Origin of the sequence: Ureibacillus thermophilus, from assembly GCF_004331915.1 — a bacterium.
Taxonomy (GTDB): Bacteria; Bacillota; Bacilli; order Bacillales_A; family Planococcaceae; genus Ureibacillus; species Ureibacillus thermophilus.
Genome location: NZ_CP036528.1, coordinates 1975830 through 2033500 on the forward strand (window position 1 = coordinate 1975830; position 57671 = coordinate 2033500).

61 protein-coding genes, 4 pseudogenes, 2 riboswitches and 2 other annotated features (2 of these 69 cut by a window edge) are annotated in these 57671 nt (G+C 37.2%); of the genes and pseudogenes, 45 read left to right on the plus strand and 20 right to left on the minus strand.

What is annotated here, in order from left to right:
- The 5 genes from DKZ56_RS09760 to DKZ56_RS09780 all read left to right on the plus strand — a co-directional run.
- A protein-coding gene (locus DKZ56_RS09760; protein WP_141600757.1) for a cobyric acid synthase crosses the window boundary here: on the plus strand, positions 1-687 show its final stretch. 837 nt of this gene lie to the left of the window's left edge; only the last 687 of its 1524 coding nucleotides appear in the window; the start codon falls outside the window, past its left edge; it ends in the stop codon at positions 685-687.
- A gap of 280 nt (positions 688-967) precedes the next feature.
- Positions 968-2086, plus strand: coding sequence for a M20/M25/M40 family metallo-hydrolase (locus DKZ56_RS09765; RefSeq protein WP_208649817.1), 1119 nt, complete (start codon positions 968-970; stop codon positions 2084-2086).
- A 20-nt stretch (positions 2087-2106) separates the two neighbouring features.
- The gene (locus DKZ56_RS09770) at positions 2107-2583 is read left to right on the plus strand and encodes a chemotaxis protein CheW (RefSeq protein WP_425471022.1); all 477 of its coding nucleotides are present in this window, start codon (positions 2107-2109) and stop codon (positions 2581-2583) included.
- Between the two features lie 66 nt (positions 2584-2649).
- Entirely contained in the window at positions 2650-3153 is a 504-nt protein-coding gene (locus tag DKZ56_RS09775; protein WP_208649818.1) for a DUF1648 domain-containing protein, read from the plus strand.
- 18 nt (positions 3154-3171) lie between these two features.
- Positions 3172-3849 carry a DNA alkylation repair protein gene (locus tag DKZ56_RS09780; RefSeq protein ID WP_208649819.1) on the plus strand — a complete coding sequence of 226 codons (678 nt, stop codon included), beginning with the start codon at positions 3172-3174 and terminating at the stop codon, positions 3847-3849.
- Here the strand turns inward: DKZ56_RS09780 and DKZ56_RS09785 are convergent.
- Entirely contained in the window at positions 3846-4361 is a 516-nt protein-coding gene (locus tag DKZ56_RS09785) for a methylated-DNA--[protein]-cysteine S-methyltransferase (protein WP_390260922.1), read from the minus strand. The genes DKZ56_RS09780 and DKZ56_RS09785 overlap by 4 nt on opposite strands.
- A 129-nt stretch (positions 4362-4490) precedes the next feature.
- Between DKZ56_RS09785 and DKZ56_RS09790 the strand changes: the two genes are divergently transcribed.
- From DKZ56_RS09790 to DKZ56_RS09830, 9 genes are all read left to right on the plus strand, one after another.
- Complete coding sequence (locus DKZ56_RS09790; protein WP_208649821.1) at positions 4491-5264, plus strand: ABC transporter ATP-binding protein; 774 nt, start codon at positions 4491-4493, stop codon at positions 5262-5264.
- Between the two features lie 19 nt (positions 5265-5283).
- Positions 5284-5838: a signal peptidase I gene (gene lepB / locus DKZ56_RS09795; protein ID WP_208649822.1), complete on the plus strand. Its 555-nt coding sequence runs from the start codon at positions 5284-5286 to the stop codon at positions 5836-5838.
- 94 nt (positions 5839-5932) lie between these two features.
- Entirely contained in the window at positions 5933-6574 is a 642-nt protein-coding gene (locus tag DKZ56_RS09800) for a precorrin-2 dehydrogenase/sirohydrochlorin ferrochelatase family protein (RefSeq protein ID WP_208649823.1), read from the plus strand.
- 129 nt (positions 6575-6703) lie between these two features.
- The gene (locus tag DKZ56_RS09805) at positions 6704-6919 is read left to right on the plus strand and encodes a hypothetical protein (RefSeq protein WP_208649824.1); all 216 of its coding nucleotides are present in this window, start codon (positions 6704-6706) and stop codon (positions 6917-6919) included.
- Between the two features lie 212 nt (positions 6920-7131).
- A complete protein-coding gene (locus tag DKZ56_RS15745) occupies positions 7132-7851 on the plus strand; it encodes a 3D domain-containing protein (protein ID WP_208649825.1) in 720 nt (239 codons plus the stop codon).
- Between the two features lie 292 nt (positions 7852-8143).
- Positions 8144-8842 carry a GTP cyclohydrolase II gene (locus DKZ56_RS09815; protein ID WP_208652227.1) on the plus strand — a complete coding sequence of 233 codons (699 nt, stop codon included), beginning with the start codon at positions 8144-8146 and terminating at the stop codon, positions 8840-8842.
- Between the two features lie 12 nt (positions 8843-8854).
- Positions 8855-9970, plus strand: a complete 1116-nt coding sequence (gene ribD / locus DKZ56_RS09820; protein WP_245989406.1) for a bifunctional diaminohydroxyphosphoribosylaminopyrimidine deaminase/5-amino-6-(5-phosphoribosylamino)uracil reductase RibD — start codon at positions 8855-8857, stop codon at positions 9968-9970.
- Positions 9971-9984: 14 nt separating this feature from the next.
- A complete protein-coding gene (locus DKZ56_RS09825) occupies positions 9985-10212 on the plus strand; it encodes a hypothetical protein (protein ID WP_222837113.1) in 228 nt (75 codons plus the stop codon).
- Positions 10213-10214: 2 nt separating this feature from the next.
- Entirely contained in the window at positions 10215-10769 is a 555-nt protein-coding gene (locus DKZ56_RS09830; RefSeq protein WP_208649827.1) for a 5' nucleotidase, NT5C type, read from the plus strand.
- Positions 10770-10846: 77 nt separating this feature from the next.
- Here DKZ56_RS09830 and DKZ56_RS09835 read toward each other — a convergent pair whose 3' ends face one another.
- Complete coding sequence (locus tag DKZ56_RS09835) at positions 10847-11395, minus strand: biotin transporter BioY (RefSeq protein ID WP_208649828.1); 549 nt, start codon at positions 11393-11395, stop codon at positions 10847-10849.
- 172 nt (positions 11396-11567) lie between these two features.
- Between DKZ56_RS09835 and DKZ56_RS09840 the strand changes: the two genes are divergently transcribed.
- From DKZ56_RS09840 to DKZ56_RS09850, 3 genes are all read left to right on the plus strand, one after another.
- Positions 11568-12803: a DNA polymerase IV gene (locus DKZ56_RS09840; RefSeq protein ID WP_208649829.1), complete on the plus strand. Its 1236-nt coding sequence runs from the start codon at positions 11568-11570 to the stop codon at positions 12801-12803.
- Positions 12804-12818: 15 nt separating this feature from the next.
- The gene (gene rnz, locus DKZ56_RS09845) at positions 12819-13769 is read left to right on the plus strand and encodes a ribonuclease Z (RefSeq protein WP_208649830.1); all 951 of its coding nucleotides are present in this window, start codon (positions 12819-12821) and stop codon (positions 13767-13769) included.
- Positions 13770-13861: 92 nt separating this feature from the next.
- On the plus strand, positions 13862-14092 hold the full coding sequence (locus DKZ56_RS09850) for an acyl-phosphate glycerol 3-phosphate acyltransferase (protein WP_208649831.1): 231 nt from the start codon (positions 13862-13864) through the stop codon (positions 14090-14092).
- A 310-nt stretch (positions 14093-14402) separates the two neighbouring features.
- Here the strand turns inward: DKZ56_RS09850 and proC are convergent, their stop codons facing one another.
- Entirely contained in the window at positions 14403-15209 is an 807-nt protein-coding gene (gene proC, locus DKZ56_RS09855; RefSeq protein ID WP_208649832.1) for a pyrroline-5-carboxylate reductase, read from the minus strand.
- Between the two features lie 64 nt (positions 15210-15273).
- Positions 15274-15488, minus strand: a binding site (T-box leader).
- Between the two features lie 138 nt (positions 15489-15626).
- Between proC and DKZ56_RS09860 the strand changes: the two genes are divergently transcribed.
- The gene (locus tag DKZ56_RS09860; protein WP_208649833.1) at positions 15627-16568 is read left to right on the plus strand and encodes an MBL fold metallo-hydrolase; all 942 of its coding nucleotides are present in this window, start codon (positions 15627-15629) and stop codon (positions 16566-16568) included.
- Positions 16569-16660: 92 nt separating this feature from the next.
- Here DKZ56_RS09860 and hmpA read toward each other — a convergent pair whose 3' ends face one another.
- Positions 16661-17818 carry an NO-inducible flavohemoprotein gene (hmpA, locus tag DKZ56_RS09865; protein WP_208649834.1) on the minus strand — a complete coding sequence of 386 codons (1158 nt, stop codon included), beginning with the start codon at positions 17816-17818 and terminating at the stop codon, positions 16661-16663.
- Positions 17819-18022: 204 nt separating this feature from the next.
- Here hmpA and DKZ56_RS09870 point away from each other — a divergent pair, with 204 nt between their 5' ends.
- The 5 genes from DKZ56_RS09870 to DKZ56_RS09890 all read left to right on the plus strand — a co-directional run bounded on the left by DKZ56_RS09870 (position 18023) and on the right by DKZ56_RS09890 (position 22630).
- The gene (locus DKZ56_RS09870) at positions 18023-18466 is read left to right on the plus strand and encodes an RrF2 family transcriptional regulator (protein ID WP_208649835.1); all 444 of its coding nucleotides are present in this window, start codon (positions 18023-18025) and stop codon (positions 18464-18466) included.
- A 63-nt stretch (positions 18467-18529) separates the two neighbouring features.
- Entirely contained in the window at positions 18530-19279 is a 750-nt protein-coding gene (locus tag DKZ56_RS09875; protein ID WP_208649836.1) for an SDR family NAD(P)-dependent oxidoreductase, read from the plus strand.
- A gap of 165 nt (positions 19280-19444) precedes the next feature.
- Positions 19445-20653 carry an argininosuccinate synthase gene (locus tag DKZ56_RS09880; RefSeq protein ID WP_208649837.1) on the plus strand — a complete coding sequence of 403 codons (1209 nt, stop codon included), beginning with the start codon at positions 19445-19447 and terminating at the stop codon, positions 20651-20653.
- Between the two features lie 174 nt (positions 20654-20827).
- Positions 20828-22201, plus strand: a complete 1374-nt coding sequence (gene argH, locus DKZ56_RS09885) for an argininosuccinate lyase (RefSeq protein ID WP_208649838.1) — start codon at positions 20828-20830, stop codon at positions 22199-22201.
- 93 nt (positions 22202-22294) lie between these two features.
- Positions 22295-22630, plus strand: a complete 336-nt coding sequence (locus DKZ56_RS09890; protein ID WP_208649839.1) for a DUF3889 domain-containing protein — start codon at positions 22295-22297, stop codon at positions 22628-22630.
- 147 nt (positions 22631-22777) lie between these two features.
- Here the strand turns inward: DKZ56_RS09890 and DKZ56_RS09895 are convergent.
- Together DKZ56_RS09895 and proB are read right to left on the minus strand one after the other, a co-directional pair.
- Positions 22778-24029, minus strand: a pseudogene (locus DKZ56_RS09895) (glutamate-5-semialdehyde dehydrogenase).
- 25 nt (positions 24030-24054) lie between these two features.
- Positions 24055-25140: a glutamate 5-kinase gene (proB, locus tag DKZ56_RS09900; RefSeq protein WP_208649840.1), complete on the minus strand. Its 1086-nt coding sequence runs from the start codon at positions 25138-25140 to the stop codon at positions 24055-24057.
- A 55-nt stretch (positions 25141-25195) separates the two neighbouring features.
- Positions 25196-25405 (minus strand) — a binding site (T-box leader).
- A gap of 161 nt (positions 25406-25566) precedes the next feature.
- Here proB and prpE point away from each other — a divergent pair.
- Entirely contained in the window at positions 25567-26346 is a 780-nt protein-coding gene (gene prpE, locus DKZ56_RS09905; RefSeq protein ID WP_208649841.1) for a bis(5'-nucleosyl)-tetraphosphatase PrpE, read from the plus strand.
- 84 nt (positions 26347-26430) lie between these two features.
- Here prpE and DKZ56_RS09910 read toward each other — a convergent pair whose 3' ends face one another.
- From DKZ56_RS09910 to DKZ56_RS09925, 6 genes are all read right to left on the minus strand, one after another.
- Positions 26431-26595 carry an aspartyl-phosphate phosphatase Spo0E family protein gene (locus DKZ56_RS09910; protein WP_208649842.1) on the minus strand — a complete coding sequence of 55 codons (165 nt, stop codon included), beginning with the start codon at positions 26593-26595 and terminating at the stop codon, positions 26431-26433.
- 553 nt (positions 26596-27148) lie between these two features.
- A complete protein-coding gene (locus tag DKZ56_RS15750; RefSeq protein WP_281275650.1) occupies positions 27149-27271 on the minus strand; it encodes a hypothetical protein in 123 nt (40 codons plus the stop codon).
- 71 nt (positions 27272-27342) lie between these two features.
- Positions 27343-27465 carry a hypothetical protein gene (locus DKZ56_RS15755; RefSeq protein WP_281275651.1) on the minus strand — a complete coding sequence of 41 codons (123 nt, stop codon included), beginning with the start codon at positions 27463-27465 and terminating at the stop codon, positions 27343-27345.
- Between the two features lie 267 nt (positions 27466-27732).
- A complete protein-coding gene (locus tag DKZ56_RS09915) occupies positions 27733-28338 on the minus strand; it encodes a magnesium transporter (protein ID WP_208649843.1) in 606 nt (201 codons plus the stop codon).
- Positions 28339-28500: 162 nt separating this feature from the next.
- Positions 28501-28662: a hypothetical protein gene (locus tag DKZ56_RS09920; protein WP_208649844.1), complete on the minus strand. Its 162-nt coding sequence runs from the start codon at positions 28660-28662 to the stop codon at positions 28501-28503.
- 27 nt (positions 28663-28689) lie between these two features.
- A complete protein-coding gene (locus DKZ56_RS09925) occupies positions 28690-28872 on the minus strand; it encodes a hypothetical protein (RefSeq protein ID WP_208652228.1) in 183 nt (60 codons plus the stop codon).
- Positions 28873-29035: 163 nt separating this feature from the next.
- Between DKZ56_RS09925 and DKZ56_RS09930 the strand changes: the two genes are divergently transcribed.
- The 3 genes from DKZ56_RS09930 to DKZ56_RS15975 all read left to right on the plus strand — a co-directional run bounded on the left by DKZ56_RS09930 (position 29036) and on the right by DKZ56_RS15975 (position 32116).
- On the plus strand, positions 29036-30646 hold the full coding sequence (locus tag DKZ56_RS09930; protein WP_208649845.1) for a DEAD/DEAH box helicase: 1611 nt from the start codon (positions 29036-29038) through the stop codon (positions 30644-30646).
- A gap of 24 nt (positions 30647-30670) precedes the next feature.
- Positions 30671-31435, plus strand: a complete 765-nt coding sequence (locus DKZ56_RS09935; RefSeq protein ID WP_208649846.1) for a YqhG family protein — start codon at positions 30671-30673, stop codon at positions 31433-31435.
- A 96-nt stretch (positions 31436-31531) separates the two neighbouring features.
- Positions 31532-32116: a helix-turn-helix domain-containing protein gene (locus DKZ56_RS15975; RefSeq protein WP_208649847.1), complete on the plus strand. Its 585-nt coding sequence runs from the start codon at positions 31532-31534 to the stop codon at positions 32114-32116.
- Between the two features lie 745 nt (positions 32117-32861).
- Here the strand turns inward: DKZ56_RS15975 and DKZ56_RS09950 are convergent.
- Both DKZ56_RS09950 and pepT read right to left on the minus strand, forming a co-directional pair.
- Complete coding sequence (locus DKZ56_RS09950) at positions 32862-33830, minus strand: DMT family transporter (protein WP_208649848.1); 969 nt, start codon at positions 33828-33830, stop codon at positions 32862-32864.
- A 108-nt stretch (positions 33831-33938) separates the two neighbouring features.
- A pseudogene (gene pepT / locus DKZ56_RS09955) lies at positions 33939-34557 on the minus strand (peptidase T); the annotation flags it as partial.
- 445 nt (positions 34558-35002) lie between these two features.
- Between pepT and DKZ56_RS09960 the strand changes: the two are divergent.
- Positions 35003-35581: pseudogene (locus tag DKZ56_RS09960) on the plus strand (DUF4372 domain-containing protein); the annotation flags it as partial.
- Between the two features lie 162 nt (positions 35582-35743).
- Here DKZ56_RS09960 and DKZ56_RS09965 read toward each other — a convergent pair.
- The 3 genes from DKZ56_RS09965 to DKZ56_RS09975 form a co-directional block, all read right to left on the minus strand.
- On the minus strand, positions 35744-36799 hold the full coding sequence (locus DKZ56_RS09965) for a 2,3-butanediol dehydrogenase (RefSeq protein ID WP_208649849.1): 1056 nt from the start codon (positions 36797-36799) through the stop codon (positions 35744-35746).
- A gap of 337 nt (positions 36800-37136) precedes the next feature.
- Complete coding sequence (locus DKZ56_RS09970) at positions 37137-37958, minus strand: VanW family protein (RefSeq protein WP_208649850.1); 822 nt, start codon at positions 37956-37958, stop codon at positions 37137-37139.
- A gap of 248 nt (positions 37959-38206) precedes the next feature.
- Complete coding sequence (locus DKZ56_RS09975) at positions 38207-38437, minus strand: hypothetical protein (RefSeq protein WP_016839149.1); 231 nt, start codon at positions 38435-38437, stop codon at positions 38207-38209.
- A gap of 161 nt (positions 38438-38598) precedes the next feature.
- Between DKZ56_RS09975 and DKZ56_RS09980 the strand changes: the two are divergent.
- A pseudogene (locus tag DKZ56_RS09980) lies at positions 38599-39348 on the plus strand (glucose 1-dehydrogenase).
- Between the two features lie 270 nt (positions 39349-39618).
- Here DKZ56_RS09980 and DKZ56_RS09985 read toward each other — a convergent pair.
- On the minus strand, positions 39619-40557 hold the full coding sequence (locus DKZ56_RS09985) for an IS110 family RNA-guided transposase (protein WP_245989410.1): 939 nt from the start codon (positions 40555-40557) through the stop codon (positions 39619-39621).
- A gap of 329 nt (positions 40558-40886) precedes the next feature.
- On the opposite strand from DKZ56_RS09985, the gene DKZ56_RS09990 reads away from it, so the two are divergent.
- From DKZ56_RS09990 to DKZ56_RS10015, 6 genes are all read left to right on the plus strand, one after another.
- Entirely contained in the window at positions 40887-41654 is a 768-nt protein-coding gene (locus DKZ56_RS09990) for a carbonic anhydrase (protein ID WP_208649851.1), read from the plus strand.
- A 208-nt stretch (positions 41655-41862) separates the two neighbouring features.
- On the plus strand, positions 41863-42519 hold the full coding sequence (locus DKZ56_RS09995) for a reverse transcriptase-like protein (RefSeq protein ID WP_208649852.1): 657 nt from the start codon (positions 41863-41865) through the stop codon (positions 42517-42519).
- A gap of 65 nt (positions 42520-42584) precedes the next feature.
- Positions 42585-42687: riboswitch (TPP riboswitch) on the plus strand.
- Positions 42688-42759: 72 nt separating this feature from the next.
- Positions 42760-42862, plus strand: a riboswitch (TPP riboswitch).
- 77 nt (positions 42863-42939) lie between these two features.
- Positions 42940-43692 (plus strand): hydroxyethylthiazole kinase, encoded by a 753-nt coding sequence (gene thiM / locus DKZ56_RS10000; protein WP_208652229.1) that lies wholly within the window; start codon positions 42940-42942, stop codon positions 43690-43692.
- Positions 43689-44501 carry a bifunctional hydroxymethylpyrimidine kinase/phosphomethylpyrimidine kinase gene (gene thiD, locus DKZ56_RS10005; protein WP_208649853.1) on the plus strand — a complete coding sequence of 271 codons (813 nt, stop codon included), beginning with the start codon at positions 43689-43691 and terminating at the stop codon, positions 44499-44501. The genes thiM and thiD overlap by 4 nt, the downstream gene beginning before the upstream one ends.
- Positions 44494-45147 (plus strand): thiamine phosphate synthase, encoded by a 654-nt coding sequence (gene thiE, locus DKZ56_RS10010; protein ID WP_208649854.1) that lies wholly within the window; start codon positions 44494-44496, stop codon positions 45145-45147. Before thiD ends, thiE begins: the two co-directional genes overlap by 8 nt.
- Positions 45148-45279: 132 nt before the next feature.
- Complete coding sequence (locus tag DKZ56_RS10015) at positions 45280-46440, plus strand: cation:proton antiporter (RefSeq protein ID WP_208649855.1); 1161 nt, start codon at positions 45280-45282, stop codon at positions 46438-46440.
- A gap of 290 nt (positions 46441-46730) precedes the next feature.
- Here DKZ56_RS10015 and DKZ56_RS10020 read toward each other — a convergent pair whose 3' ends face one another.
- Positions 46731-48608 carry a methyl-accepting chemotaxis protein gene (locus DKZ56_RS10020; protein WP_425471023.1) on the minus strand — a complete coding sequence of 626 codons (1878 nt, stop codon included), beginning with the start codon at positions 48606-48608 and terminating at the stop codon, positions 46731-46733.
- A 651-nt stretch (positions 48609-49259) separates the two neighbouring features.
- Here DKZ56_RS10020 and proS point away from each other — a divergent pair.
- The 4 genes from proS (at position 49260) to DKZ56_RS10040 (ending at position 52276) form a co-directional block, all read left to right on the plus strand.
- On the plus strand, positions 49260-50699 hold the full coding sequence (proS, locus tag DKZ56_RS10025) for a proline--tRNA ligase (RefSeq protein ID WP_208649857.1): 1440 nt from the start codon (positions 49260-49262) through the stop codon (positions 50697-50699).
- Between the two features lie 165 nt (positions 50700-50864).
- Positions 50865-51089 carry a hypothetical protein gene (locus DKZ56_RS10030; RefSeq protein ID WP_208649858.1) on the plus strand — a complete coding sequence of 75 codons (225 nt, stop codon included), beginning with the start codon at positions 50865-50867 and terminating at the stop codon, positions 51087-51089.
- Complete coding sequence (locus DKZ56_RS10035) at positions 51089-51703, plus strand: methyl-accepting chemotaxis protein (protein ID WP_208649859.1); 615 nt, start codon at positions 51089-51091, stop codon at positions 51701-51703. The genes DKZ56_RS10030 and DKZ56_RS10035 overlap by 1 nt, the downstream gene beginning before the upstream one ends.
- Positions 51704-51907: 204 nt before the next feature.
- Positions 51908-52276 (plus strand): helix-turn-helix domain-containing protein, encoded by a 369-nt coding sequence (locus tag DKZ56_RS10040; protein ID WP_208649860.1) that lies wholly within the window; start codon positions 51908-51910, stop codon positions 52274-52276.
- Between the two features lie 57 nt (positions 52277-52333).
- Here DKZ56_RS10040 and serC read toward each other — a convergent pair whose 3' ends face one another.
- Entirely contained in the window at positions 52334-53428 is a 1095-nt protein-coding gene (gene serC, locus DKZ56_RS10045) for a 3-phosphoserine/phosphohydroxythreonine transaminase (protein WP_208649861.1), read from the minus strand.
- Between the two features lie 185 nt (positions 53429-53613).
- Between serC and DKZ56_RS10050 the strand changes: the two genes are divergently transcribed.
- From DKZ56_RS10050 to DKZ56_RS10075, 6 genes are all read left to right on the plus strand, one after another.
- Positions 53614-54162, plus strand: coding sequence for a carboxymuconolactone decarboxylase family protein (locus DKZ56_RS10050; RefSeq protein ID WP_245989411.1), 549 nt, complete (start codon positions 53614-53616; stop codon positions 54160-54162).
- Between the two features lie 71 nt (positions 54163-54233).
- A complete protein-coding gene (locus DKZ56_RS10055; protein ID WP_208649862.1) occupies positions 54234-54377 on the plus strand; it encodes a hypothetical protein in 144 nt (47 codons plus the stop codon).
- Between the two features lie 83 nt (positions 54378-54460).
- The gene (locus DKZ56_RS10060; RefSeq protein WP_208652231.1) at positions 54461-55228 is read left to right on the plus strand and encodes an NRDE family protein; all 768 of its coding nucleotides are present in this window, start codon (positions 54461-54463) and stop codon (positions 55226-55228) included.
- Between the two features lie 94 nt (positions 55229-55322).
- On the plus strand, positions 55323-55433 hold the full coding sequence (locus DKZ56_RS10065) for a YjcZ family sporulation protein (protein WP_208649863.1): 111 nt from the start codon (positions 55323-55325) through the stop codon (positions 55431-55433).
- 385 nt (positions 55434-55818) lie between these two features.
- On the plus strand, positions 55819-56412 hold the full coding sequence (locus DKZ56_RS10070; RefSeq protein ID WP_245989413.1) for a peroxidase-related enzyme: 594 nt from the start codon (positions 55819-55821) through the stop codon (positions 56410-56412).
- A gap of 156 nt (positions 56413-56568) precedes the next feature.
- Positions 56569-57671 carry the 5' portion of a toxic anion resistance protein gene (locus DKZ56_RS10075; protein WP_208649864.1) on the plus strand. Its footprint extends 40 nt past the window's final position, so 1103 of the gene's 1143 nt are visible here — the first part of the coding sequence; its start codon is at positions 56569-56571; the stop codon falls past the right edge of the window.

Below are 57671 nucleotides of genomic sequence, written 5' to 3' on the forward strand. Positions count from 1 at the left end.
GTAGGGGTACGCTTAGTTAGAGATGTGAAGGAGTTAGGAAATCCAGATTGCATCATCATACCTGGTACAAAAAATACAACGGGCGACTTAATGTGGTTAAAAGAAACGAAATTATTTGAAGCTATTCAACAATGTTATTCAAAGGGCAGCAGAGTTTTCGGAATTTGTGGCGGTTATCAAATATTAGGCGAGAAACTTCTCGATCCTGATGGTGTAGAAGGAAATTTGAAGGAAGTCTCAGGCCTTTCTCTACTGCCGATACAAACGATCTTTGAAAAAAATAAAAGAACGACTCAAACAAAAGGCAAAATTCATCCAACGCTTTTCCAAAAAGAAATTGAAGTGGAAGGATACGAGATTCATTTAGGCCAAACAAAGGTAAAGGAAAATGCATTACCTTTTTTACAATTAAATGATGGAACAACGGATGGTATTATTGTTCATAATGGGAAAGCCATTGGCACATATTTACATGGCATCTTCCAAAATCGCTATTTTACAAGGGCGTATTTTAATGAAATAAGAAAAAGTAAGGGGTTGAATCCATTACCAATGGAAGTACAAACGGATAAAGAACGCCGTGAACAGGCATATGAAATACTGGCAGAACAAGTGCAAAGCTGTTTAAATATGGAATATATATATGCTTTATTAGAAAAACAAAAATTAATGAAAAATGGGAAGTAAATGTCGAATTACAAATAGCCTTCAATCCAAAGTATTTTTCGGATTGGGGGCAATTTTGCATTGCTTAGGATTCACCAATTTATGCTAGACTCCGCACTTATTTTCCTATCTGTGCTATAGAAACATCCCCTAACGCCATAATCAACAACACCCTTTCTGCTGGAAAATTAATAAGTTGAAAAGAAGAATTAACCTTTCAAACAATAAAACCTTTGTAATTGTATTCTGAAACAGTAAAGCGTAGAATGAGGATGAATAGTGGAAAAAAGGGGTTTTGAACATGGAAAATAGTCGTTTAGTGAATGAATTTATCGAGTTAGTCCAAATTGATTCAGAAACAAAACATGAGGAAAAAATAGCACCAATTCTTGTAAATAAATTGGAAGATTTAGGTTTTTCCGTTTATCAAGATGATGCTCATACACGCAATGGTCATGCGGCGGGAAATATTATCGCCACTTTGGAAGGATCATTGGATGTTGAACCGATTTATTTTACCGTACATATGGATACGGTTGTTCCTGGGAAGGGCATTAAACCACAAATAAAAGAAGATGGCTATATATATTCTGACGGCACAACCATTTTAGGCGCCGATGATAAAGCTGGAATTGCTGCACTTTTGGAAATGGTTCGCCGTCTTAAAGAACAGTCCATTGAACACGGTACAATACAATTTATTATTACAGCAGGCGAAGAAGATGGTCTTGCCGGCTCTAAGGAGTTGGATCGGGATAAAATTATTGCCAAGTACGGCTATGCGGTTGACAGCGATGGAAAAGTGGGAGGAATCGTTGTTGCGGCTCCTTATCAAGCAAAATTAAATGTAAAAATCTTTGGAAAAACAGCCCATGCAGGAGTGGAACCGGAAAAAGGGATTTCTGCTATTACATTGGCAGCGAAAGCCATTGCGGAAATGAAATTAGGGCGCATCGACCATGAAACAACAGCGAATATTGGGCGTTTTGAAGGCGGCAAAGCGACAAATATCGTTTGTGATGAAGTATTCATCCTAGCAGAAGCCCGCTCCATCCAAAAAGAGAAATTAGATAAGCAAACAGCTCATATGAAAGAAACTTTTGAAAAAGTGGCTGAAAAATTTGGAGGCCGCGCTGAAGTGGATGTACAGTTGATGTATCCGGGATTTTCAGTAGGTGAAACGGATAAAGTAGTACAAGTGGCAGTGGAAGCAGTAAAAAATGTTGGCAGAACACCTCAAATTGGGGTCTCTGGTGGGGGAAGCGACGCCAATGTCATTTCAAGTTTTGGCATTCCTACAGTCAATTTGTCAGTAGGCTATGAAAATATTCATACAACAAATGAACGAATGCCTATTGAAGAACTAGAAAAATTAGCCGATTTATTAGTAGAAATCGTTAAATGCGCAAGCAAGAAATAGTACAATTTGAGGTGATCTATTTGAAATCAGTCATTTTTCGCTGTGAGAATGAAGAATATGGAATCGCCATTGACCAAGTAGTTTCCATAGAAAAAATCGGCAAAATTACACCAATTCCCCATTTGCCCAAATATTTGATCGGTTTTACGCGCATTCGGGAAGAACTGATTCCGGTGCTTGATTTTAATATTATCTTATACAATAAACCAACTTCCGATCCGATGTCTCGAATAATTGTATTAAATACGGATATTGTGAATTTTGGTTTAGTGGTAAGCGAAGCAAAAGAGATTTTAGATATACGAGAAGACGATATTCAACAAGTAGGACTTGTGAATTATTCTCAAACGAAATATTTTACAGCAGTAGCGAATCTCGATAATCGGATGATTACCATTGTCAGTCCGAAAGTTTTAGTGAATTCGCTGGAAGGGATTCGGGAAATCATTGACTACCTGCATCAATTATTAGCGGATGAAAAAGAAAGCAATGCATAATTTAGAATAGCTAGAAGAAGGCACATAGCCTTTTCTAGCTCTATTTTTATAAAAGGGGTTGGAGAAATGAAAAATCCATATCGTCCAATTTTAAATATTCCAAAAACAAAGATGGAAAAAATCTTTGACCTTATTGGCATTAGCTTTTTTCTTTTATCCATATTATACATAGTCATTCAATGGAAGCATCTGCCTGATCAAATTCCCGGCCATTTTAATGGGAAAGGGGAAGTCGATCGGTGGGGGTCAAAATATGAATTGTTTATATTGCCGATGGTTGCACTTTTTATTTTTTTGTTAAATACGGCATTTGAAAAGGCTCCCCATATGCATAATTATCCAAAGCGGCTCAATGAGTCCAATGTCGAAGCCTTTTATTTAAACAGCAGAAAAATGCTCAATGGGATCAAAAATTTGTGCATGATCTTCTTTGCGGTTTTAAATGTTGTAATCGTACAAATAGGGCTTGCACGCACGGATTCTCTTCCTCCTTGGCTTTTGCCTGTATTTCTAATCGTTGTGTTCATTCCTTTAGTGGTTGGTTTGTATAAACAATCCAAAATTAAATAGTATTTCGGAGATGATGCGATGAATATTCGTTCCAAACTTATAGAATTAGCTGAAACAAACTATCAGCGTTTTCAAAAATCGTTAATTCCGAATCAAGAAAACATCCTTGGGGTGCGCTTGCCGATTTTAAGGAAATTAGCAAAAGAAATTTCAAAGGGCGATTGGGAAAACTTTTTAAGAAACGGTGAAGAAGAATATTTTGAAGAAATCATGCTAAAAGGGATGGTTATTGGGGAAGTGAAACTTCCTTTAGAGGAACGGCTTTCTTGGGTGGAATGGTTTGTTCCAAAAATTGATAATTGGTCTGTTTGCGACAGTTTTTGCACGGGGTTGAAATTTACAAAAAATCATCGGAAAGAGGTTTGGAAGTGGCTTCTTCCTTACTTTCAATCAAGCAGGGAATTTGAAGTCCGTTTTGCTGTCGTTATGTTATTGTGCTATTTTATCGAAGAAGAATATCTAAAGGAAATTTTCCCGATATTAGAGAAAATCAAACAAGACGGTTACTATGTCAAAATGGCTGTTTCTTGGGCCATTTCTAAAGCCTACATCCAGTTTCCGGCTGAAACAACGGAGTTTCTGCATACCAATTCTTTAGATGATTTCACTTACAATAAGGCGCTGCAAAAAATCATTGAATCCCGATGTTTAAGCAAAGAAAAGAAAGAAGCCATTCGAAAAATGAAAAGAAATTAACGTTGATAAGGAATGCCTTCCAAATCTAATAACCGCATTTTAACGTCCAGCCCGCCGCTATAGCCGGTAAGACGCCCATTTTTTCCTAGGACCCGATGACAAGGAATCACAATGGATAAAGGATTCCGTCCAATAGCTCCTCCGACGGCCCGAACGGCTTTCGGCTGGTTGATTCGGTTCGCCACTTCCGAATAGGTTGCAGTCTTTCCAAAAGGAATTTCACATAATGCCTTCCAAACCTTTTGTTGAAAGGGCGTTCCTTGAATATCAAAAGGCAATGTAAACTCTTGCCGCTCTCCATTCAAATATTCCTTAAGTTGTGTAATATAGGTTTTCAAAAATGCTTCATTTTCGATGATTTCATAATGCGGGAATTGTTTTTGGCAATATTTGACCAGCTCCTCCATAGAAGAATGTTCCGTTCCAATATATACAAGCCCTTTCTCAGAAGCGGCAATATATAAGTTCATATAAGGATGCTGAATGTTGGCTGCATAAATTTTCTTTTCCATCATTTTCACCTTTTCGTCTACAAGATATCATAAATTTATTATAATTTCTTGTTAGTTTACTTTCATTCTTTTCAGAAATTATTGTAATATTAAAATATTAAAAGCAATTTCATAGATGGGGGAAGAACGTTGATACAGCTAGAAAATGTAACGGTCATACGCAATGGAAAACAATTATTGAAAAATATTAATTGGACTGTACAGAAAGGGGAACACTGGGCCATTCTTGGTCTGAATGGGTCCGGCAAAACATCGCTCTTGAACGTCATAAACGGCTATTTATATCCAACTTCCGGAAAGGTGCGGGTATTGGGAGAAGAATTTGGAAAAACCAATATTCCGGAATTAAGAAAAGAACTTGGGTTTATTAGTTCTTCACTTAAACAGCAATTGAAAGATTATGATTCAGTATTAAGCATTGTACTCAGCGGGATTTTTGCCTCCATCGGTTTATATGAAGCCGTTGAAAGAAAAGATCTAGATGAAGCCCGTAAACTGATGAAGCAATTGGGCATTAAACATTTGGAAAATTCCCAATATGGTTTATTATCTGAAGGGGAAAAACAGAGGGTGCTGATTGCAAGAGCCCTTATGGCGAAACCAAAAATACTTATTTTGGATGAACCTTGCAATGGGCTGGATATAATTGCAAGGGAAGAGTTTTTGGAGTTTATTGAAAACCTTGCACAGCAAGAATTTTGTCCAACTTTGATTTATGTAACCCATCATGTGGAAGAAATTTTGCCTTGCTTTTCTCACGCTTTGTTGTTAAAAGAAGGGGAAGTCTATACAAAAGGGCTTACAAAGAATCTGTTAACGGAAGAAAGTCTGTCTCAATTTTTTGGAAGAACGGTTGCTATACAGGAAGAGCAAAATCGAACTTGGATTGCTATTAAATCATAAATCAAGAGGAGGACGTTCGATGACAGAGAAAAAGTTTTGGAAAGAATGCTTCTCTTGGTTATTCGTATTGGCGACAGGAATAGCCTTTGCATTCATTATAAAACAATACGTCTTTTCACCCATTATTGTAAACGGGGCTTCCATGTTTCCTACATATGAAGATAAGGATGTTATTATTGTCAGCAAAATCAGTGAAATCGAGCGTTTTGACCATGTTGTTTTCAAGGCGCCTTATGAAGATGAATATTACATAAAGCGCGTCATCGGTTTGCCTGGGGATACTATCGAGATGAAAGATGATGTGTTAATTATTAATGGAAAAGAATATGAAGAACCTTATGTAAATCGTACTTCCGAATTAAATTTGCGCGTGACGGAAGATTTTACGTTGGAAGAATTGACTGGGGAAAAGACGGTTCCAGAAGGATCTCTTTTTGTCCTAGGAGATAACCGATTGAAAAGTTTTGACAGCCGCCATTTTGGTCTGATTCCAATCGATGATGTTTATGGCGAATCCAAAATTAGAATTTTTCCATTACAGAATATAAAGGTTTTTTATCATCCTTATGAATGAATGGGAAATGCACCATTTTTCAATTGGGAAAGATGGTGTATTTTTTATTCTGTTGCCTTGTCCAACAATTGATGTATAAGAAAGGTGTTTGAAAATGTATTATCCAATGATGATGAATTTAGAAGGGAAAAATGTCGTAATCATTGGTGGAGGGCATGTTGCCTATCAGAAACTAAAAGGGCTTGAAGGAACAAATGCCATTATTACCGTTGTGAGTCCGGAAATTCTGCCGGAAATAAAAGAATGGATACTCCGCCATGATGCAAAATGGATTCCAAAAGAATTTGAACCTTCCGATATTGAACATGCTAATCTCATTTTTGCTGCGACAAATCAGCCGGCTGTCCAGCGAGAAATAAAGAAGCATAAAAAGAACCATCAATTATTGCTTCTCGCCGATCGCCCAAATGAAAGCGACTTTATCACACCGGCGACCCTTCACAGAGGGAAGCTATCCATTTCAATTTCTACTAATGGTGCAAGCCCATCTTTGGCCAAAAAAATCAAAAAAGAGCTGGAACAGCAGTTTGATGAAAACTTTGGGGAGTATGTGCAATTTTTAGAGGAAGCACGAAAAATGATTTTGAACCAAATTGATGACCCTTCCTTTAGAAAATATTGTTTAACTCGGTTATTGGATTCGGATTTTTATAAACTGACAATGAAAGGGAATATAGAAAAAAGAAATCAATTACTGCAGAATTTGTTAAATAGTTGCAATAAAAATTTTATGTAAACTAAAAATATCCATCCATCAAAGAATGTTGCATTTTTTTTATGGCTTGCCATAACAAGGGAAAAATTTGGCCCACACAGCCAATTGACTCCATTGTTGCATACAATGCAGTAAGGAAGGGGGCAAATCATGTTTGAGAAAATAAAATATTTAATTGGCAAGCCTATTGGTGTCCATTTTAAAAACGGTTTAAGCGTTTCTGGGGTATTATGTGATGTCAGTGATGAAGAAATTTCCATTATCGAATATTTATATCAAGAAAAATTTATTCAACGGTATTATGATGTTCAAATGATTCAGGGGATTTATATGTTTCCGAGCTGTTCAGATGAATATTTAAATTAATTCCCTCTAGATGATATTCTAGAGGATTTATTTTTGCTTCCGAAAATCACAAAGTAGCGGCGCTTCAAGGCGTCGCTATTACTTTTTATTGCTAGTTTGTAAGTAGGAAAAAGTTATTTTATAAAAATATGAATAATGATCGAAACATTTGGACAATACTTAATACGACTTGACAAAAAGTCTGTAAGATTGCTTGTTAAGGAGGATTAAGTATGCGTAAAAACTTTTTTTGTTTTGTATTATTGCTGACACTATTCGCACCATCGTTCACATATGCAAAAGAGTTAACTTTTGAAAAATCAGAATTCAATGGGATTAAAGGGCTTTTGGGCAATGGATTTGTGGAAGATATCATTACCCGCCAATTATCTTTTCAGCAAGATGAATCAGACTATATTGTATACACTGTGAAAGAAGGGGACAATTTATTCCGAATTGCTTATAACCATAGCGTCCCATTAGATTTATTAATGGAATGGAATAACTTAGAAAATACGTTGATACATCCTGGAAACCAATTGATTATTAAAACCGATGAACAATTTAAAAAACAATACAAACCAATTTCTATTGTAGCCGACGCAACGCAGGAATTTTTGCCAAAAACGGTTGCTCAAACAAACAGTGAACCTTCTACAGCAGAAAAAGAACTGACTGTAACGGCAACAGCTTATACTGCTTACTGTAAAGGATGTTCCGGAACGACGGCCTATGGGATTAACTTGAGGGAAAATCCTCATTTAAAAGTGATTGCCGTTGACCCAAGCATCATTCCTTTAGGTACAAACGTGTGGGTTGAAGGATATGGTTATGCCATTGCAGGTGATACAGGAGGAGCTATCAAAGGGAATAAAATTGATGTATTCATTCCATCCTATGACGAAGCGATGCAATGGGGAGTAAAAAAGGTAAAAATTAAAATATTAGATTAACGATTGCACTATACACTTCATGTTCAATTTTTGGATGTGAAGTGTATTTTTATATTTCTCATTTCTCTATTAAAATGAAATAAAAAGGGGAATGACTTCAGTTGATTTTTATGGAAAATAAAAAATACATGGAAAACACTTCTTTTGATTTTTCCCCCTATTTCAGCTATATTTAATTAAGCAAACTATAATTCCTATAAAAATCATAGGATTTTTCTATACATTCATTGAATTGTGGTGATGGAAAGTGAAAAATTTATTAATCAATAAAAATGAAGTATTGCTGAAAAAAATGCAGTTGATTCCATATAAACAAAATGAACAAATTTGCCTCGTTGGACCTGTCCAATTGCCGGTGAAGCAGGGAAATTTTGAGGCGACATTCCAATGGTATACGTGGCTGAAACTCGACCAGCCAATTTCTTCAAAGGAAGAAGTGCTGGACTATATTTTAAGTGCAAATTTGCAAGAGTCTCAACAATCTTCCGTATTAGTTTATGGAGATTTTGAACATGAAGAGGAAGCTTTAATCCGCATGCACAGCATTTGCCATACAGGGGATATTTTTGGAAGCCAGCGCTGCGATTGCGGCTATCAATTGCATGAGTCCATGAAAATGATTGTGGAACACGGATGCGGGGCCATCTTTTATTTAGCTAACCATGAAGGACGCGGAATCGGATTATTTTCAAAATCTTTAGCTTATCTTTTGCAGGAAGAAGGCTATGATACGGTGGAAGCCAATCATGCCCTTGGATTTGAAGATGATTCGCGTTCCTATGAAGAAGCCATTAGTGTGCTAGAAACATTGCGCAATAAACCAGTCACTTTGATTACCAATAATCCGAGAAAACTGGAAGCATTGAAACGCCATGGGCTGCTTGCAGACAAACATATCCCATTATGGGGCGGATTGACGGAAACAAATCGCAGGTATTTGGAAACAAAAATTAAGAAAGCAGGCCATATACCAGAAAAGCAATGGTTTTAGGAGGGGGACAAGGTGTATACAGATCGTGACTATATGGAAATAGCATTAAATTTGGCGAAAACCGCTCGAGGCAAAACGAATCCTAATCCACTTGTTGGAGCGGTGATTGTAAAAGATGGGATGATTGTTGGAACCGGAATCCATCGGAAAGCAGGAGAACCTCATGCGGAAGTTCATGCTTTTAATATGGCAGGAGAACATGCAAAAGGGGCTACTTTGTATGTAACTCTTGAGCCATGCTCCCATTACGGCAAAACCCCTCCTTGCGCCAATTTAGTGAAAAATTCCGGCGTCAGCCGAGTATTGGTTGCCACTCTTGATCCAAATCCTCAAGTATCGGGAAGAGGTGTGCAAATTCTAAAAGATGCCGGAATTGACGTAGAAGTTGGATTATTGGAAGAAGAAGCCAAAAAGTTAAATGAACGCTTTTTTCATAATATGACGACAAATCGTCCATTTGTTACATTGAAATATGCCATGACTTTAGACGGCAAGATTGCTACCCATACAGGCCATTCAAAATGGATTTCCGGCGAGGAATCTCGCCTTGAGGTTCATCAATTGCGCAATGAAGTTGACGGCATTTTAGTTGGTATCGGAACTGTGTTGAAAGATAATCCATTGTTAACAACAAGACTCCCAAACCAACAAGGGAAAAATCCCGTTCGGATTATTTTAGATAGCCATTTGCAAATTCCAATGGATGCTAATGTTTTAAATGAGGAAGCGAAAACGATCATCGTGACGACAACTGAAGCAAATCCAAAGAAAATCGCAGAATTGGAAAAACGAAATATCACCTTTATTTATTGCTCAAAAAATCAACAAGGTATTTGCTTGGATGAAATGTTAGGTCAATTATATAAACATGGAATTACCGATTTGCTCGTTGAAGGCGGTGGCGAGGTGAATGCCTCCTTTGTAAGAGAGGGCCTTGTTAACAAATTTATCATTTATATTGCACCGAAAATTTTGGGTGGGCGCCATTCTATTTCCCCAATTGCTGGCGAAGATGTGGACTTAATGGAATTAGCCTCAAAAGTGAAATTTGATTCAATCGAAAGAGTAGGAGAAGATATACGGATCATTGCTTATCCAGTGCAAGGTGAAACATATGGAAAACACTGATATTTTGATTGTAGGTGCTGGTCCTGCCGGGCTTGCTTGCGCTGCTTCTTGTAAAAAGGGGCTTTTCAGTCATTTTATTTGAACAACATATAGATGTTGGAAGAGAATTCCGCGGTGAACATTTAAATGAAGATGGGGAATCCATCTTAAAGAAACATGAGTTATATTCAAAGATTGAAAAGCTTGGTTTGCTGAATATAGAAGAAGGTTCTTTTCCAAATTTTCGAAAGAAAGTAGGTTGACCGTGAGAATCGGATTTGATATTGATGATACATTAATCAATCTAAGAGAACACGCTTTTCGCATCTATACGAAAAAACTAGGGAAGCAGGTAGATATTGCCCTTTTTCATCAATTAAAAAGGGTTGAAATTCATGAGCTCTTCGGATTAAATGATGAGCAAGGAAACCGATTGTGGCATTCATTGTTAGAAGAAATTTATTTCACCGATTGTCCTGCCTTTGAGGGTGCTATTGATTTTGTACAACAGCTTAAAAAGGAAGGGCATACGATTTTCTATATCACCTCAAGGCCAAAAGAGTATTGCCAACGAACAAGAAAGTGGATGACTGAAAAAGGTTTTCCTGTGTTCGAACATCAGTTTTTTTGCGGTATGAGGGATCATGAAAAAGTGGAGATTATAAAAACTCTGCAATTGGATGTATACTTTGATGATAAACCGGCTGTTCTTCAAACGTTGAAAGATGCAAATATAAAGGTGTATGTAAAACATCAATCTTATAATGCGGATGTTCCTTTCCCGCGGGTTTATGATTGGAAAAATATTAAAATAACATGATAGATAAAAAAACGAATGGCTTATGTAGAAACCATTCGTTTTTTCATCTTTTTTTGAAGGGATGCCTATCTTTCGAATTAAACGAATTTTATTAAATTCGCTTGAAGCAATCGCTGCCGCACAAGAATTCCAACCCAAGCAGCAATGCCCCCTTTAATTAGTTCCAATGGGATAAAAGGTACTGCTCCTGATAAAAAGGCAGCAGGGAAAGACAAGTCGGCGGCAAATTTTAACCATAGAGTGCCGAAAACAAGAATCAACATCATACCGGTTACATTTGCAATTAGTCCATGTATATACGAATAGCCAAATTTATTTAAATACCATCCTATAATTAGAGCGGCAGGAATAAAGCCAATGATATAGCCACCAGTAGGCCCAAGAATGATGGAAACTCCCCCAGACATTCCTGTAAACACCGGCAATCCGATGGCTCCTAATAAACAATAAACGAGAACGCTAAGGGTGCCATATTTTAATCCTAAAATAGTAACGATAAGTCCAATGGCCAGCGTTTGTCCGGTAATGGGAATAAGCGGTAGTGGAATGGTAATCTGTGCTAAAACGGCAATGATGGCTGCTCCAAAGGCAGTAACGACAAGTCCATAAGTTTTAGATAATGACACCAGTCTCCCTCCTTTTTGTTAACCTTTTAATTTATTATGTTTACAAAAAAGGATAACGAACAATTTTTGAAAAGTCAACATCATATTTTTTGAAAAGTAAAAGAATAAAGAAGAAAGAGGATTTTTTGGCTTTATGATAAAATAGTGCACAAAGAAACTGGGAGGTGAGGAGTTGGGAAAAGTCATTTTTCATGTGGATATGAATAGCTTCTATGCTTCAGTGGAACAAGCCTACAATCCAGAATTAAAAGGAAAGCCCATTGCCATTGCAGGAAATCCGAAAGAACGGCGGGGAATCATTGTGACCAGTTCCTATGAAGCAAGGGCAAAAGGCGTTTATACAACAATGAATGTGCAGGAAGCGTTGAAAATTTGTCCCGAAATCATCATCCTCCCTCCCGATTTTCCAAAGTATCGTGAAGCTTCCAAAGCGATGTTTTCCATTTTGAGAAGCTATACAAAGCTGGTTGAGCCGGTATCCATCGATGAAGGTTATATGGATGTAACGGAACTTTCCAAGGAGCGCCATCCATTGGAAGTGGCCAAAGAAATACAGATGAGAATTTACAATGAACTGGATTTGCCATGCTCCATCGGCATTGCTCCTAATAAGTTTTTGGCAAAAACGGCATCGGATATGAAAAAACCAATGGGCATCACGGTGCTCAGAAAAAGAGAAGTGCCTGAGAAACTTTGGCCACTGCCTGTGATAAAAATGCACGGTGTTGGTAATAGCACTGCCAAAAAATTGGAGGCGTTAAAGATTTTTACCATCGGGGATTTAGCCAATGCCAACGAAGGATTATTAAAGGAACAATTTGGCAAAATTGGCCTTCAGTTAAAAAGAAAAGCTCATGGAATTGACACAAGAGAAGTAGATCCGGATTCCATCTATGAAACAAAAAGTGTAGGCAATTCCACAACTTTGCCCGTAGATATAACAGAAATGGAAGACATTAAAAAAACCTTCCTATCCTTGTCCGAAAAAGTAGCTGAACGGCTAGAGGCAAAAAATTTATGCGGCTCCACCATCACAATCCAAATTAGGGATTGTTATTGGAAAAACCATACAAAAAGCAAAACGTTGCAAAATCCGATATATTTACAAAAGGATATTTATGCTGAAGCGATGGAGTTATTTCAAAAAGTTTGGGATGAGACACCCATCCGGCTCCTTGGGGTGACTGTTTCCAACGTAATCGATAAAAAACAATCGGCTGAACAACTGTCTATTTTCAACTATGAACAATATGCAAAAGAAGAGCCGATTTACGAAATCATTCAGGTGATGGAGAAAAAATTTGGAAAAGGCATCATTCAAAAGGGAGTTGAATTAAAGAAAAAAAGCTATGTGTCTAAAACGAGCTTCAGCAAAGACTTTTTAGAAGATTTAAAGGAAGAACTTTAGAATGGAGATACAATAATGGAACTAGAGTTTTTAGGTACAGGGGCAGGAATGCCTTCGAAAGGACGAAATACAAGTTCCCTTGCATTAAAATTGTATGAAGAAAGGGGAACCATTTGGCTGTTTGACTGCGGGGAAGCGACGCAGCATCAAATATTGCGCACAGCCATTAAACCAAGAAAAATAGAGAAAATTTTTATTACTCATCTGCATGGCGATCATATTTTTGGATTGCCAGGTCTCCTCAGTTCCCGCTCTTTTTTAGGGGGAGAGGAGCCGACGCCGTTAACCCTTTACGGCCCTTCAGGATTAAAGGGATGGGTCCATTTTACATTGGAGTTGACGAAAACGCATCTAAATTATCCCATCCGTTTTGTTGAAATTGAAGAAGGCATTATTTTTGAAGATGAGCAATTTATTGTAAAGGCAAAAGAATTGGAACATGTGATTCCGTGCTATGGTTTCCGCATTGAACAAAAACCTCTCCCAGGCGAGTTGTATATTGAAAAGGCTTTGAAACTAGGCGTTCCGAAAGGGCCGATGCTTGGGAAATTGAAAAACGGGGAAGATGTGGTACTTGATAACGGCACCATCGTCTATAGCAAAGAGGTGACCGGTCCACCGAAAAAAGGGTTTGTCGTAACTGTATTAGGGGATACGACCTATTGCCGCAAGTCCATTGAATTAAGCAAAGATGCCGATGTGGTAATTCATGAAGCTACCTTTGACCATGCGACAGCAAATTTGGCAAAAGATTATGGTCACTCAACAAATGTGGAAGCGGCAAAAATGGCGAAAGAGGCGGGTGCAAAATATCTAATTTTGAACCATCTTAGCGCAAGATTTTTGCCTCATGATATTGAAAAATTGTTGAAGGAAGCAAAACAAGTTTTTCCAAATGTCTTTGTGGCCCATGATTTTTCTAAATTTCACTGGAAAAATGGAAAGTTAAATGAACTTTATTTCTAAACGGCACATTGTACAAGAATCGGCGTGAAATTTAGAAAAACATAGAATTTTCGAGTGTTTCTATTGTATGATAGTGTTGGGGAGGGGAGAGTATGAATCAACCGAAAATCAATCCGGGATTGTTGCGGTTATTTGTCATATTTCCAAATATATTGGCTTGGTGTTTAATGATCGGAATCATCTTTTTTGTCGTAACGAATTTTGAAGAATTAAAAGCGGCTGATGCCTTAACTTTTTGGGTTATTTTGTTAGTGGTTTTTATTCCGATTACCCTTACTACATCCTATTCCATTATTAAACGCATCAAAAATGGCACTTTATAATGGAACAGGCTATCAAGAACAGGAAAAAATGCTCTTGATAGCCCGTTTTTTTGTCTTGATTTAGGAGAATTTGTATTCATCATGCATACAAATTTCGAAATAAATAGTCAAAAATGCACATTTCGACAACAAAAAATACCAAAAAATTACATTTCCTAGGAAATAATTGATATATTGATTTTTTAAAATTTTCATTTAAATAAAAAAGCTCCTAATCTGGAGCGGTTTTTCATTAATTATTAATCTAGCGGTTTGAGGAAATAAAGCTAGGAAATTTCCCGCCTTTCTTTTCGACAGATGGTAGATGGGTTTATTCTCCTTTTGCCAGCTCGCGGGATCTTGCTTCTGCATTTTTAATGCAGGCAAAAATGGCTTCAGTAAATTTATAGCTTTCCAATGCTTTGATGCCCGCTTCCGTTGTTCCCCCAGGACTTGTTACTTTTTTGCGTAGCACTTCCGGTTCTTCTTTGATTTGCTGAAGCATCATGGCTGAACCAGCAATGGTTTGAACCATTAATTTTCTTACAACTTCTTTAGATAATCCAAACTCGGTTCCGATTTTTTCCCATGCTTCAAGCAAGTAATAGAGATAAGCAGGGCCGCTTCCTGATAAAGCCGTGATAGCATGAAGCTGATCTTCTTCCACTTCAATGACGATGCCGATTGCTTCTAACAATTGTAAATAGAGCGCTTTTTGCTCTTCTGTTACATATTCATTAAAAGAGATGCCGCTTGCTGCCATGCCAATTGCCGCTGAAGTATTTGGCATAACTCTTGCAATTGGACGTGCTCCTAGTGCTTTTTCAATTGTCTCCATACTGATTCCGGCTAATACAGAAAGGATAGCTGTATTTTCGGATAGGTATGGAGCAATCGTTTCAAAAGCTGCTTTTGCATCTTTTGGTTTCATCGCTAAAATCACTAAATCTGCATCACTTAAATCTTCCAATTGCTCCAATATATGCACGCCAAAACGTTCCTTTAATTCATGCAATCTTTGAACGTTGGAGCGGTTCTTTACGTAAATATTCTCTCTAGGTACAACATCATTTTTAATCCATCCGTGAATCAAAGCTTCTGCGATAGAGCCTGCACCTATAAAAACAAGTTTTTGCAATCCCTTTCCCTCCAATTAGTTGGTATTATTTATCTCCAATAAAAAATGCGTTTCCATCCTTCTCAAAAAGGACGAAAACGCATGTTTCCGCGGTACCACCTTTGTTTGCTTACAAAAGTAAGCACACCTTGAACCCTTATTATCGCTAAGGGAAACGGTCATGTTTCCATGACTGCTCAGAAGTAGGTTCAATGAATTGAGAGGACTGTGCTGCTCCCACCAAATGCAGCACTCTCTGGAGCCATCAATTCATTTACTTGGCTTCTTCATCGCAACCGTTATGTTCAATTATTACAGAAATTATATTCATTTCATCAAAATATGTCAACTCTGTGACGTGACGATTTGCTAAAATAGAAGTAAAATAAAATGAATGAATATTCATTTAGTAGATATAGAGCGTAAGGGGGAACATACATGGAAATTGTCAAAATCGTAATGCCGACTCCCTATGATGAAGGAGACGTCAATGGTTTTTTAGTAAAAGGGGACGCTTTATCAATCTTTGATGTTGGTCCAAAAACGAAAGAAGCTTACGAGGCCCTGGAGCACGGGATTAAAAGTGCTGGGTATCGTTTAGAAGATATTGAACAAGTCATTTTAACCCATCATCATCCAGATCACGCCGGATGGGTTGATGCTTTTCCAAAGGCGGAAATCATTGCTCATAAATATGTTGACCATTGGATGAGAAAAACGGAAGAATTTTTAAATTATCGGGAAGAATTTTATAAAATGCATATGATTAAGCAAGCTGTCCCTGAAGAATCTATGCAGAGAATTCTTCGCATCCGCAGGGAAATGGAATTATATGGGAGCGTCCCATTGACAAAAACGATGGAAGATGGGGAAGAGGTGCCGGGCCATCCTGGTCTGATTGCTTATTACACACCTGGGCATGCCCAAAGCCATTTCATTTTTTTTCATCAACAGACTAGGGAAGTGATTGGCGGGGATTTGCTGTTGGAAAAAATTTCATCTAATCCACTAATGGAACCTCCGGTGGATTTATCTTTCTATCGTCCGAAAAGCCTTGTCCAATATCAAGAATCCATGAAATTTTTAGCTGACTTAGATGTTTCAACAGTCTATGCGGGGCACGGAAATGAAGTGGTCAATGTAAAGGAATTAGTTGAAATGAGGCTTGAAAGAGATTCCATGCGGGCAAACCAAGTATATGACATTTTAGCGCAGCCAAAAACCGTTTATGAAGTAACGAAAGCATTATATCCAACCGTTTATGAAAACCAATTGGGATTGACTCTTTCAAAAAGCCAAGGATATTTGGATTTATTAGTGAAAGAGGAACGCATTCGTTGCGAACTTGTTGGAGAGCATGAAATCTATTCAAGAATTTAAAAGATAAACCCACAATCTAAAGGTCTGTCCTTTAGTTGTGGGTTTTTATATTGAATAGGTTTTTGTAGAGGCATGTGTACCATTATAATCGATTAAGCTTTAAAGGAAAAACCTGGTCCAAAGAATTCAAAGTGAATGCGGTCATCCGGAACTCCAAGTTCTCGAACAGCAGGAATGAGCGCTTCCATAAATGCTTCTGGTCCGCAAATATAAACTTCTGTGTTTTCTTTAATAAATTTCGCTAAATCGTCTTTTGTAAGGTGGCCTTCCTCATCGGAATATTTTGCAAAGTATGTTCCATTTAATTCAGCAAGTTTCTTTTGAATTTGTTCTTGGAAAACCGCTAATTTTTCATTGCGGACAGATTGAATGAAAACAACTTCACGGCCCGCTTCCATAGAATCAAGCATTGCATAAAGCGGCGTTACTCCAATACCTCCTGCAACGAACAATACAGGGTTTTCGTTTTGCTGCAGCGTGAATAAGCCGGCAGGGGCGCTGACTTCAATAGTGCTGCCTTCTTCCACATCATCATGTAAATAATTTGATACGACACCTTTTGGATTATTTTCCGCTTCCCGTTTTACAGAAATGCGGTAAATGTTTCCTTTTGGCGCTTGGGATACTGTATAGTGGCGAAGGGCTGTATATTCTTCACCAGGCGCTTTCACTTTAACAGTAATGTATTGGCCTGGTTGATATGGTGGAAGCGCTTTCCCGTCTTCCGGTTCTAAATAGAAGGAAGTGATGAGTTCATTTTCCTGTTCTTTTTTCACCACTTTAAATGGTTTAAATAAGCGCCAACCTCCATTGGCTTCCGCTTGTTGATAAAGCTCTTCTTCCACTTGGATAAATACGTCTGCAATAACGCCGTAAGCATCTTTCCATGCATCGATTATTTCATCTGTTGCAGCATCTCCCAATACTTCTTTAATGGCTGCAAGCAAATTTTCCCCTACAATTGGGTAATGTTCTGGCAAAATGCCGAGTGCGCGATGTTTGTGGGCGATTAAGTGCACAACTGGCAAAATGGCATCCAAATTGTCAATGTTTGCGGCAGCTGCGTAGACGGAAGCAGCAAGGGCTTGAGGCTGTCTTCCTTCCCTTTGGTTTGTTTGGTTAAATACATTTTTTAATTCAGGATGGTTTTCTAACATTCTTTTATAAAAATGCTTTGTAATGTCCACTCCATATTTTTCAAGCACTGGCACAGTGGATTTAATAATGTCGATTGTTTGTTTTGTTAACATTTATAACACGTCCTTTCGAAACCAATATAAACCGAATGGGGGAATAAAAGCAATATATGAAATACATCTTTAACAATTCTGACACAATTGATGTATATAAAATACTTCTTTTTGAAATCGAACTTTTTGTGTAAACATGAGCTTGCCTATTGCAAAAATGGTATAATGAATGGAGATTATAACAACAAAGCGTGGTGGAAGAATTTGCGTCTAACTTTATATACCGACTATTCCTTAAGGGTGTTAATCTATTTAGGCATTAAAGGAAATCAGTTATCGACAATTCAAGAAATTGCTGATCATTATCATATATCCAAAAATCATTTAATGAAGGTAACTTATGATTTAGCTCAATATGGATTTATAGAAACCGTTCGGGGAAGAGGGGGAGGAATCCGGCTTAAAGTCGAACCGAAAGAGATTAATATTGGAAAATTGGTTCGGCATACGGAAGAAGATTTTCATATAGTGGAGTGTTTTGACCACAATAACAACTTATGCAAAATATCTCCTTCTTGCCAGTTGAAGCGTGTGTTGTATGAAGCGTTGCAGGCATTTTTGCAAGTGCTCGACCAATACACTTTGGCGGATTTCCTCCACTCAAGAGAGGAATTAGCTGAGCTGCTCCAAATGAAAATCGATGTTTAGGGATGTTCTATCCAAGGATATCCCTTTTTCTTTTGCTTATTTTACAAGGGGGAAGGGTTATAAATGGAGTGTAAAAAAATTTTTATTACCGGTGCGACAAGCGGCATTGGTAGAAACATTGCAGAATTATGTTTAAAAAAAAGATACGAAGTGTATGCAACGGGCCGAAATAAAGAAGCGCTTCATTCTTTGGCGAAACTCGGTGCAACAGTAATAGAAGGGGATTTAAGCAAGAAAGAAGATATTCATCGAATATTCAGCGAACTTCCTGAGATCGATGTAGCGATTATCAACGCGGGAGTAGGCGTTTTTGAAAATGTATTTGACTTAACGGACGAAGATATTGATAAGATGTTGGATGTGAATGTTAGAGCGCCTATTTATATCGCCAAACATTTAGCGCCGAAAATGATGAAAAGACGTTCAGGCCATTTGATTTTGATTGGTTCACAAGCTGGGAAAGTGGCAACAAAAAAAGCGAGCGTTTATGCAGCATCAAAACACGCCATCACTGGTTTTGCCAATGGTTTAAGAATGGAGCTTTCTCCATACAATATCAAAGTATCGGCTGTATATCCCGGACCAATTGATACACCTTTTTTAGATAAAGCTGATGCAACGCACACTTATCGAAATTCTGTAAAAGGCGTGCTGCTCGCTCCTGAGAAAGTCGCGGCAGAAATCGTCAAATTAATCGATCATCCTAAAAGAGAAATTAATTTGCCCAGCATCATGGGACTTACAAGCAAGCTTTATGCATTAGCCCCTGCATTAACAGAAAGGCTGGGAAAACGATTTTTTACGAAAAAATGATGCATGAAAACTAAAAAATTCGGCCTTTTCGTTTTTATAAAAAATCTTTCAATTACTTATAAAAATACACTTGTTTTTATTTTTATAATCTGTTAACATTCATGTATAAACTTTTAATGAATTGTATAAAAATACATTCCAATTATTGAAGGAGTTCATGTAGTTATGGCAAATAAAAAAGTAGTTTTAGCATATTCAGGCGGTCTTGACACATCTGTTGCTATTCCTTGGCTAAAAGAACAAGGGTACGACGTTGTAGCAGTTTGTTTAGACGTCGGCGAAGGAAAAGACCTTGATTTTATTCAAAAGAAAGCTCTTCAAGTTGGAGCTGTTGAATCATATATCATTGATGCAAAAGATGAATTTGCGGAAGAATATGCCCTTGTGGCGCTTCAAGCACACACTTGGTATGAACAAAAATATCCGTTAGTATCTGCCTTATCCCGTCCATTAATTGCAAAAAAATTAGTGGAAATTGCCAACAAAACAAATGCTGATGCCGTAGCGCACGGTTGTACGGGTAAAGGAAACGACCAAGTGCGTTTTGAAGTATCCATCAAAGCGTTAAATCCAAATCTAGAAGTGTTGGCGCCAGTGCGTGAATGGGCTTGGAGCCGCGATGAAGAAATTGAATACGCGAAAAAACACAATGTTCCTGTACCTGCAACAATCGATTCTCCATTCTCCATCGACCAAAATCTTTGGGGACGCGCCAATGAAGCAGGTATCATGGAAGATCCATGGGTAGCTCCACCAGAAGAAGCTTACGGATTGACTGTATCCATTGAAAATGCACCAGATACTCCTGAATTCGTGGAGATTGAATTCGTGGAAGGGAAACCAGTGGCATTAAACGGCAAAGAAATGAAACTCGCAGATTTGATTCTTGAATTAAATAAAATTGCCGGCCGCCATGGTGTTGGACGCATTGACCACGTGGAAAACCGCTTAGTCGGCATTAAGTCCCGTGAAGTATATGAAATTCCAGGGGCAAAAGTTCTTTTAACTGCCCATAAAGAACTTGAAGATATTACGCTTGTGAAAGAACTTGCACACTTTAAACCAATCGTAGAACAAAAACTTTCAGAAGTGATTTATGATGGTTTATGGTTCAACCCAATTCGTGAAGCGCTTTATGCCTTCATTAAAGAAACACAAAAATATGTGAACGGAACTGTTCGCGTCAAATTGTTCAAAGGCCATGCCATTGTAGAAGGAAGAAAATCTCCAAACTCTTTATACAATGAAAAATTGGCGACTTACTCAAAAGAAGATGCCTTTAACCATGCGTCTGCAGTTGGATTTATTGAACTTTGGGGCCTTCCAACAGTTGTCGCTTCACAAGTGAACAATAAAACAATCTACACAAAATAAGGAAATTTGAGTGCGAAGAGGTCTAGGGAAGATTATTTTAAGACAGGATGAGGGGGAGAATAGCTTGTTCTTAAAATAATGCGCTTGGGAAGGGGAGTTTCTCAAGCACTTAGGCTCCTTCGCTATTCTTTTTTGTATTGGAAACCATATTTACAGTAAGGATAGGTGGAAACAATGACAAAACTTTGGGGAGGACGTTTCCAAAAATCAGCGGAAAGCTGGGTGGATGAATTTGGAGCGTCCATTGGTTTCGACCAGCAATTAGTCATGGAAGATATTGAAGGAAGCCTTGCCCATGTCACAATGCTAGGGGCGCAGGGCATTTTGCCGGAAGAAGATGTGGAAAAAATTAAATGGGGTCTTCAGGAGTTAAAGAAAAAAGCAGAAAATGGCGAACTTGAATATAAAGTGGAAAATGAAGACATTCATTTGAATATTGAAAAAATGCTCATAGATTTAATTGGCCCAGTCGGTGGGAAATTACATACTGGCCGTAGTCGGAATGACCAAGTGGCGACAGATGTTCACTTATTCTTAAAGAAACGGGTGAAAGAAGTCATCGAATTAATTGTGGCGTTCCAAAAAACGATTTTGGAAAAAGCGGAGCAGCATATTGAAACGATTGCTCCTGGCTATACGCATATGCAGCGGGCGCAGCCGATTAGCTTTGCCCATCATTTAATGGCTTATTTTTGGATGCTCGAACGGGATAAAGAACGTTTTACGGAATCTTTAAAACGAATTGACATTTCTCCATTAGGTGCCGGCGCGATGGCAGGGACAACATTTCCAATCGACCGGGAAATGACAGCAAAATTATTAGGATTTTCCAAAATTTATGAAAATTCCATGGATGCCGTAAGCGACCGTGATTTTATCGTGGAGTTTTTATCCAACTCTTCATTGCTCATGACCCATTTATCCCGCTTTGCCGAAGAAATTATTCTTTGGTCAACGGATGAGTTTAAATTTATTGAACTGGACGATTCCTTCTCTACAGGTTCATCCATTATGCCGCAAAAGAAAAATCCGGATATGGCGGAACTGATCCGCGGGAAAACAGGACGTGTTTACGGAAATTTAATTGGTCTGCTTACGGTATTGAAAGGCACGCCGCTTACTTATAATAAAGATATGCAGGAAGATAAAGAAGGCATGTTTGACACCCTTCAAACGATTTTAGGTTCTTTGAAAATCTTTGAAGGTATGGTCCGCACGATGACCGTCAATACGGAGCGTTTAAATCAGGCTGTGCATAGCGACTTCTCCAATGCAACAGAACTAGCCGATTATCTTGCCACAAAAGGTATGCCTTTTAGAAAAGCCCATGAAGTGACAGGAAAATTGGTGTTTAAATGCATTCAAAAAGGCATCTTCCTGCAAGATTTAACATTGGAAGAAATGAAAGAAGAAAGCGAATTAATCGAAGAAGATGTATATGCAGTATTGAAGCCGGAAGCGGCGGTAGCACGTCGTCTGTCCCAAGGCGGTACAGGATTTGACCAAGTAAAAAAACAAATTGAAAAAGCAAAAGCTTGCTTGCAATAAATTTCCCTTAGAACTGCCAAATGACGGCAGTTCTTTTTTATAAGAATAACCTCCTTTCCATTGAAAAAACTAAATTGAAAGGAGGTTGCGGCAGTGAGATTATTTATGTCCCTTGTTTTAATTGCTTCTACAATTTTTATTGGAACTTTCATGTCCGATGCTTCGGAATCCCGAGCCCAACAGCAATCCACCCCTGCTTATGCCAAATGGGGAAGAATCGCCATGGAGAAGGTGAAGGAGAAATACGAAAAAGCAGATATTATTGATTATCTCCATAAGGGAAAGGTAGTCGGAAATCAAACATCTACGGAAAAATTTAAACTTTGGTTGCGGGAAGGAAACCGGGAGTTTGGCGTTTTTGTAGATATTACTTTTGATAACAAAACGGAAGAAATTGTAAATATTGAAATGAAGGAAACAGACCGATAAGAACAATCAATTCTCCTTTAGGGGCCAGTTCGAGCTGGGCCCGTTGAAAGCGCCCAGATCGGAAATCAATTTTTACTTATATATCAAAAAAGGGGGCGTCTGAAAAGTGGACAGCCCCGTTTTTTTAAATTTATCCCAATCTCTTGATTATCCTCTGATTTGTCCATTGCCTCGGATGTAGTATTTGGTTGAAGTGAGCGCTGGCAATCCCATCGGACCTCTTGCGTGAAGCTTTTGAGTGCTGATGCCTATTTCTGCACCATACCCAAATTCGAAGCCGTCCGTAAAACGAGTTGAAGCATTGACGTAAACGCTTGTGGCATCAACCCGATTTAAAAATGTTTCAGCATTCTTTTCATCATTCGTAATAATGGCTTCTGAGTGTTTTGTTCCGTAATGATTGATATGGTGAATCGCTTCTTCTACATCTTTGACAACTTTCACACTAATGGTGAGGCTCAAAAATTCCGTTGCATAATCTTCATCACTTGCAAGGATAGCTTGAGGCAGCACTTCACATACTTTCTCATCCCCAATAATTTTGACTCCAGCGTTTTCAAGGCTTTCAAGCAATCTTTTTCCGTGTTCATGAAACCAATTTTCTTGAATTAATAAGCTTTCTGCTGCGTTGCAAACGGATGGCCTTTGAGTTTTGGCGTTGATGACCACTTTCTCCGCAATTTCATAGTCCGCCGTTTTGTCGACATACACATGGCAATTTCCAGCTCCTGTCTCAAGCACTGGAACGGATGCTTCCCTTACAACAAGATCGATTAATTTTTTTCCACCGCGCGGAATCAATACATCGATGTATTCCTTTAAATGGAACAGCTTTGAAGCAGTTTCATGGCTAGTATCTTCAATTAATTGCACTGCATCAGTCGGCAGTGAAGTTTTTTCCAATGCCCGATGGATGCATGTGACAAGGGCGATATTGGATTGTTTTGCAGATGAACTGCCTCGTAAAATCACCGCATTGCCAGTTTTTAAACATAATGTGGCAGCATCCACCGTTACATTTGGACGAGCTTCGTAAATGATGCAGACAACGCCTAAAGGAACCCGTCTTTTTTCAATTTTTAATCCATTTTCTTTTAAAGCTTTCAAGCACTTCGCCGATTGGATCCGGCAATTCAATTAACTGATGAATAGCATCTACCATTGATTGAATGCGGTCTTCGTTTAACATGATTCGGTCAAGGATGGCCTCTGAAAGCCCTTGTTCTTTTCCTGTTTCTAAATCTTTTTGATTGGCTTCAATGATGGTATCTTTTTCAAGTAGTAATTGTTCAGCGATTTTTTTAAGCGCCTCATTTTTTTCTTCTGTTGTCTTTAAATTCATTAAATAGCTTGCAATCTTTGCTGCTTTTCCTTTTATCTCTACTTCGCAGCTTACCATGTTTTTCATCATAAACCTACCTCCCTTAAATTTTCACCCATCTATCCCTGTGAATGACTTCGATAAAACCATCGTGCAGCTCATCGGTTTTTTTGCCGCATGCTTGGGCGATTTCTTCATTGGAGTACAATACTTCACCCCGGCCAATGAGCCCCGATTCTCCATAAACTTCTACCACATCTCCGCGGTCAAAGTTTCCTTCTACTTTATAAATTCCTGCAGGCAATAAACTTTTACCTCTCCGCAATAACGCTTCTTCTGCGCCTTGATCGATGAACAGCTTTCCTTTTGCTTCCGTAAAAGAGATCCATTGTTTTTGGCTTGGAAGCACCGGCAGTTCGTCTCGCTCGATATATGTTCCATCGCCGCGGCCTTCTAAAATATTAAAAAGTTTATCTGGTCCGCTGCCTTTGCCGATAAATACTTTCACCCCGGCTCTTAAGGCAGTGCGGGCGGCAAGCAATTTCGACTGCATGCCGCCTGTTCCCACTTTTGAACCGGCGCCTTTTGCTAGTTGAAGCATTTCATCCGTAATTTCTGTTAAACGGTCAATCCGCTTTGCCTTTGGATTTTTTAACGGATTGTCATCGTAAAATCCGTTGATGTCTGTTAGGATAATAAGCTGGTCTGCATGAACAAGTCCGCTTACAAGAGCAGAAAGCATATCATTGTCGCCAAAAGTCAGCTCGGTCACAGACACGGTATCATTTTCGTTAATAATTGGCAAAATGGAGCGTTCCAACAATTCACTAAAAGTGGCAAAGGCATTTTTATAGCGCTCTTTATTGGAAAAATCCGTTCGGGTTAAAAGCACTTGGGCTGTGGTAATGCCGTAATGGGCAAACCGTTCAGCATACAATTGAATGAGCAGGCTTTGCCCAACAGCCGCCGCCGCCTGTTTGCCTTTTAACGTAACAGGGCGGGTAGGGTAGCCGAGTTTTCGAAAACCGGCAGCCACTGCCCCAGAGGAAACAAGGAGCACTTCATGACCTTGCTTTACCACTTTTGCAATGGCATCCACATGATCTTGTATTTTTTCGTAGTCAATTTCTCCTTTTGAGTTCGTCAGTGAACTAGAACCTATTTTAACGACAATTCGTTTTTTTTCCATCCATATCCATCCTTAATATGTTGTATATAAAATAAAAAAACCTTTTCCACCCTAGTTTTAGGGCGAAAAAGGAATTTCCGCGGTACCACCTAAATTGGATTAATACTAATCCCACTTTCACTCATTTAACGCATGAGAACGTCTAGTTTTTGGCTAGAAGCTAACGAAGCAGGTTCAGCAGCTCTTATTTGTACGATGTCTTTCAGCCTATGGACATCGCTCTCTTTCCAACAGTGTGCTGCTTACTAGTCTTCGCTGCGCTGATTCCCGTATGTTCGTTTCTAACTCATTCTAATTAAAAATATGCATGAAATTTTGAAAAGTGTCAACAATTTCAACGAAAATACAAGCAATGAACTTTCGTGTATAACAGGTTGGATATGCCCTATAATATAAATAGTTTAGAAAATAAAGGAGAATCAAACAATGTTTATAGAAATTGACAAAGGTGTCGACATTGTTGGTGATATACACGCATGCTTCGACGAATGGAAACAAATGTTAGACCAATTAGGCTATCAAAAAAATGAACAAGGTTTATATGTCCATCCGGAAGGAAGGAAAATTGTTTCCCTTGGCGATGTCATGAGCAGAGGACCGAAATCCATTGAAACAATGGAATTTTTTTTAAACCACCAGCATTTAATGTATATGGTGGATAGCAACCACGGCTGGAAAATTGCCCGATGGTTGGATGGAAGAAAAGTGCAGCTCAAACATGGCGATGAAAAAGTGGAAGAGGAGTTTATTGAATTTGAGCGGAAACAGGGGAGAGAAAAAACCATCCAATTAAAAAAACAATTGAGGGATTTATTAATGAATGCTCCTTCCCACTATATACTAACAGAAAAAGGGCAGCCAAAAGTGGTTTGTGTTCATGCAGGAATACGGGAAGAGTTTATAGGAAAAGAATCGGAAAAAATCAAAAATTTTTGCCGTTATGGAGATGTAGCCGGTGTTGATGAGCGCGGCAAACCAATACGCCGGGATTGGTATAAACAATATAAAGGGAAACTCCTTATTATATGGGGGCACGATCCAAAACCGGAGCCGCTCATTGTAAATAATACCATCAATATAGACCAAGGAGTTGTTTTTGGCGGAAAATTGACAGCTTATCGATATCCGGAAAAAGAATTTGTTTTTGTTCAGGCAAAAAAAGATTATGCGGGTGTGAAAGACAATCCATTGAATAAAAAGGAATAAAAAAGAATACCCATTCAAAACATTTCATCGGTTTTGAAGGGTATTGCCAACTTTAACGGATTAAGCGAGATGGAAATGGCGAAATTAAGCTGCTTGTTTCGTATATTTATTGAGCAAATTGTCCAATTGTTGGCTGCAATTTACGACTTCTGGGTGTGTGAATCCTAGTGCTTGTGCTTTTCGGTACATACGCTTTCTTTTGATTTCTATTATAACTCTGAGTACTTTTTTATAGAGTATATAGAACATTTTTCTTCCTCCAGTGAAATTGTTTCATGATATTTTTTGTATACTTTTGTAGAACTGTCTTCATTGTAAGACATTTAGATTGAAAAATATGTCGGATTGTGGAGGAAACTAAAATTTTCACAAATTTGTCACAATTTAATAGATTAAGTGTAAAAAAAAGAGGGTATATATTTATATTGTTGGCAGTTGATAAGTATTTTCAATAAAAAAATGAGGCTGGGACATAAACAAAAAATGAAAGGGGCAGTTGAAAGAGTTTTGATAAAAAATTGATAGAACGAAAAATTGATTGAAGTGACGGGGCGAGTTCCTGTCGCGCACGATTAGTCGCAAAGCGGAACAAGCTCAAGGAAGTAAATTCAAAGCTTTCCTGCAACAATCCCTCTCGAGACCACGAGGAGCGAAGGAATGACTCAGAGGAGGGCCCGCGGAAAGCGTCCCCGGAACGGAAATCAATTTTAATAACATATCAAAAAAACATCATTTTCTCTTTGGAGAAAATGATGTTTTTTTAGATTTGTCCAACCTCGTTTTTTTATTTATGGGGAGTTGATTATTTTGTAAATGATAAAATAGCTTGATTTTTATATGTTTCTAAAGTGTGAACGGCTTCTTCTTTTGTTTCATATTCAAAGCAACGGAATGTATCTCTTTCAAAAACTGTAACAACCCACATCGAAAATTCCTCCTTAAGAATTTTTAATTCAACCCCAAAATCTATAGTAACGACAATTGTTTCTGTGATTATTATTTCGTAAAGGACAAGACAGCAGACTTACCAAATTTTTGAAGTGCTGACATCGCTTCATGTTTTTCTGCAAATTCAAAGATTCGATAAGAATTTTTTTCAAATACAGTAAGTACCCACATCTTGGGATCAAGCTCCTTTAAAATAATTTTGTTATATAACATTTCTGTGAATTTTTAATTCAGAAGAAATTGTTATATATCAATTTCATCTTCATTGTATAACGGGAAAATCAAAAAGGAAAGGGAAAGTGAAACTTTTCACATTTTGTTCATTTTGATGACGTTTTCATTTTCAACAATTGTTCACAAAACCATTTTGTTATTTTTTGAAAATATTTTGTATAAGGAAAATCCAGCGAAAAAGTGAAAATTCGCTGGATTATAAGGTTATTTAATGAAATGTTGATAATGATGTTTTGGGAATTCTAAGCCGAGTTTTTCAAATTCTTTTTCCACTTCTTCAAGAAGCTGATTCACTTTTTCTCTTGTTTGTTCATCTAATTCCGGCTTTTTCGGCAATTCAACTCCTAATTCTTTAAGTTGGTCTTCGGCTTTATTTCGAGCAATAGCACCGCTTTTCATTTCTTTTATAATTTCTTTAGCTTTTTGTTTTGTTTCTTCATCGAGATTTTCAAAGATTTTGCATTTTTCATCTATAGGAATCACGCCTAATTCCGCTAGTTTTTGATCCGCTTCTTTGGAAGAAATTTTTCCTTCATCCAATTCTTTAATAATTGTTCGGACTTGTTCTTTTGTATTTTCATCTAATTTTGAATAAATTTCGTGGACATTTGGATGGTCCGCTTTTACACCTAATTTCTCGAATTCTTCATGTAAATGATTTAAAATGCGATCCACTTGCTGTTTTTGCTCATCATTTAACTGTTCGTATTGCTTTATAAATGTAGTGTGGCTGTGCGCCGATGTGTCAGAAGGGGCAAGTAGGATGCATAAAGTAAGAAGGAAAGAGAACAGAGGAAACCATTTTTTCATGAAAAATCACCTCTCCAATAGATTTCACTACATTATCTTTCCCAAAATTCAAGAAGAAAAAAGTGATGATTATTGTTGATATAGGGAGAAAAAGACAAAAAAAGAGGAGCAAAATAGCTCCTTAAATACCAATCGGGGAGAAGCGATCAATATTAATTTTTTTCAATTCTTTTTTTTCAATAACGATTCAATGGGAATAACTTTTTCCGGCAGAGGATCACTCATTTCACTTGTTTTCATCCATTCGTAATTTTCTTTGTTGCCAATGTACAGATTAAAATTTTGGTGGGTGCTTTTCATAAAAACAATTTGCTGTTTTTTCATTCGACAACCTCCAAAAGAGGAAAGTGGTTATATATTTTTGTTTGATTTTTGCGTTTTATCGTGATTCGTTTTATTGTTTTTATTTTTTGCTTTTGAGTCGAATTCCTCTGAAATCTCCTCTGTTGGATCTTCAGGATTATTGGCGCTATTTGTTGTATTTTTGTGCAAATGTTTATATGTTTCAAAAGGGTTATGAGTTCTTTCGTTCATCGTTTTGTTATTATTTTTCAAATTGTTCACCTCCTTGCGTTTTCATTATTATTCTCAAGTTATTTGAACGATTTACATGAAACAATGAAGAAAAGCGAGAATTCATTTCCATTATAGGATTGCAAATTTTGGACAATCTAAATGGAAACAGGAGGTGAAGCAAATGTTGATCGAAAAATCCTCCGCTTGGAAGGAAGAGTTTGCTAGGCGCTTAAATGAAGATGGACCGTGGGATGACTGGACGCTGTATAAAATGGCATATGAAGTGGTGAAAGACCAATTAATTACGGATTTTTCAGGTTTGCAGGCACCTAAATTTTTGACCAATATTCAATTTCTTGATTACCAAATAGAAGCAGCCCGGACGGTTATTGAAAAAATGAATGGAAAAGCGATTTTAGCAGATGAAGTGGGGCTTGGAAAAACGATTGAGGCCGGTTTAATTTTGAAGGAATACATCTTGAGGGGGCTTGTCAAAAAAGCGTTAATATTAGTGCCTGCATCTTTGCTTACCCAGTGGGTGGATGAATTAAACGGTAAATTTTTCATCCCTGCAATTGGATGCCGAAAGAAAAATGTCCCTTTTGAACAATATGATTTTGTCGTCATGAGTATGGATATGGCAAAGCGCAGCCCGTACCGGGAAAAAATTTACGAACAGGATTTTGACATGATTATTATTGATGAGGCCCATAAATTAAAAAACCATAAAACCCAAACGTATCAATTTGTGCAAGGAATAAAAAAGAAATTTTGTTTGTTGCTTACTGCAACCCCTATACAAAATCATATTTTTGAAATTTTTTATCTTGTCTCTTTACTAAAACCGGGGCATTTAGGAAATGTGGAAAGCTTCCAATCCTACTTTAAGAAAGGAAAAAATGGATTAGCAGAAGACGAATATTTAAAAGAATTGGTTGACCAAGTCATGATTCGGAATCGCCGACAAGATACAGGCATTGAATGGGTAGGAAGGAATGTACAAACAATTCCGATCCAATTTACGGAAGAGGAACAGAAAGTATACCAAATGATTCAATCTTTAAAAGAACGCACAAGCCTTTTCAGCAATTCTTTCGCCATGACCACCTTGTTGAAAGAGATGTGTTCAAGCAAAGAGGCGGCTTATTTGACCCTCGTTAAATTGAAAGAAAAAGTTCAAAGGCAGGAAGAAATAGATTATATAGATGAAATTATAGAAAAAATGTCCAACTTAGAAATTAATTCGAAGGCTGAAAAAACCTATGAAATTATTCAAAAGGCAAAAGATAAGGTCATTATCTTTACAGAATATCGGGCAACGCAGCATTATTTGCAATGGTACTTATATCAAAAAGGCATAAAAAGTGTCTTGTTTAATGGAAAGTTTAGTAAAAACAAACGGGATTGGATGAGGCAATTGTTCCGGGATTATGCGGATGTCCTCATAGCAACAGAATCCGGCGGTGAAGGCATCAACTTGCAATTTTGCCACCATGTTATAAATTTTGATTTACCTTGGAATCCAATGAAAATTGAACAGCGAATAGGCCGCGTCCACCGATTTGGACAGGAGCAGGATGTATACATTTACAATCTTGCCATTCAAAATACCATTGAAGACCGGATTTTGGATTTATTGACAAATAAAATCAATGTATTTGAAAAAGTGGTCGGTGAATTGGATGATATTTTAACAAACAAAGTAGAGGAACGGATTTACCAATCTCCAAACTTTGTTTCAAATTTTGATTTTGAAGATTACGGTTTGGAAGGGGAACTTGGATTTACCTAATCGATTATTGAGAGGTGCTAAAAGATGTTAGCTGAACAAATCCATGATTATTTGCGCACATTTTTCACCGTCACTGGATGTGAAATAACAGAGGAAGCACCGGACTATTTAACGGTGCAATTAACGGCCGATATTGACAAACGCATTATGAATCGCCCCTTCTATTGGCAATTCGTTGAAAGTACAAAAGCAGAGCCGAATCCTTTAAAAGTAACTTTCATTACAAAGAAACATGAAAACCAAGACATTCGCGGCGAATATATCCACTACGGCTCCATGCGAATGCATCAAATTTTTCAGGCGACAAAAGATTTAGGATGCTTTGTTCAAATGTATGAAAATATGGAAGGGGCAAGTTTATTTCCTTGGGTGGGCGCAAATTTTAAAGTTTCTTATCATACCGACCAAACAAAAGAAATGCTTTTTTCGTTGGGCATCAATTTAATCCATGGAAGTGTTAAAAGCAATTTTCAAGATTGGCTGATTGAACGGACACTGACGAAGGAATTTCCGAAAAACGCCTATTGTCTTCCTTATATTGTTTCACCAATCAGAGCCATTGAAAGATTAGAGACAGCTATTGAAAACTATATCGGTCATGATGATATGACTTGGGCGGAGGAGGCCGAGAAACGATGGAGAAGGGAACAGGAAATTTTAAATCATTTCTATGAGGGAGTCATTGAGAAACCGGAAGTCTATGAGATTGAAAAGGAAGCTCTTAGAGAACGTTTTCAGCCGCGAATTAAAATAGAAATAGTAAGCGGCGGAATTTTTTATTTAAAATAGATCGTAACAAAGGGGGCGTCTGAAAATGATATGCTCCCTATTAGGTAGACAGATGAAAAAATAAAAATTCATCTGACCTAATAGGGGGCTTTCATTATGACCTTTTACAAGTATCCTAAAGAGTTTATGTTAAAACTGATTCATTTCTATTTAATGGGTGATTATTCATTTGAAAAGCTTGCTCGTCAATATAAAATTCACCAAAGCACTTTAAAAGAATGGGTTCGAAAGTATGAAGCTTTTGGTGAAGCGGTCTTTCACTTTAACTTTTCTCCACGATGCTATACAAGAGAACAGAAGATTCAAGAGGTGGAGGATTATTTATCTGGTGAATATTCTTTACTCGAATTAATGAAAAAACATCAAATTTCAGGTAGAACGATTTTAATGAAGTGGGTGAAAAAGTATACTAGTCATTGTGATATAAAAGATTCGGGTAAAGGATTGAGTAAAACAATGACAAAAGGTAGAAAAACAACCCTACTAGAACGAATGGAGATAGTCGATTTTTGCTTAAAGCACCATAAAAATTATCAATTAGCAGCCCAAACTTATCAAGTTTCTTATCAACAGGTATACCAATGGGTGAAAAAATTTGAGTTACATGGAGAAGAAGGCCTACAAGATCGCCGTGGACGCACAAAATCAGAGGCTGAATTAACGACGGAATGTCCTTTGTAAAGCAGCAACTTTTTCGCACTGGCGAATTGACGAGTTCCATCGGATTTTTTCCTTTTGTATATTCAAAAAACCAAGATTTATTTGAAAAACGTTGCCATACTTTTGTATCCTCAAGTATTTCGATATCTTCAAAAGCTCGGTCTGCCAGCAGAGGATTTTGTAGCAATACATTATAATTCCACAACATATACCCGAAGATGTTCTCCCAAAGAGTAAGAGGAGAGATGGTTGTTGTTTGGCGAAGTTGTACAATAATTTGATGGGCTTGATACAGGATTTTTGAAATGACATATTCCCTTTCATTTTCTTCTACATAGCGGAAGTCTGTAGGAGTAATGTATGTTCCGAGCGTATCCATACCATATTCAAGTACATGGAAGTAACGAACATCTTCTAATTTTCCGTCCCAAATTTCATCATAAGCAGTGAGAAAATAAAATTGAGTAGCAACGAATAATCCAAAGCGACAGCTGAAATGGGATATAGCTGCCGCCTCTGTACTTGCTTGAGTAATTTCCATCATGAGCTTCAGAAAATCCTTTAGAAAAAATTCTTTATGTATATTTTCCAATGTAAATAAAGGGTTTTTCGGCTCTTCTGTAACAATACTATAGGAATTTAGGAAAGTAAGTTGTTCATATGTTAAAACGGGCATCGTATCACCTCTATGTTATTTCACTGTGTTTAACATAACATGTTTTTGCTGATTTTGTTTGGAGATGATATAGAAGGGGAAAGCCAAACGTCATTTGAGAAGTTTGGCTTTTTCTGATAGGTCTGATTTTTTTCCGATAATCGCTGTGTGATAGCTATGAAGTAGCATGCCTACGATAATAATCGCAAGACCGAAAAGTGCAATTGGATCTGGTAGAGGAACTCCAAGTATCATCATTTCTCCGATAATGACAAATACGACTTCCATTGACTGAGTTGCTTCTACTGCAGCAAGTTTTCCTTGATGATCTCGCACGCGGTCTGTGGCAATAAAGAACAACGTCGTCGCGATTACACCGGAACTAACAGCGACGATAAAGGATTGTATGACTTGGTTCATGGAAGGGAGCCCCACTGTACAAATGGCAATAACAGCTAAAATAATCCAAGCTGGCAGTGATGCAATGGTCATACCAAGCACCCGCTCAAACGCATCGATTCGACTGCCACATAACTCCATCATTTTTCGGTTACCAAGCGGATAACTAAAGGCAGCGATGACTACCGGAATCACTCCAAGCAGTAAGTGATTGAAAGTTACCTCTTTTCCTTGAGGTATTTGAATAAGCATAATACCGATTAGAATAATGCTTGAAATGAATAAGGAAGTGAGCGGTATTTTTTGACGTATGATTTTGTTATCTACGACGGTTACAAATAACGGTGCAAGAAGTACACCGGCAACAATCGTTAGCTGCCACGTTCCTGACACAAGCCAACCAGGTCCATAAGCTGCTGCAAAAGTGAGTGGTGCGTAAAAAAGAACAAAGCCCACGAAACTCCAAAGTAACCATTTTGAAGTATTTTCTCTCATTTCTCTATGTAAATTTTCAAAACCTGTTCGATAAGAGACAATGGCGATAAGGAAGGGGAGCATAAAGAAAAATCTTAGTGAAGAACTCCAAAGCCAACTTCCTCCACTTAACTCCATGGACCGATTTAAAATAAAAGTGACCGCAAAAAATAAGGCTGCAAATATGCCAAGAGTGATTTCTTTCATTATTAATACCTACTTTCTGAGAGAAAACATCGAAAAATTCTATACTACAAATATATTAACAGAATATTCAAACATGATTTATTTCGTTTCTGCCTCAAAGAGTTTGATTTCGTACTGTAATTCTCCTAGTGGACCACCATCCATCGTATAAGCAAAATCCGCACCGAAAGCTTTGACATCAAATTTATGTGGCCCACGACCGATTTCTTCATCAGGAGTAAAGGCAACTCGAATTTTTCCGTGTTTAATTTCAGGATGATTTACTAAATATTCCATTGCCGTCATAATCTCTGCAATTCCAGCTTTATCATCTGCTCCCAGTAACGTCGTGCCGTCTGTTGTAATCAATGTTTGTCAGACATAATTTTTTAAATTTGGGAATTGGTTAGGGGATAGAGTGCATTCATCGTTTAATTGAATTTCTCCGCCGTCATAATTGTCAATTCGTTTCGGTTGGACATTTGTTCCAGAAAAATCTGGTGATGTATCAACATGAGCTAAAAAACCAATAGTTGGTACAGGCTTATCTGTATTGGCTGGTAATGTGGCAAATAAGTAGCCATTCTCGTCCAATGTGATGTCTGTGAGTCCAATCTCTGCTAGTTCATCTTTTAGTACATTTAATAAATCCCATTGTTTTTTCGTAGAAGGGGTTGTAGAGCTTTCCGGATCAGATTGTGTCGATTTTAGCGTATCGAATCAATCGTTCAATAACTTTTTCTTTCATGACGCTGCCTCCTTATTAATACTGCCACTATTGTATCATTTTTCCTTTTTTATGATGAGAAAAATGATGTGTCATTGAAATTATTGAAACTATTTATAGCTACCTACCGTAGAATAGAAGAAGGATGGTGAAAGGGATGACACAATAACTCATCACGACTCTAATATTTTCTATTATTACAACGATTCTTATCGTTCCAATTACTAGAAGATTGCCGAAAGAAGCTACATTATCATTTAAACAATTCTTGAAATCATTACTATTTGTATTCATCGGTAGCTGGATTATTTATTTTCTATTCGTATCACTAGTGTTGCATTAATTTAATTTTAATATTAAAAAGACTCACAATCTTCACTTATTTTATTTTGTGAAAAGAAAAAGTCCTTTATAATGGATAAGTCAGGTGATAACCCGTCCAAATCCACTAAAAAGGACCAAACTCATGGACAAGATTACACGAAAAACTTCATTTGGACAATGGTTTTCGCCAATAAATCTTCAATTATTTGAAGAACAGGTGAAAACGATGAAATTAGATTACTATACGAAAAAATTAACGACAGAGTCATTTCTAAAATTACTGCTTTTTGCGCAATTGGAAGAAATCGAAAGTCTCCATGCGCTAAGCGATTGCCTTTTTGATGACCAACTTCAAAAAGGGGTCGACCTTCATTCTATTAGTATTTCACAGTTGTCACGGCGATTAAATGGTATAAACCCAGATCTATTTCAAAAGCTTTTTCTTGATTTAGTCGCAAAAATTCATGCCAAAACACCATACACAAAACGGGTCATGCCTTTAAAAATCATTGATTCAAGCACATTGCCACTTAATTTGACCAATCATAAATGGGCGAAGTTTCGCAAAACAAAGGCTGGTGTAAAGCTGCATTTGCGCCTTGTGTTTATGGAAAAGGGGATAACCTATCCTGAAAAAGCTTTGATGACAACGGCAAGAGAACATGACCGTGGACAGCTTGAAATCATGGTGGATGACAAGGAATGCATGTATGTGTTTGACTTAAAACTTCATCACGCCATCTTTCAATAGAAAATGTTTACTATATAAGTTATGAATATATTCAGCTTTTTTGTAAAAAAATAGTAGTAAATTCCGTTTATAAAGATGTGCATATCAAAAAAACATCATTTTCTCAAAAGGAGAAAATGATGTTTTTTAGTCTTATTTTGGAGAAACAAGGATTTTTATTTGCTGTTTATCGTTAACTAATGTTTCGAATCCTTCTTTCACGATATCATCAATTTTAATACGTTTTGTAACTAATTGTTCAGCAGGGAAGTATCCTTTTGTCATTAAATTCATAACCGCTGGGAAAATGTCTCGATATGCGATAATTCCTTTTACAGTGCGTTCTGATAACACAATATTATTTGGTTGGAGTGATGCTTCTTTTTCCCAAATAGAAACAATTACTGTTTCACCCTCAAATGTTGTTGAATCAATTGCTTGTTTTAATACTGCTGGTACACCTGTTACTTCAAATGCAACATCTACCCCACCATTTGTAAGCTCTTTAATTTTAGCTACTACATCCTCTTCTTCAGCTGGATTCATTACAGCAGTTGCACCAAGTTCTAAAGCTTTCTCTCTGCGCTCTTTTGAAAGTTCGACTGCATAAATCTCTGATGCACCTGCTACTTTTAATGCTTCAATTACTAATAAACCAATTGGCCCTGCACCAAATACAACCGTTTTATCTCCCGCTTTCAATTTGCTCATGCGAACTGCATGTAATGCCACTGCAGCTGGTTCTACTAAAGCACCTTGCTCAAGTGATAACCCTTCTGGCATTTTGTGCACCCAACGTTCATCCACTACAGTATATTCCGAGAAGCCTCCGCCGCCTCCTGATAGACCATGAAACCCCAAATGTTTACAAATATTATATTTTCCTTTTAAACATGCTGGACATTGACCACAAGCTAAAATTGGTTCTACTACAACTTTGTCTCCTACTTTTACCTTTGTAACCCCTTCACCTACTTCGACAACTGTTCCAGAAAATTCATGCCCCATTACAATTGGAGCCATTTCTTTACTTATTGGGTGAGGTTTTTCAACAGGAATAAAAATTGGACCCGCCACATATTCATGAAGATCGCTTCCACAAATGCCTGTCCACGCAACTTGGATTTTTACACGTCCTGGTGTTACTTTAGGTTCATTAATGTCTTCTACACGAATGTCTTTTGCATTGTACCAAAGTGCCGCTTTCACGAGTATCACACTCCAATTCAAATATTTACTACCAAAAAGTAGTAATTATATTTTACAAAACATTCCTATGATTATCTGTGGATAGAATGTTAAATTTTTTTAATATTTTTTAAAAATCATTGTTCTCAAGAAATTCTGCAAGAAATGTTTTATTCTCATTTAGAGTTAACGAAAAACGAAGCTGTGACGATGATTCAAAAAAACTATCAAATGGATATCGAAATTTTCGATGAAATTGAAGGGGAAATTTTAACTATGTCAGATTATATCGCAGCGGGGATTGTTATGCAGTTTTATTATCGTTTTCAATGTCCATATATTTATTATTTTGAATTCCTTAGTTATTCATTGAAATTTCTTCATTATTTATAGGTATTGGATACTTAACCTCAGAAAAGTTTTTGATTAGTAGTTCCTCTTTGACCATTTGTCCGGTTACTTTATCATATGTCTTTTTCCAAATTTCATTTTGACGATAGTTTTTTCCGTCCTTTTGTAAAAATTGATGGTTTCTTTCTTCGATATGGTAGGAATATGGCATTTCTTCATTACTAAAAATAGCACCTTTTAAATGTTTATCTGTTACCCATACTTTTATTTGGAAAGATTGGTTAGTTGGATTATAAAAACGTAAATCTACGTAGTTATAAAAAACACTTGCTCCGCTTCCAAAAGGCAGTGTCCTCCCGGAGTCAGGAAACGGGTCAAAACTATGGTGATGTCTTTCAATAACAACGAGAGGAGTATGTAAAGCCATCCAATAAAGTAAATTAGCAAGCTGGCAAATTCCACCGCCAATACCCGTTTTCACTTCTCCCATTTTGAGCTGCATGCCTTCAATATAGCCCTTTTCTTTTGATGTTCGACCAACTAGTTTCCAAAAAGAAAAAATTTCACCCGGTTTAATAATCACACCATCAATTTCACCTGTTGCAATTTTTAAGTTTGTAATTTTATTTTCTTGTAACTGAGGATCGCTATTTCCTAATTTCCTTCTCAATAAGGATTGATGTTTTTTACAAGTGAATGGAAATGTATTCGTTAAGTCCCTTTGCTTTGCAAATCGATTTCTGTCTTTTAAATCTGTTAATGTTCTAAAAATTCTTTTTTGCTCGATTCTAGCATGATAAAAAAATGGATGAATTTCAGATAGTCCCAAAATGTTTCCTCCTTAAACACCTTAAAATAACCGGTAAAAAAATCAAAACAGCTCCATATTTCCTTGCTATAATTTAAATCTAACCACGAAAACTCATTCTTTTTTCATAAGATCACCCCCAACTTATGTATTAGATGAATTTCAAAATAATAAAGCTTCAAATCCACACGTTTGGACTTGAAACTTTAAGTTAATAAATTCCAATAGTGCCATTTTATAAATTGGACTCTTTAAACCATGTAAAACTTTCAAAAGAAATTGGCTAAAACAAAAATAATTGCACAATATAAATCAGCTGATATAATCATCAACCAATTATAAATAAAGATTAACTTTGCATTTATATCCGTTGTTAATACAGATTCATCTTTAATTTGTGTCTTCGATGAAGCAGCATCAACAGTCTTGTTCCTTTGCCTTAAATTAGGATTTAGATAATCAGCCTTTAAAAATCCATATTGAGGATTGACAATCGACAATATTTCCCTCCTCTGTAAAAGCCTCATTCATATAAATATGTTTGTTTAAATTAAAGCATTCTACATGTGACTAATTGTTTTTATTATTGGGAGTTCTACGGTGTTCACTTTTTGTGCTACCTTAAATATGGAGAATTTTTCATTAAGGATGTGTAAAAAACATGGATTTTTTAAATAAGACGGTGATTGTAACCGGCGCTGGACAGGGCATTGGAAAAGGAATCGCTTTGCTTTATGCAGAAAAAGGTGCAAATGTTGTGATAGCGGATATTGATGAAATAGCCGGATCAAAAACAGTTGATGTAATTAAAGAAAAAGAGGGAAACGCGCTTTTTGTAAAAACCGATGTAAAAGTTGAGGATGACATCATCCGCTTAATGGAAATTGCAAACCTTACATTCGGTCAAATTGATATTTTAATCAATAATGCAGGGAAATCAGTATTTAAGTCCCCTTATGAATTGTCAATCGAAGAATGGGACGATATTATCAACACCAATTTACGAAGTGTTTTCTTAGCATCAAGGGAAGCCGCAAAATATATGTGAAATAATAAAGAAGGCGGCTCCATCGTTAATATTGCTTCCACACGGGCCATTATGTCTGAACCGAATTCAGAAGCCTATGCAGCAACAAAAGGTGGAATTGTTGCATTAACTCATGCGCTTGCAGCATCATTTAGTGCAGATCGAATTACCGTGAACGCGATTTCCCCAGGTTGGATTGAAACAGGCGATTATTCCAAATTACGTAAAATTGATCACGAGCAGCATTTATCAAAACGTGTCGGAAGACCAGACGATATTGCGCGCGCTTGTCTCTATTTAACAGCGAAGGAAAATGATTTCGTGACAGGCATTAACCTTGTTGTGGATGGTGGAATGACAAGAAAAATGATTTATGAGGAATAGCAAAAACTAAAAACAGGCTGGGACAAAACTAGCTTCAAGATAGGAAAACGAGAATTTGATCCAACTCAAATTCTCCTTTTTCCATTTCTCTCCATTATTTTTGGTCAGTTGATCAGTCAAGTATATTTTATTAATTTGTATATGTTTTTAATTTAGTTGTAGTTGTGAGGGGGTACCCCCTCACAACTAAATTTTGGCATGCCCAAAAGACCTAACGATTTTTAATTTTTTCGAAAGGTCATTTATGGTATAGTGTAGTTAATCGATTATTTAACTTAAGGCAGTTTCATAATCGTATAAAATGCCATGTGTCAGTAACTGGAACGTCACTTTTAAAAATTTATTGATACAGGCGATAATCGCAACCTTATGAGGCTTTCTCTGAGGTTGTGTTTTTAATTTATAATCGTAATCTACAAAATGATTCGGTTTATTTTTCTTCTTCATAATCATGGCACACACCATAAAATATAAAAGCTTTCGCAAGTGTTTGTTACCTCTTTTATTAATACGATCACGATACTGTGTATTCCTCGATTGATAGCGCATAATATCAATTCCCGCATAAGCATTCAATTGTTTAGCATTTTGAAAGCGACGAATATCCCCCATTTCCCCAATTAATCTACAAGCAGTAGAATCACCGATACCAGGGATGGAACGTAAAACCATATACTCTTTTCGATTTTTTGATAAAGTAATCATTTGTTGGACAAGTGCTTCTTTTTTATCCTTTAATTCTGCTATTCGATTTGCGTAATCACGGACTTGTTCACATCGCACATCGGTAGATTCAATCGCTGGATCACTATTTTGAGCAGCTTCTAATAAAGCAATTGCTTTTTTCTCTGCACGTTCTAAAGAAAGGTTCTTTCTTGTATTCGCTTTTAGGCGATTCTTAATGACAGTTTTAGAGTGAGCTAAAACAAGTGTTGGGTGAGGGTATAGTTGTACTATATTTAAAAATAGTGCAGAATTTGGTGTCAGTATTTTTTCTAATTCTGGAAAACTCAATTGTAAAATGGAATGCATACGATTTTTTAATAACATCATTTCTTCATCAATTTCATCATCATAACGTGTCAATGCCCGCATCTGCTCATAATAATCATCTTGGATATAGGTTGGTTCTCTCTCCATTTTAAAATGTGTTTTGGCGAATTCATGAGCATCGCTTATATCGGTTTTATGTCGACACATCTTCGCCATTTGTCAGTTCGCTTCAAGGGGATAATATGCATAACCGTAATCTTTTAAAAATGCTTCCATCGGTTTTGAATAAACACCTGTTGCTTCAAATACAATGTCTGGTGCTTGGTCATCAAGTGATGTATGTAATTGTTCAAAATCTCTTCGTGTATGATTGATTTCACCTTCTAAAAATCCCTGAGGCTGGTCGACTTTTCTTCACTTCTACTATAAAAAAATAGTAGCACAAACCTTGACCTTGGTTTGTACTACTAATCTTAGTATGTTTTTATTCTTGTATAAATAAGGGGATTTTTGGATATAGTAAACAAAAATGGAAGGGTTGAGCGATGAAAATTCATCATCTTCTTGTCATTTTAGTAGCTTTTTTATGTTTAGGATTTGCCGTTTATTTATACTTTGAAGAAGAAAAAAACGATGAATCACTCATGAAAAAAGAAGTATCCTATACCAATCATGAATCGGCGCATTTAAAAAATTATTGTGAAAAGGGGGAAATGCAATCTCCCATCCAAATAAAAAATAAAAATGTTCTTCCTCAACAGACGCCGGCTATTGAAATTTTTTATGGGGAGGAACCATTCATACTCAAAAAACAAGGGTATACATTAGAAGCTGTTTCGAAATCGAGGGTAAGCTACATTACAATAGACAAGAAACCATACAAACTGGACTCTTTTCATTTCCATGTGCCAAGCGAACATCAAATCGATTACCAAAGATATGAAATGGAACTGCATCTTGTGCACAAAAATAATAAAGGAAAGATTGCGGTCATTGGCGTTTTGATTGAAGCAGGCAAAGAAAACGAAATGGTGGAAGAATTATGGAATTTTTTGCAGGATGATCGATTAAAGGAGAAGGAAATTGAATCTATTCATCTATTGTCATTGATACCTGAGCAAAGGTCTGCCTTTTACTATTCAGGCTCATTGACTACCCCTCCGTGTACTGAAGGTGTTCATTGGATTGTATTTGAATCTCCAATCGATTTTTCAAACAAACAAATTGCTTCATTTTATCAAGTTTATGGCTATAACAGTCGTCCGCTACAGCCAATAAATGGCAGGGACATATACAAATTATCCGTTCAGTAATAATAGTTTCAAATAGCTAAGGGGCGTCTGAAAAAACATTTTGAGACGCCTCAGATAAAATATTATCTTCCAAATTCTTCTGAAATAAAAAAACATCGTTCGTAAGTCAGAAAAAGAATAAGAATAGAAGAAAGCTATTTTTGAAGTATTATTAAAGGGGAAATGATGATACTAAGGAATGTGATAACCGGAAAGGGAGGAATATTTTTTGAGAATAATAATAGAATGGATTTATGATTATAAAGATGTTGAAACTACTTTCCGCTCGGATGAACTCCCTCCCGCCCATGCTCTTGCCATTTCAGAAGAATTAAGGAAAACCGGTAGAGCCAAAAATATTACCTTAATTGATGAACATGACTCAACATGGACGGTCAAAGAATTAAAAAAATATTTAACGGAAATGGAAACTGAACCGACGAACATATGCGTTTATTTCGACGGCGGTTTTAACCGTGAAAGCCGCATGGCAGGTTTAGGATGTGTCATCTATTTTGAACAAAATGGAAAAAGATTTCGTAGGAGAAAAAATTTATTAGTAAATGGCCTTGCGTCAAATAATGAAGCTGAATATGCAGCTCTTCATTTTTCTATTCAAGAATTGGAATCATTGGGTGTACATCATCAAACGGTTCATTTTATGGGGGATTCACAAGTAGTAATTAATCAAATAAGCGGAGAATGGCCTGTTTATGAAAAAGAGCTGTCCAATTGGGCGGATAAAATTGATGAAAGTTTAAATCAATTAGGAATCAAACCGGTTTTTGAGTTGGTGGGAAGAAAGCAAAATGAAGAGGCGGATCGATTAGCAACACAAGCATTGCATGACATCGAAATTGACGGAAAAATCGAATTGAAAGAATAAAAATTTTTATTCTCTTAAAAGAAACAATGGATTATGTTATAATGTTCAAAACAATTTCATATGATTCATTTTTGCAGGGGTGGCCGAATGGTCTGAGAAGGTGATTTCACCTAACCCTTTGAACCTGATACAGCTAGTACTGCCGTAGGGAGCAAAAATGCCTTTACTATTCCGTTTGAGTGGTATTGTGTTTTTTTGTTCTCCAATGTATGGAGAGATTTTTATTTTCATATGGAAATTGGAACATTGCAGGGGTGGCCGAATGGTCTGAGAAGGTGATTTCACCTAACCCTTTGAACCTGATGCAGTTAGCACTGCCGTAGGGAGCAATGGATGGAACCACATGTTGGTTGTTCAATGCTCTTTTGCGCTGTGCAAAAGGGCATTTTTTATTACAAAACCAATGGAAGGGTGGAAATGATGAGTTTATTTAAAATCCGTCAAAAAAATCCTTTAATTCATTGCATCACAAACGATGTGGTAACGAATTTTACCGCCAATGGACTGCTTGCCATTGGCGCATCTCCAGTAATGTCCGATGAACCATTGGATGTGGAGGACATGACTTCCATTGCCAATGCGTTGTTAATCAACATTGGAACATTAAATAAACATTCCGTTGAAGCTATGTTTTTAGCTGGGAAAAAAGCAAATAAGTTAAACATTCCCGTTGTGCTGGATCCTGTAGGGGCTGGCGCTACAAAATACCGGAAAGAAGTGACGGAAAATCTATTGAAAGAAATAAAATTTGATTTGATTCGCTGCAATGCAGGTGAATTGGCAGCGATTGCAGGAATTCAATGGCAAGCAAAAGGGGTAGATAGTGGGGAAGGAGAGATGGACATTCTTTCTGTCACAAAGGAAGTGGCTAAAAAGTATAAAACCATTGTCGCGGTTTCAGGAAAAGAAGATATTGTAACAGATGGGGAAAAAGCGGATTTTGTTTCGGGCGGCCATGAATGGATGACCCAAGTGACAGGAACAGGTTGTTTATTAAGCGCCATTTGTGCAGGTGCATTAAGTTTGGAAGGAGACTCATATGAAAATATTTTGAATGTACTCATGGATTATAAAAAAGTGGCGGAGTTTGCTTCGAAAGAAAAATATCTAGGTTCCTTCCAAGTGGAGATATTAAATGGGTTGCACCAAATTTCAAGAGGTGAAGCAATATGAATATCGTTATGACGATAGCTGGTTCAGATAGCGGAGGAGGAGCGGGCATTCAGGCGGACTTGAAAACATTCCAGGAGCTGGACGTTTTTGGTACATCTGTAATCACCGCATTAACGGCGCAAAACACTTTGGGTGTCCACGGCATTTTTCCTGCAACTCCAGAATTTGTCGAGCAGCAATTGAATGCGGTATTGGATGATTTGAAAGTGAAAGCCTTAAAAACAGGAATGTTATTTTCCAAAGAGATCATCGAAAGGATTGCCAAAAAATTGCGGGAACAACAAATTCAAATCGTTGTGGATCCGGTTATGATTGCAAAAGGGGGACATGCATTATTAAAAGAGGATGCGGTGCAAGCGATGATTAAGGAGCTGATTCCCATTGCAACGGTGGTGACCCCGAACATACCGGAAGCCGAAGCAATTACCGGAATGGCAATCGATACAGAAGAAGATATAAAACAGGCAGCGGAAAAATTATTGAGCATTGGCGTTGGATGTGTCGTAATGAAAGGCGGCCACATGGATGAGCCTACTGCAACGGATCGAATCTATTTCCAAGATGGTTCAACCTTTCAATTAAAATCAAAAAGAATTCATACAAAACATACCCATGGAACCGGATGCACTTTTTCTGCTGCTATTACCGCCTATTTAGGAAGGGGCTTTTCAGTAAAAGATTCCATTATCGAGGCTAAAAAATATGTCCAATCGGCTATTGAAAATCCACTTCATATTGGCAACGGCCATGGCCCTACCAACCATTTTGCCCATCGCTTTCATAGTGCGGAGGTGGAAGTTATTGAATAGAAAAGATTTAGCCGTTTATTTCATTATGGGAACAGAGAATTGTAAAAATGAAAATCCTTTGCACCTATTGGAAGAGGCATTGCAAGCAGGGATTACTATTTTTCAACTGAGGGAGAAAGGAAAGCAACCTTTAGTAGGCAAAGAGTTGGAACAATTTGCAATGAAATGCAAAGCTCTATGCAAGCAGTATCAAGTTCCTTTTATCATTAATGATGATGTGGACCTTGCCTTAAAAATCGATGCAGATGGCGTGCATGTGGGACAGGATGATGCCCCTCTTCAAGAAATCCGGAAAAAGTTTCAAGGAAAAATTATCGGGGTTTCCGTTCATAATGAAGAAGAAATGATGAATGCAGTTAAATGGGGGGCAGATTATGTAGGGATTGGCCCTATATATGAAACCAAATCAAAGCCGGATGCCAAAAAGCCTGAAGGAGTAACTTTTTTAAAAAAGGCGCGCAATATGTATCCGGATTTTCCCATTGTTGCAATCGGCGGGATTACACCGATGAACGCAAAAGAAGTGTTAGAATCGGGGGCAGATGGGGTAGCGGTTATTTCTGCTATTTGCGACAGCGGAAATCGAAAAGAAACTGTACAACTTTTAAAAGGTTTTAAATTAATAGAAAAAAAGGAATTTACATAAAACTAAATTTCGATTATAATAAATTTCGTAATTGAATTAGGAAGCGGAAACATGGTGGAGTCTGTCAAATTGGCTCCACCATGTCTTTTTTTGGGCTTCCATATAGAAATCTAACAACAGGGGGAACAAAAGGTGGATGTATTTGATTTTATCTTGCAAATTGTACTTGTTTTGTTCGTTGCTAAAATAGCAGGGCAAATCAGTCTCCGCTTTGGTCAGCCATCCGTCTTAGGTAAAATTATTGCAGGGATTATTTTAGGTCCTGCAGTTCTTGGTTGGATTGAACAAACAGAACTCATTCATGTTTTTAGTGAAATCGGCGTACTATTGCTGATGTTTTTAGCCGGACTGGAAACAGATTTGGAAAGTTTAGGGAAAAATGCGAAAGCTGCAACCCTTGTTGCCGTTTTAGGAGTCATTATACCAATTCTCATGGGATGGGCGGCTTCTCCTCTTTTCCATATTCCAACTTCTGAAGGCGTATTTATAGGGCTGTTGCTCGCTGCAACTAGCGTAAGTATTTCAGTGCAAACATTAAGAGAAATTGGTTGGTTGAATAGCCGTGAAGGTGCTACATTGCTTGGGGCAGCTGTATTAGACGATGTGATTGTTGTCATTCTCATCGCTGTCGCCATCGGGTTCTTCATGGGAGCAGAAACAAATATAGCTTGGGTCATTGCACAGCAAGTAATCTTCTTTATTATTATTTACTTTGTTGGCCGTTATATTGTTCCAAAATTCATACATCTTTTTGAAGGAATGTTAGTAACGGAATCAATCGTAACGGCTGGATTGATTTTACTATTTGCCGCAGCGTATTTTGCCGATTTCCTTGGTGTATCAGGCATTATCGGAACTTATTTTATGGGGGTTGCCATCAGCAGAACAAAATATGCTAAAGAAATTGAACATGGCATATCGCCAATTGCTTATGGTATTTTTGTGCCGTTCTTCTTTATAAACATCGGTTTGCCAATGAGCTTTGATGGCTTAGGCAGTCAGATTGGATTTATTATGGCATTCTCATTGATAGCGATCCTTTCAAAATTCATCGGCTGTGGACTTGGAGCGAAAGTTGGCGGATTTGGATGGAAGTCTTCCGCTGGGATTGGAGCTGGCATGATTTCCCGGGGCGAAGTGGCCTTAATTTTAGCTTCCATTGGTTTAACCGGCGGCATTTTATCCCATGAATTTTATGGTGCTATGATTGTCGTCATTATTGTTACTACTTTAGTAACTCCACCTTTACTGAAGCTCATTTTCGGTAAACGACATGATGAGCAAGTATCGTAAACAATAAAAAAAGAGGTTGGGACAAATCTAAAAAAACATCATTTTCTCCAAGGAGAAAATGATGTTTTTTTGATATGTTATTAAAATTGATTTCCGTTCCGGGGACGCTTTCCGCGGGCCCGGCTCGAGCCTCCTCGGAGCTCATTGCTTCGCTCCTGCGGTGTCTCGAGAGGGCTCGTCGCAGGAGTCGCCCCGTCACTTCAATCAATTTTTAGTTATATCAAATATTTATCAAAACCCTTTCAACTACCCCTTTAATTTTTTGTTTATGTCCCAGCCTCTTTTTAATATTATTGGATTTTAAATTTGCTTATTGTTTTCGATAATTCTGCACTTAATTGATTCAACTCTTCTGAAGCCTCTGCGACAGATTGGATAGCTGTTAACTGCTCGTCGCTTGCCGCACTTACTTCCTCGCAGGATGCAGCTGTTGTTTGCGCAGTCTCGGACATTTCTTCAATTGTTTTCACAACACGGTCTTTATATTTAATAATGCTATCAATCTCTTCCGTAACTGTTTTAAACGTATTTTCCATATTTCGAATCATCGTGGATAAATTTTTAAATAGCTTTCCTGTGTCTTCCACGACTTTTTCTTGTTCTTTGAATGTATCTTGCATTTCATTCATATCATTGACAACTACTTTTGCTTCATCCTGCAATTTCAGGATGGTCGATTTGACATGCTCTGTAGCTTTTGCTGATTGTTCCGCCAGCTTGCGGACTTCTTCAGCCACCACTGCAAATCCTTTGCCATGCTCTCCTGCCCGGGCAGCTTCAATACTTGCATTTAAAGCCAGCAAGTTTGTTTGCGCGGAAATTTCGGAGATAGAATCTATTACGAATTCAATCGCATGAATTTTTTCTTCCAAAGAAGTGATGGAACGGGCCATATTCAATAATTCTTCTTTAGAATTTGTAAAGGAACTTAATAAATTGTTCATTTTTTCTTGACCTTCATGATTTATGCTGTGTGCTTCATTGGTAATCCCTTTGAGCGCTTTTGACTGTTCCGTCATATCATTGATTTTATCTGCCAGTTTTGTAGAAGATACTGTGACTTGGTCTGCATTTTCGCTTGATTTTGTAGCGCCGATGGCTATTTCCCTCACCGCTTTTGCAACTTCACTGCTGGAAGCGTTCGTTTCTTCCGCAAGGGCACTTAAATGATGGGAGCGGTCTTCAACTTGTTTGGAAGAAGATTGCACAACTCCTATGATTTTCTTCATTTCATCAATCATTTTATTGAAATGCTGCGCCAATTCACCGATTTCATCTTTTCTCCTTGTATCAATATGTACAGTTAAATCACCATGGGCTACTTGTTCCATGGAAGAACTTAACGAATGAATCGGCTGCATCATTTTTGTAATAGTGAAATATAATATGATAAATGTTGCTAATAGTATGATCAGAGCAAAAATAATAATCATATTTTGAATATCATGGGCAGTTCCATGTAATTGATTTAGATTGTAGACTGCGCCAACTGTCCAACCTAATGATGGGATTTTTTCATAAACAATGACAGATTTTTCATCACCGATTGTCGTTTTTAAAACATTTTTCTCATTTTGATCATTCAACATTTTTTTCACATATTCGAAATTGCTTAAATCTCCCCCGGATTGGGTTGGATGGACAATTGCTAGTCCAGATGAATCCAATATGATTGGATATCCATCATAGCCCAAATCTATTTTTGAAATTTCCTCAGTTAAACTAGTTAATAAAATGTCAACTCCAAGCACCCCTAAAATGTTATTTCCTTCCATTACAGCTTTTGAGCCGGATATCGTATATTCCCCGGATTGGGCATCTATGTATGGTGGAGACCAAAATACTTCATCCGGATTTTTCATAGCTTCTGTATACCATGCACGGGAATGAACATCTAAATCAAATATTTCATCAAAATGTGGTTCAATAATTATCTTATTGCTGTCAGTGAAATAAATATTTGCGGATGAATCATAGATGTTCATATACCTTTTTAAATGTTGGCGGAATGCTTGATCGCCTTCATCATTAAAAGAGGTAGAATTATAATAATAATCTTTTACAGGTTGATCTGAGGCAATTTCCAGAATACTTTTTTCATAGCCATCAATGAAATTTGAAATTGAATTTGTTAATTCACTGACCAAATTATTACTCTGATTTATCACAGATTCTTCGGTTTTCGAAGAGATGATGATGGAACTTGCAGTAGAGAGGGCACCAAGCCCTAGTACAATGATAAGGAGCGATACCCCGATAATTTTCTATCGTATGGAAATCTTCATTTTATACCCCCCACTATATTTTATACAACAATATTTTTTATAATAGTAAAAAAAAATTTCATGTCTATTTTTTTAGTAATTTCAAATATTTTAAATGAAAAAAGACTGATAAGTTTTTCGCAATATTATTTATGTAATTTTTCATTGTTATTATGGAATATTTTTTAGGGGGAATCAAAATGATATTAATATTAACAAAAGTTTATAAATAAAGATTTTTATGTTTGTCACAATAATCTGTTTTTTTGTTAAGTGGATGGCAATGCGAATGAAAACAAATCATGGTAATTTTCGCATATAGGAATTGTATTTATTGTTTTAATTTGGTACATTATATTAGAAACAAATATTCGTTTACAACACAAAGTGTCTCTTAACTGAAACATATAGCATTCGCTGAGTGCTATATCGCCACCTGGAGAACTTGAATGGGATAGAAGAATGTCGAATTTTTGGTGGTAACACGACTATTCAGCGTAAAGGCGTCCAATCTTGAGGGCATCTTTACGCTATTTTGTTGCAAGGAGGATGAATATGTCACAACAACAAACAAATGATTTTACAAAATGGTACATTGAAACGATTCAAAAAGCGGATTTAATGGATTACACGCCGGTGCGCGGTTGTATCGCTTTTAAGCCAGATGGATATGAATTATGGGAACACATTCAAGCAGAAATGGATAGACGTTTTAAAGAAACGGGACATCGAAACGCTTATTTCCCAATGCTCATCCCAGAATCTTTCTTCCAAAAAGAAAAAGAGCACGTAGAAGGATTTTCACCTGAACTCCCATGGGTGACAGAAGCTGCGGGAGAAAAGCTGGAAGAGCGTCTAGCCCTTCGTCCAACTTCTGAAACAATGATTGGCTATTTATATTCCAACTGGATTAAATCTTACCGTGATCTTCCAGTACTCATTAACCAATGGGCAAATGTGTTCCGTTGGGAAAAGAAAACATTGCCGTTCATCCGCACTTCCGAGTTTTTGTGGCAAGAAGGTCATACGGCCCATGAAAATGAAGAAGATGCTCGTAAAGAAACAATGCAAATGCTAAATATTTATAAAGAAGTGGTGGAAAACGTATTAGCGATTCCGGTATATGACGGACAAAAAACGCCTTCTGAACGTTTTGCCGGTGCGGTAGATACGTACTCGATCGAAGCGATGATGAAAGACGGAAAAGCTGTCCAAGCTGGAACAAGCCACTATTTAGGCACAAAATTTGCCGAAGCTTTCAATATTAAATATTTGAACCGCGAAAACAAACACGTATATGTTCATACAACTTCTTGGGGAACTTCTACTCGTTTAATTGGTTCCGTGATTATGGTGCATGGAGATGAAAAAGGATTAGTATTGCCGCCAAAAATTGCACCAACTCAAGTGATTTTAATTCCTGTTGGTCCATGGAAGAAAACACCTGCCATCTTAGAAAAATTGGAAGAAATCCATAAAGCATTGAAAGAAAAAGGCATTCGCACACGCATTGACGATTCCGACCAATCACCAGGATTTAAATTTAATGAGTGGGAGTTAAAAGGCGTACCAGTTCGCATTGAACTTGGACCACGCGATTTAGAAAATAATCAAGTTATTTTGAAAGCTCGCGATGAAGATGAAAAAATCTCTGTTTCCATTGAATCTGTTGTAGAAGCGGTGGAAAAAGAATTAGAAACAATGCAAAAACGGCTTTATGAAAAAGCAAAAGCATTCCGCGATGCAAACTCTCATACGGATATTGATACATTAGACCAATTAAAAGAACATATCGCAAATTCCGAGAAAAACGGTACCATTCCTGGCTGGATTCTTGGCGGTTGGTGCGGCGACGATGCTTGTGAAGCGAAAGTGAAAGAAGAAACAAAATTCACTTCCCGCAATATTCCGTTTAATCCGCCAACAACGAAACATACTTGCATTACTTGCGGAAAGGAAGCAAAACATACTGTTTGGTTCGGTAGAGCATATTAATTTTCAGTTACAAAAAGGCTGTTGAGATCCATTTTCTCAAACAGTCTTTTTATTTTATAGGTGCAGAGATATTTAAAATAATTGATAAAAGACAAAAAAATGAAAAAGAAAAAATATGTAAAAAATGGTATAATATCTTTTAGTAATTTTAAAAGGGGGTTGCCTATGACAAGTGAACAAAAACACCATGAAAAATTAGAGAAATTAATTGAACTTGTTCCAATTATTAGACAATTATTCGCAACAGATGTAGGAATTGCGATTTCTGATACGGAAAAAGTCATTCATCAAGATTTTCCAGAGTATTTCGGCTTTGGAATTGCGGTAGGCCATAAACTGAATCCTGAAGATCCCATGACGATTGTAATGAAAAAAATCGCAGGGAAATGATGACAGTACCAGAGGAATTGTATGGTTTTTCAATTAAACTGATTGCCGTGCCCATTACGGATGAGAATAATAAAGTGATTGGCAGCATTTCCGTCAGCACAAATCAGGAGAATCATTCAAAACTGTTAAAAGTGGCGGAACAATTTGCTGCATCAGCCGAGGAAATTTCTGCTTCCACAGAAGAACTATCGGCTTCGGCCAATAATTTTAATAGCTATATCGAAAAACTATCTGAATCTCAAAAAGAAATGACGAAACAAGTGGAAGATTCAGCTAAAATACTTGAATTAATCAATAATGTGGCAAAAAATACGAGAATCCTAGGTTTTAATGCCGGCATCGAAGCAGCACGAGCCGGGGAATATGGAAAAGGATTCAGTGTGGTGGCGAAAGAAATCACAAAACTCGCGGAGCAAAGTGCAGATTCTGTAAACGAGATTCGCAATTTGCTGGAACAGTTAAAAGATAAGGTAAAACAAGTTGCGGCTTATGTGAATAGTACAGTGGAAGTAAGTTCAAATCAAACATCTGCACTCAATGATATTTCAAATAGCATACAAAATATTGCCCATGTGGCAGAAGAAATTGAACAAATGGCTCAAAAAATATTCTAAAATTTAAGTCAACGCTTATACATAAATAGTGGATTTTATAAGAATGGGTGTTTCGAATGGATTCAAACACCTATTCTTTTTGATATAATGATTCTAAATAAATATGGTTCTAAATAAACCATTCTACCTTTAAAAATATCCTCGCACCAAGTAATTTGGTAAAATAGATACAACACACGAACAAAAAGAAGGAGTTATATAAGTATGAGAAAAAATACTTTTATTATTAAACAGCGGGCGTTTTTAAAATTGTATATGCTTCATGAAGCAGAAAAGGGAAGACTTTATGGACTTCAAATCCTGGAAAATTTGCAGGATTATTTTAAAGATTTGGGTTATAAGCCAACAAAATCAGAAGTATATAAATCCCTTCATGAACTTCTAAAAGAAGGATATGTTACAAGAGAACCTATAAAAAAAGAAGGGGCTGAAATGCAGACATTATATATTTATAGGTTAGGAGACAAAGAGAAAGTGAAGGCTTATAAAGATATGGTGAAAGCGGATTTGGATCGCTCCATTGCTTTGTTGAACCGGGCGTTGAAAGATAACTATTCCCAGAAAAGGGGATGAGGGATTTGTGGAGATATGAAGAAAGGGGCGCCAATTGCACGACGCCCCATCATATTCTTATTGATGTTTCTTTTGGAATTCATACATGAAATCTCTTAAAGCAATGCATGCTTCTACAGGCACTGCATTGTAAGTAGATGCACGGCAGCCGCCAACAGAACGATGGCCGTTTAATCCAACGAAGCCAGCTGCTTTTGCTTCCGCCAAGAATTGTTTTTCCAATTCTTCATCAGCTAAACGGAATGTAATGTTCATAAGAGAGCGACTTTTTGTTTCCGCATGTCCTCTATAGAATCCGTTGCTTTCATCGATGATATCATAAATATATTTTGCTTTTTCTTCGTTGCGTTGTTGAATAGCTTCAAGGCCGCCTTGTTCTTCCACCCAACGAAGAACTTCTCCCAACATATAGATTCCGAATGTTGGAGGAGTATTATATAAAGAATTTTTCTCTGCATGAGTTTTATATTTTAACATCGTTGGAATATCTATATTGGCTTTTTCAAGCAAATCTTTGCGAATGATGACTACTGTCACACCAGATGGGCCTAAGTTCTTTTGGGCACCAGCATAAATAATGCCAAATTTGCTTACATCAACTGGGCGAGACAAAATGTCGCTGGACATATCTGCCACTAATGGTACATCGCCAGTGTTAGGGAATTCTTTCCATTGAGTGCCGTAAATTGTATTATTTGAAGTGATATGAACATATGCATCATCAGCATTAAATTGAATTTCATCTAAGTTTGGAATATTGCGGTATTCATTTTCTTTCGTGCTTGCTGCAACCGCTGCATTACCGAAAAGTTTAGCTTCTTTATGGGCTTTTTCAGACCAAGAACCAGTCAACACATAGCTTGCGGTTTTGTCTTTTGTTAAAAAGTTCATTGGCACCATTGTAAATTGAAGGCTTGCCCCACCTTGCAAAAAGAGTACATCGTAGTTTTCTGGGATGGAGAAAATTCTTTTTAAACGTTCGATGGCATTGTTATGAACTTCTTCATAATCTTTGCTGCGATGGCTCATTTCCATGATGGACATGCCTGAATCGTTAAAGTTTACTAGTTCTTTTTGAGCTCTTTCTAATACTACAAGAGGTAATGCGGATGGTCCTGCGTTAAAATTATATGCACGTTTATTTGTACTCACTTTAAACACTCCTTGATATTTCAATATATTTTGATTATATACTCTTTTTTTTAAAATCGAACAATATTTTTAAAAGAAAAAGTGAATTTTTCCTAATTCAATAATTTTGATGACGAATTGATAAAAAATTTTTCGTATTTCATCATTCCATTTACTATAACAAATCCAAAATGAAGGAGAGAATTATGGCAAATTTTTGCGGAAATGATCAAAATCACTCAATGAAAATGCTAAGAAAATATGCGCCGGAGCAATTTAAAGCTTTTGCTCAATTTGACAGAAACATTTTTAAACATGGAGCCTTAACGAAGAAAGAAAAAGAAATCATCGCTGTTGCGGTTGCCCATGTTACAAAATGCCATTATTGCATTGATGTTCATACTAAAAAAGCAAAGGCACAAGGAGCCACTTTGGAAGAACTGGTGGAAGCGGTCTTTGTTGTATCAGCAGTAGAAGCTGGAGAGGTCATGGAACATGCTTCTCTAGCCTATGCCAATTTTTATGAAGCTGCATTCAAACAAGGGAATATAAGCGGGGAGTTAAAAGCGCTGATTGCCGTTGCTGCCACATGTATACTTCAAAATTTTGAACTCATGGATTACTACACGAAACAAGCGTTGGAACGGGGAGCGACAAAGGAACAAATAATAGAAGCGAAGTATGTAGCGTCTGCACTAAAAGCTGGAAGCGTTTATGCCCATATGATTCATTTGTATGAGAGTTTTATTGAATAAATGATGTTTAGAGAATGGTATGGCGGCAAAAAAGCATATAAAAGTAGTAGAAAACATTTGGAGGATTGTTTATGTCGATTATCGTATCCGTACTATTTTATGTAATTCCGGCATTAATGATTATTTGGTTTATGGTCAGCATCGTGTCGGCTTTAAGAAGAAAAAATAAATTATTGGAAGGGATTTTAGAAGAATTAAAGAAGAAAAATGAATAGCATCTTTTATTATAACGGATTGGGGATTTTCTTCAGCCATGATAAACTATTCACAGAAATATTTAATTAAAGGGTTGGGAAGTATGTGTTTAATTCATTTTCATTATAAGGAACATCCAATATATCAACTGATTGTCATAGCCAATCGTGATGAAATTTATGACCGCCCAACAGCTCCGGCCCATTTTTGGGAAGACGAGCCGGAGATTTTGGCGGGCAGGGACCTTCTTCAAATGGGTACGTGGCTAGGAATGTCCAAGAATGGTCGATTTGCGGCCATCACCAATTTCCGTGATCCGACTTTGCCAGAAAGACCTCGTTCCCGCGGAGAAATTGTGCGGAATTTTTTAGCAAGCCAAGTTCACCCAAAGGATTTTATTGAAAACCTTGCAAAAGAAAAAGATAACTATGGCGGATTTAACGTCATTCTTTGGGATGGAGAGCATTTATGGCATTATAATAATATTTTTGATGAAAAATATGAGATTCCCCAAGGCACCCATAGTTTAAGCAATCATACATTAAATACTCCATGGCCGAAAGTGGTGAAAGGGAAAGGGCGTCTTGAGGAATATATTAAAACCCATCCTAATCTCGTTCATATTGATGATTTATTTGAAATCATGATGGACCGGGAAATTGCCCCGGACGAAGAACTTCCGGATACAGGCGTCGGTTTAGAAATGGAGAGAAATTTATCTGCAGCTTTCATTCAATTGCCACATTACGGTACTCGCTGCTCAACGGTTCTATTAATTGATAAAGAATGGAACGTAACTTTCGTTGAACGTACTTTCAATAACGGCAACTTTAAATTTGAAAAAAGATTTCAATTCAAAATAGATAAATAATAAAAGATTTCTAGAAACAATCTACGCATTTGTCATAACTCCCTGCTTCATAAAAGCGTACACTATAGTACCGAAAGATGAGGGAGGGATACTCATGGGCTACGGCTATGGAGGATACGGCTATTGCGGAAATAGCTTTGCGTTAATTGTTGTTTTATTTATCCTTCTAATCATTGTTGGTACACATTTTAAATATTCTTGTTAATGAACTTTGAGGCTGGGACATAAACAAAAAATTAAAGGGGTAGTTGAAAGGGTTTTGATAAATATTTGATATAACTAAAAATTGATTGAAGTGACGGGGCGACTCCTGCGACGAGCCCTCTCGAGACACCGCAGGAGCGAAGCAATGAGCTCCGAGGAGGCTCGAGACGGGCCCGCGGAAAGCGTCCCCGGAACGGAAATCAATTTTAATAACATATCAAAAAAACATCATTTTCTCCTTGGAGAAAATGATGTTTTTTTAGATTTGTCCCAACCTCTATTTTTATTTTCACATTTGATTCATTCTCCATCCAAACATTAAGTTCTAGAAAGCAATGGTTCGTTCATATGAATAAATGAGAATAATCATAGAAAAGTGGGGATGAATGATGGGAATGTATGATGAGCAATGGTCATATTTAGAAAAACCAAAAATAGAAAAAATTCCGCCAGATTTGCAAGCTTACTTTGAAGAAAATGTCCGCAAGCAGGAAGAAAAACTAGGGGTTGTGAACACTTTATTTCACATTTTGCCGTTAAATCCCATTCAATTTAAGGCATTTTTAGATTTCATGTATTCTTTATTTAATACAAAAAATACGTATTTAGATTTAGTGGACAAGGAAATGATTGGCCTTGTAGTGTCTTCGGTAAACTGCTGCAACTATTGCTTAACGACCCACAGCGACACATTGCGCAGGTTGACAAAAAATCCGGTTTGGGTTGACACGTTGACCTATAACTACCGCAGTGCGAAATTGACAAAAAAGCAGCGGGCATTATGCGACTACGCCTTCCGTGCTACAAAATATCCGGATGAGATTACAACAAAGGAAGTGGATTTGCTAAGGGAAGCGGGATTTAATGATCATGAAATATTAGAAGCATCATTTGTTGTTGGGTTTTTTAATTATACAAATCGCTGGGTTAGCACAATCGGCGCCATTCCAAATCCGAAACATAATCAAAATCAGCGCTAATTCTTCTATATCCACGTTCCAAATGGGCGTGGTTTTTTATGTACCCAGACACCGTGCAAAATTTTGAAACCTTCTTTCATCTTCAATCGTATGTTAATTAACAAAGTTAGTGTAAACTATAATACATAGAATGGTTTTATGGAACGGAGGATTGCCATGCCAGAAATGAAGAACCCATTGTTTGAGGATTTAGATATGAAAAAAAACGAAAAAAATCATGAGAGTGTCGAAGCCCCTACTCAACTTGTAACTGAAGAAGAAATGTCTCAATTACGCAAGCGGCAATTAGAACTGAAAAAAGATCCAGCTGTGCTCGCCCTTGCTGAAAAAATAGATGTAAAAAATCAAATCGCCATACTGGAATTTGGGAAAGAAACCGCCAGTGCCATTTCGAAATTTTCCGATCGGATGCTTGCCTCAATTAAACAAAGCAAATTAGAGAAATCCAGCGAACTCATTAATCATTTAAATAAGATTATGTCCCGTTTTGACCCGGAAGATTTTAAAGAGGAGAAAAAAGGTTTTTTCTCCCGCTTGTTTGGTAAAGGGAAGGAACAGCTTCAAAAAATTTTAGCTAAATATGATACGATGAATAAAGAAATCGATGCCATTTATCAAGAAATCACAAAATACGAACAAGAAATGAAAAAAAATACGATTGAACTTGAGCAAATGTACAATCAAAATCTCGAGTATTTTAAAAGTTTAAGTGAACATATTGCGGTCATTGAAGTGAAAGTGGAGGAGTTGAAGCTGGAACTGGAAAAATTGGAAGCTCGTTCCAATGAAGGAGACCAAGAAGCATTAATGGAGCTTGAGTCTTTGCAGAGGGCCATTGAATTGTTGGAGCAGCGCCGATATGATCTGGAAATGGCACAGCAAGTGTCCTTCCAAGCTGCCCCTCAAATCCGTTTAATGCAGCAAGGGAACAATCATTTAATTGCAAAAATCAATTCTGCATTTGTCACAACAATTCCGATTTTTAAGCAAGGATTAATCCATGCGGTTACAATTCAGCGGCAAAAATTAATTTCCGATTCAATGCAAGAATTAGATAAACGCACGAACGAAATGTTGATGAGAAATGCAGAAAATATACGCAAAAACAGCGTTGATATTGCCCGATCTGCCGGCCAGCCTAGCATCAAAATTGAAACGATTGAAAATACATGGAGAACGATTTTGGCTGGCATTGAAGAGACAAAACAAATTCAACAGGAAACGATCCGAAGCCGCGAAGAAGGCAGAAAACGGCTTGA

Coding starts and splice junctions, on each gene's coding strand:
- lepB (WP_208649822.1), top strand. CDS start 5,284: ATGACAGAGAAAAAGTTTTGGAAAGAATGCTTCTCTTGGTTATTCGTA.
- DKZ56_RS09815 (WP_208652227.1), top strand. CDS start 8,144: ATGCAGTTGATTCCATATAAACAAAATGAACAAATTTGCCTCGTTGGA.
- DKZ56_RS09935 (WP_208649846.1), top strand. CDS start 30,671: ATGTTAGCTGAACAAATCCATGATTATTTGCGCACATTTTTCACCGTC.
- DKZ56_RS09805 (WP_208649824.1), top strand. CDS start 6,704: ATGTTTGAGAAAATAAAATATTTAATTGGCAAGCCTATTGGTGTCCAT.
- hmpA (WP_208649834.1), bottom strand. CDS start 17,818: ATGTTAACAAAACAAACAATCGACATTATTAAATCCACTGTGCCAGTG.
- DKZ56_RS10070 (WP_245989413.1), top strand. CDS start 55,819: ATGATGGGAATGTATGATGAGCAATGGTCATATTTAGAAAAACCAAAA.
- DKZ56_RS09860 (WP_208649833.1), top strand. CDS start 15,627: ATGGAAATTGTCAAAATCGTAATGCCGACTCCCTATGATGAAGGAGAC.
- DKZ56_RS09915 (WP_208649843.1), bottom strand. CDS start 28,338: ATGAAAAAATGGTTTCCTCTGTTCTCTTTCCTTCTTACTTTATGCATC.
- DKZ56_RS09910 (WP_208649842.1), bottom strand. CDS start 26,595: ATGTTCTATATACTCTATAAAAAAGTACTCAGAGTTATAATAGAAATC.
- DKZ56_RS09875 (WP_208649836.1), top strand. CDS start 18,530: ATGGAGTGTAAAAAAATTTTTATTACCGGTGCGACAAGCGGCATTGGT.
- DKZ56_RS10030 (WP_208649858.1), top strand. CDS start 50,865: ATGACAAGTGAACAAAAACACCATGAAAAATTAGAGAAATTAATTGAA.
- DKZ56_RS09785 (WP_390260922.1), bottom strand. CDS start 4,361: ATGGAAAAGAAAATTTATGCAGCCAACATTCAGCATCCTTATATGAAC.
- DKZ56_RS09985 (WP_245989410.1), bottom strand. CDS start 40,557: ATGGCGAAGATGTGTCGACATAAAACCGATATAAGCGATGCTCATGAA.
- DKZ56_RS09800 (WP_208649823.1), top strand. CDS start 5,933: ATGTATTATCCAATGATGATGAATTTAGAAGGGAAAAATGTCGTAATC.
- argH (WP_208649838.1), top strand. CDS start 20,828: ATGACAAAACTTTGGGGAGGACGTTTCCAAAAATCAGCGGAAAGCTGG.
- DKZ56_RS09930 (WP_208649845.1), top strand. CDS start 29,036: ATGTTGATCGAAAAATCCTCCGCTTGGAAGGAAGAGTTTGCTAGGCGC.
- DKZ56_RS10055 (WP_208649862.1), top strand. CDS start 54,234: ATGTCGATTATCGTATCCGTACTATTTTATGTAATTCCGGCATTAATG.
- thiM (WP_208652229.1), top strand. CDS start 42,940: ATGAGTTTATTTAAAATCCGTCAAAAAAATCCTTTAATTCATTGCATC.
- DKZ56_RS09925 (WP_208652228.1), bottom strand. CDS start 28,872: ATGAACGAAAGAACTCATAACCCTTTTGAAACATATAAACATTTGCAC.
- DKZ56_RS09990 (WP_208649851.1), top strand. CDS start 40,887: ATGAAAATTCATCATCTTCTTGTCATTTTAGTAGCTTTTTTATGTTTA.
- DKZ56_RS15975 (WP_208649847.1), top strand. CDS start 31,532: ATGACCTTTTACAAGTATCCTAAAGAGTTTATGTTAAAACTGATTCAT.
- DKZ56_RS09775 (WP_208649818.1), top strand. CDS start 2,650: ATGAAAAATCCATATCGTCCAATTTTAAATATTCCAAAAACAAAGATG.
- DKZ56_RS15755 (WP_281275651.1), bottom strand. CDS start 27,465: ATGTGGGTACTTACTGTATTTGAAAAAAATTCTTATCGAATCTTTGAA.
- DKZ56_RS10040 (WP_208649860.1), top strand. CDS start 51,908: ATGAGAAAAAATACTTTTATTATTAAACAGCGGGCGTTTTTAAAATTG.
- thiD (WP_208649853.1), top strand. CDS start 43,689: ATGAATATCGTTATGACGATAGCTGGTTCAGATAGCGGAGGAGGAGCG.
- DKZ56_RS15750 (WP_281275650.1), bottom strand. CDS start 27,271: ATGTGGGTTGTTACAGTTTTTGAAAGAGATACATTCCGTTGCTTTGAA.
- DKZ56_RS10065 (WP_208649863.1), top strand. CDS start 55,323: ATGGGCTACGGCTATGGAGGATACGGCTATTGCGGAAATAGCTTTGCG.
- DKZ56_RS15745 (WP_208649825.1), top strand. CDS start 7,132: ATGCGTAAAAACTTTTTTTGTTTTGTATTATTGCTGACACTATTCGCA.
- DKZ56_RS09780 (WP_208649819.1), top strand. CDS start 3,172: ATGAATATTCGTTCCAAACTTATAGAATTAGCTGAAACAAACTATCAG.
- DKZ56_RS09880 (WP_208649837.1), top strand. CDS start 19,445: ATGGCAAATAAAAAAGTAGTTTTAGCATATTCAGGCGGTCTTGACACA.
- DKZ56_RS09950 (WP_208649848.1), bottom strand. CDS start 33,830: ATGAAAGAAATCACTCTTGGCATATTTGCAGCCTTATTTTTTGCGGTC.
- rnz (WP_208649830.1), top strand. CDS start 12,819: ATGGAACTAGAGTTTTTAGGTACAGGGGCAGGAATGCCTTCGAAAGGA.
- prpE (WP_208649841.1), top strand. CDS start 25,567: ATGTTTATAGAAATTGACAAAGGTGTCGACATTGTTGGTGATATACAC.
- proS (WP_208649857.1), top strand. CDS start 49,260: ATGTCACAACAACAAACAAATGATTTTACAAAATGGTACATTGAAACG.
- proB (WP_208649840.1), bottom strand. CDS start 25,140: ATGGAAAAAAAACGAATTGTCGTTAAAATAGGTTCTAGTTCACTGACG.
- DKZ56_RS09850 (WP_208649831.1), top strand. CDS start 13,862: ATGAATCAACCGAAAATCAATCCGGGATTGTTGCGGTTATTTGTCATA.
- DKZ56_RS09765 (WP_208649817.1), top strand. CDS start 968: ATGGAAAATAGTCGTTTAGTGAATGAATTTATCGAGTTAGTCCAAATT.
- DKZ56_RS10035 (WP_208649859.1), top strand. CDS start 51,089: ATGACAGTACCAGAGGAATTGTATGGTTTTTCAATTAAACTGATTGCC.
- DKZ56_RS09920 (WP_208649844.1), bottom strand. CDS start 28,662: ATGAAAAAACAGCAAATTGTTTTTATGAAAAGCACCCACCAAAATTTT.
- DKZ56_RS10050 (WP_245989411.1), top strand. CDS start 53,614: ATGGCAAATTTTTGCGGAAATGATCAAAATCACTCAATGAAAATGCTA.
- DKZ56_RS10060 (WP_208652231.1), top strand. CDS start 54,461: ATGTGTTTAATTCATTTTCATTATAAGGAACATCCAATATATCAACTG.